Origin of the sequence: Enterobacter cloacae complex sp. SYL003 (genome assembly GCF_049236925.1) — a bacterium.
Taxonomy (GTDB): Bacteria; Pseudomonadota; Gammaproteobacteria; order Enterobacterales; family Enterobacteriaceae; genus Enterobacter; species Enterobacter intestinihominis.
The window spans coordinates 57672-111836 of record NZ_JBMKJK010000016.1 but is presented as its reverse complement, the minus strand read 5'-3'; the positions used below and the strand labels follow the sequence as shown (position 1 = coordinate 111836).

Annotated in this window: 51 protein-coding genes and 1 pseudogene (1 of these 52 cut by a window edge); 22 read left to right on the top strand and 30 right to left on the bottom strand. The window is 56.2% G+C overall.

Annotation, left to right across the window (positions count from 1 at the left end):
• Positions 1-135 precede the first annotated feature (135 nt).
• Positions 136-639, bottom strand: coding sequence for a molybdopterin-guanine dinucleotide biosynthesis protein MobB (gene mobB, locus ACOT1A_RS19200; RefSeq protein ID WP_063150752.1), 504 nt, complete (start codon positions 637-639; stop codon positions 136-138).
• Positions 636-1220 (bottom strand): molybdenum cofactor guanylyltransferase MobA, encoded by a 585-nt coding sequence (mobA, locus tag ACOT1A_RS19195; RefSeq protein WP_063150751.1) that lies wholly within the window; start codon positions 1218-1220, stop codon positions 636-638. The genes mobB and mobA overlap by 4 nt, the downstream gene beginning before the upstream one ends.
• 68 nt (positions 1221-1288) lie before the next feature.
• Here mobA and ACOT1A_RS19190 point away from each other — a divergent pair, with 68 nt between their 5' ends.
• The 3 genes from ACOT1A_RS19190 (at position 1289) to dsbA (ending at position 3271) form a co-directional block, all read left to right on the top strand.
• The gene (locus ACOT1A_RS19190; RefSeq protein ID WP_003861904.1) at positions 1289-1558 is read left to right on the top strand and encodes a YihD family protein; all 270 of its coding nucleotides are present in this window, start codon (positions 1289-1291) and stop codon (positions 1556-1558) included.
• A 75-nt stretch (positions 1559-1633) separates the two neighbouring features.
• Positions 1634-2620 carry a serine/threonine protein kinase gene (locus ACOT1A_RS19185; protein ID WP_022649859.1) on the top strand — a complete coding sequence of 329 codons (987 nt, stop codon included), beginning with the start codon at positions 1634-1636 and terminating at the stop codon, positions 2618-2620.
• Between the two features lie 27 nt (positions 2621-2647).
• Positions 2648-3271 (top strand): thiol:disulfide interchange protein DsbA, encoded by a 624-nt coding sequence (dsbA, locus tag ACOT1A_RS19180; RefSeq protein WP_022649858.1) that lies wholly within the window; start codon positions 2648-2650, stop codon positions 3269-3271.
• Between the two features lie 21 nt (positions 3272-3292).
• Here the strand turns inward: dsbA and ACOT1A_RS19175 are convergent, their stop codons facing one another.
• Positions 3293-4201, bottom strand: a complete 909-nt coding sequence (locus ACOT1A_RS19175) for an acyltransferase (RefSeq protein WP_022649857.1) — start codon at positions 4199-4201, stop codon at positions 3293-3295.
• Between the two features lie 439 nt (positions 4202-4640).
• Here ACOT1A_RS19175 and polA point away from each other — a divergent pair, with 439 nt between their 5' ends.
• Positions 4641-7433 (top strand): DNA polymerase I, encoded by a 2793-nt coding sequence (gene polA, locus ACOT1A_RS19170; RefSeq protein ID WP_276170158.1) that lies wholly within the window; start codon positions 4641-4643, stop codon positions 7431-7433.
• A 311-nt stretch (positions 7434-7744) separates the two neighbouring features.
• Here polA and yihA read toward each other — a convergent pair whose 3' ends face one another.
• Positions 7745-8374 (bottom strand): ribosome biogenesis GTP-binding protein YihA/YsxC, encoded by a 630-nt coding sequence (gene yihA / locus ACOT1A_RS19165; RefSeq protein ID WP_003861913.1) that lies wholly within the window; start codon positions 8372-8374, stop codon positions 7745-7747.
• A gap of 191 nt (positions 8375-8565) precedes the next feature.
• Between yihA and ACOT1A_RS19160 the strand changes: the two genes are divergently transcribed.
• The 3 genes from ACOT1A_RS19160 (at position 8566) to hemN (ending at position 11032) form a co-directional block, all read left to right on the top strand.
• Positions 8566-8793 (top strand): hypothetical protein, encoded by a 228-nt coding sequence (locus ACOT1A_RS19160; protein ID WP_022649855.1) that lies wholly within the window; start codon positions 8566-8568, stop codon positions 8791-8793.
• Between the two features lie 161 nt (positions 8794-8954).
• Positions 8955-9470, top strand: coding sequence for a Der GTPase-activating protein YihI (gene yihI, locus ACOT1A_RS19155; protein ID WP_022649854.1), 516 nt, complete (start codon positions 8955-8957; stop codon positions 9468-9470).
• A 188-nt stretch (positions 9471-9658) separates the two neighbouring features.
• A complete protein-coding gene (gene hemN, locus ACOT1A_RS19150; RefSeq protein WP_023298931.1) occupies positions 9659-11032 on the top strand; it encodes an oxygen-independent coproporphyrinogen III oxidase in 1374 nt (457 codons plus the stop codon).
• Between the two features lie 100 nt (positions 11033-11132).
• Here the strand turns inward: hemN and ACOT1A_RS19145 are convergent, their stop codons facing one another.
• The 4 genes from ACOT1A_RS19145 to glnA form a co-directional block, all read right to left on the bottom strand.
• Entirely contained in the window at positions 11133-11243 is a 111-nt protein-coding gene (locus ACOT1A_RS19145) for a YshB family small membrane protein (protein WP_017382667.1), read from the bottom strand.
• A gap of 110 nt (positions 11244-11353) precedes the next feature.
• Positions 11354-12766 (bottom strand): nitrogen regulation protein NR(I), encoded by a 1413-nt coding sequence (gene glnG / locus ACOT1A_RS19140; protein WP_022649852.1) that lies wholly within the window; start codon positions 12764-12766, stop codon positions 11354-11356.
• Positions 12767-12777: 11 nt separating this feature from the next.
• A complete protein-coding gene (gene glnL, locus ACOT1A_RS19135) occupies positions 12778-13827 on the bottom strand; it encodes a nitrogen regulation protein NR(II) (protein WP_003861923.1) in 1050 nt (349 codons plus the stop codon).
• Positions 13828-13994: 167 nt separating this feature from the next.
• Positions 13995-15404: a glutamate--ammonia ligase gene (gene glnA, locus ACOT1A_RS19130; RefSeq protein WP_003861925.1), complete on the bottom strand. Its 1410-nt coding sequence runs from the start codon at positions 15402-15404 to the stop codon at positions 13995-13997.
• A gap of 377 nt (positions 15405-15781) precedes the next feature.
• On the opposite strand from glnA, the gene typA reads away from it, so the two are divergent.
• Positions 15782-17605, top strand: a complete 1824-nt coding sequence (gene typA / locus ACOT1A_RS19125; RefSeq protein WP_022649851.1) for a ribosome-dependent GTPase TypA — start codon at positions 15782-15784, stop codon at positions 17603-17605.
• Between the two features lie 79 nt (positions 17606-17684).
• On the opposite strand, the gene ompL is transcribed toward typA, so the two are convergent.
• From ompL to yihU, 7 genes are all read right to left on the bottom strand, one after another.
• A complete protein-coding gene (ompL, locus tag ACOT1A_RS19120) occupies positions 17685-18371 on the bottom strand; it encodes a porin OmpL (RefSeq protein ID WP_032626918.1) in 687 nt (228 codons plus the stop codon).
• Positions 18372-18445: 74 nt separating this feature from the next.
• On the bottom strand, positions 18446-19870 hold the full coding sequence (locus tag ACOT1A_RS19115) for an MFS transporter (RefSeq protein WP_022649849.1): 1425 nt from the start codon (positions 19868-19870) through the stop codon (positions 18446-18448).
• A gap of 43 nt (positions 19871-19913) precedes the next feature.
• Positions 19914-21296 (bottom strand): MFS transporter, encoded by a 1383-nt coding sequence (locus ACOT1A_RS19110; RefSeq protein ID WP_022649848.1) that lies wholly within the window; start codon positions 21294-21296, stop codon positions 19914-19916.
• A gap of 45 nt (positions 21297-21341) precedes the next feature.
• Positions 21342-23366, bottom strand: a complete 2025-nt coding sequence (locus tag ACOT1A_RS19105) for an alpha-glucosidase (protein ID WP_276170159.1) — start codon at positions 23364-23366, stop codon at positions 21342-21344.
• A gap of 16 nt (positions 23367-23382) precedes the next feature.
• Positions 23383-24624, bottom strand: a complete 1242-nt coding sequence (gene yihS, locus ACOT1A_RS19100) for a sulfoquinovose isomerase (protein ID WP_063148340.1) — start codon at positions 24622-24624, stop codon at positions 23383-23385.
• Between the two features lie 14 nt (positions 24625-24638).
• Positions 24639-25514 (bottom strand): sulfofructosephosphate aldolase, encoded by an 876-nt coding sequence (gene yihT / locus ACOT1A_RS19095; RefSeq protein WP_023298926.1) that lies wholly within the window; start codon positions 25512-25514, stop codon positions 24639-24641.
• A gap of 17 nt (positions 25515-25531) precedes the next feature.
• Positions 25532-26422, bottom strand: coding sequence for a sulfolactaldehyde 3-reductase (yihU, locus tag ACOT1A_RS19090; protein ID WP_022649844.1), 891 nt, complete (start codon positions 26420-26422; stop codon positions 25532-25534).
• Positions 26423-26577: 155 nt separating this feature from the next.
• On the opposite strand from yihU, the gene ACOT1A_RS19085 reads away from it, so the two are divergent.
• From ACOT1A_RS19085 to fabY, 6 genes are all read left to right on the top strand, one after another.
• Positions 26578-27474, top strand: coding sequence for a sugar kinase (locus ACOT1A_RS19085; protein WP_063201042.1), 897 nt, complete (start codon positions 26578-26580; stop codon positions 27472-27474).
• A gap of 34 nt (positions 27475-27508) precedes the next feature.
• Positions 27509-28309 carry a DeoR/GlpR family DNA-binding transcription regulator gene (locus ACOT1A_RS19080; RefSeq protein ID WP_022649842.1) on the top strand — a complete coding sequence of 267 codons (801 nt, stop codon included), beginning with the start codon at positions 27509-27511 and terminating at the stop codon, positions 28307-28309.
• A 118-nt stretch (positions 28310-28427) separates the two neighbouring features.
• Positions 28428-29027: a glucose-1-phosphatase gene (gene yihX, locus ACOT1A_RS19075; protein WP_003861947.1), complete on the top strand. Its 600-nt coding sequence runs from the start codon at positions 28428-28430 to the stop codon at positions 29025-29027.
• Complete coding sequence (locus ACOT1A_RS19070) at positions 29021-29902, top strand: virulence factor BrkB family protein (protein WP_023298923.1); 882 nt, start codon at positions 29021-29023, stop codon at positions 29900-29902. Before yihX ends, ACOT1A_RS19070 begins: the two co-directional genes overlap by 7 nt.
• Positions 29899-30336 carry a D-aminoacyl-tRNA deacylase gene (gene dtd, locus ACOT1A_RS19065; protein ID WP_015569909.1) on the top strand — a complete coding sequence of 146 codons (438 nt, stop codon included), beginning with the start codon at positions 29899-29901 and terminating at the stop codon, positions 30334-30336. The genes ACOT1A_RS19070 and dtd overlap by 4 nt, the downstream gene beginning before the upstream one ends.
• A gap of 44 nt (positions 30337-30380) precedes the next feature.
• Positions 30381-31322 carry a fatty acid biosynthesis protein FabY gene (gene fabY / locus ACOT1A_RS19060; RefSeq protein ID WP_022649838.1) on the top strand — a complete coding sequence of 314 codons (942 nt, stop codon included), beginning with the start codon at positions 30381-30383 and terminating at the stop codon, positions 31320-31322.
• A gap of 8 nt (positions 31323-31330) precedes the next feature.
• On the opposite strand, the pseudogene ACOT1A_RS19055 reads toward fabY, so the two are convergent.
• Positions 31331-32251: pseudogene (locus tag ACOT1A_RS19055) on the bottom strand (alpha/beta hydrolase).
• Positions 32252-32450: 199 nt separating this feature from the next.
• Between ACOT1A_RS19055 and ACOT1A_RS19050 the strand changes: the two are divergent.
• A complete protein-coding gene (locus ACOT1A_RS19050) occupies positions 32451-32693 on the top strand; it encodes a ribbon-helix-helix protein, CopG family (protein ID WP_023298920.1) in 243 nt (80 codons plus the stop codon).
• A gap of 2 nt (positions 32694-32695) precedes the next feature.
• A complete protein-coding gene (locus tag ACOT1A_RS19045; RefSeq protein ID WP_080346796.1) occupies positions 32696-33067 on the top strand; it encodes a type II toxin-antitoxin system VapC family toxin in 372 nt (123 codons plus the stop codon).
• 39 nt (positions 33068-33106) lie between these two features.
• On the opposite strand, the gene fdhE is transcribed toward ACOT1A_RS19045, so the two are convergent.
• The 4 genes from fdhE to fdnG are packed head-to-tail and all read right to left on the bottom strand — an operon-like array spanning position 33107 to position 38630.
• Positions 33107-34036, bottom strand: coding sequence for a formate dehydrogenase accessory protein FdhE (gene fdhE / locus ACOT1A_RS19040; protein ID WP_022649835.1), 930 nt, complete (start codon positions 34034-34036; stop codon positions 33107-33109).
• Positions 34033-34668, bottom strand: a complete 636-nt coding sequence (fdoI, locus tag ACOT1A_RS19035) for a formate dehydrogenase cytochrome b556 subunit (RefSeq protein WP_006808711.1) — start codon at positions 34666-34668, stop codon at positions 34033-34035. The genes fdhE and fdoI overlap by 4 nt, the downstream gene beginning before the upstream one ends.
• A complete protein-coding gene (gene fdxH, locus ACOT1A_RS19030) occupies positions 34665-35567 on the bottom strand; it encodes a formate dehydrogenase subunit beta (protein ID WP_003861960.1) in 903 nt (300 codons plus the stop codon). Before fdxH ends, fdoI begins: the two co-directional genes overlap by 4 nt.
• 12 nt (positions 35568-35579) lie before the next feature.
• On the bottom strand, positions 35580-38630 hold the full coding sequence (gene fdnG / locus ACOT1A_RS19025) for a formate dehydrogenase-N subunit alpha (RefSeq protein WP_157843920.1): 3051 nt from the start codon (positions 38628-38630) through the stop codon (positions 35580-35582).
• A gap of 371 nt (positions 38631-39001) precedes the next feature.
• Between fdnG and fdhD the strand changes: the two genes are divergently transcribed.
• Both fdhD and ACOT1A_RS19015 read left to right on the top strand, forming a co-directional pair.
• Positions 39002-39838, top strand: a complete 837-nt coding sequence (gene fdhD, locus ACOT1A_RS19020) for a formate dehydrogenase accessory sulfurtransferase FdhD (RefSeq protein WP_032626930.1) — start codon at positions 39002-39004, stop codon at positions 39836-39838.
• 114 nt (positions 39839-39952) lie between these two features.
• Entirely contained in the window at positions 39953-40165 is a 213-nt protein-coding gene (locus ACOT1A_RS19015) for a DUF1471 domain-containing protein (protein WP_003861966.1), read from the top strand.
• Between the two features lie 40 nt (positions 40166-40205).
• Here the strand turns inward: ACOT1A_RS19015 and ACOT1A_RS19010 are convergent, their stop codons facing one another.
• Positions 40206-40529: an AzlD domain-containing protein gene (locus ACOT1A_RS19010; RefSeq protein ID WP_022649832.1), complete on the bottom strand. Its 324-nt coding sequence runs from the start codon at positions 40527-40529 to the stop codon at positions 40206-40208.
• Positions 40529-41188: an AzlC family ABC transporter permease gene (locus tag ACOT1A_RS19005; protein ID WP_003861971.1), complete on the bottom strand. Its 660-nt coding sequence runs from the start codon at positions 41186-41188 to the stop codon at positions 40529-40531. Before ACOT1A_RS19005 ends, ACOT1A_RS19010 begins: the two co-directional genes overlap by 1 nt.
• Positions 41189-41291: 103 nt before the next feature.
• Here ACOT1A_RS19005 and ACOT1A_RS19000 point away from each other — a divergent pair, with 103 nt between their 5' ends.
• From ACOT1A_RS19000 to ACOT1A_RS18985, 4 genes are all read left to right on the top strand, one after another.
• Complete coding sequence (locus ACOT1A_RS19000) at positions 41292-41840, top strand: helix-turn-helix domain-containing protein (RefSeq protein WP_023305101.1); 549 nt, start codon at positions 41292-41294, stop codon at positions 41838-41840.
• A gap of 17 nt (positions 41841-41857) precedes the next feature.
• Positions 41858-42853: a LacI family DNA-binding transcriptional regulator gene (locus ACOT1A_RS18995; RefSeq protein ID WP_023305100.1), complete on the top strand. Its 996-nt coding sequence runs from the start codon at positions 41858-41860 to the stop codon at positions 42851-42853.
• Positions 42854-42958: 105 nt separating this feature from the next.
• The gene (locus ACOT1A_RS18990; RefSeq protein ID WP_276170160.1) at positions 42959-45082 is read left to right on the top strand and encodes an alpha-galactosidase; all 2124 of its coding nucleotides are present in this window, start codon (positions 42959-42961) and stop codon (positions 45080-45082) included.
• A 44-nt stretch (positions 45083-45126) separates the two neighbouring features.
• Positions 45127-46404 carry an MFS transporter gene (locus ACOT1A_RS18985; protein WP_276170161.1) on the top strand — a complete coding sequence of 426 codons (1278 nt, stop codon included), beginning with the start codon at positions 45127-45129 and terminating at the stop codon, positions 46402-46404.
• Here the strand turns inward: ACOT1A_RS18985 and rhaM are convergent.
• From rhaM to rhaA, 8 genes are all read right to left on the bottom strand, one after another.
• Positions 46392-46706, bottom strand: a complete 315-nt coding sequence (gene rhaM, locus ACOT1A_RS18980; protein ID WP_063163766.1) for an L-rhamnose mutarotase — start codon at positions 46704-46706, stop codon at positions 46392-46394. The genes ACOT1A_RS18985 and rhaM overlap by 13 nt on opposite strands.
• The gene (gene fucO / locus ACOT1A_RS18975; RefSeq protein ID WP_003861980.1) at positions 46703-47851 is read right to left on the bottom strand and encodes a lactaldehyde reductase; all 1149 of its coding nucleotides are present in this window, start codon (positions 47849-47851) and stop codon (positions 46703-46705) included. The genes rhaM and fucO overlap by 4 nt, the downstream gene beginning before the upstream one ends.
• 135 nt (positions 47852-47986) lie before the next feature.
• Positions 47987-48988 carry an ABC transporter permease gene (locus ACOT1A_RS18970; protein ID WP_276170162.1) on the bottom strand — a complete coding sequence of 334 codons (1002 nt, stop codon included), beginning with the start codon at positions 48986-48988 and terminating at the stop codon, positions 47987-47989.
• A complete protein-coding gene (locus tag ACOT1A_RS18965) occupies positions 48985-49989 on the bottom strand; it encodes an ABC transporter permease (protein WP_276170163.1) in 1005 nt (334 codons plus the stop codon). Before ACOT1A_RS18965 ends, ACOT1A_RS18970 begins: the two co-directional genes overlap by 4 nt.
• Positions 49989-51491 carry a sugar ABC transporter ATP-binding protein gene (locus tag ACOT1A_RS18960; protein ID WP_038416934.1) on the bottom strand — a complete coding sequence of 501 codons (1503 nt, stop codon included), beginning with the start codon at positions 51489-51491 and terminating at the stop codon, positions 49989-49991. Before ACOT1A_RS18960 ends, ACOT1A_RS18965 begins: the two co-directional genes overlap by 1 nt.
• Positions 51492-51590: 99 nt before the next feature.
• Positions 51591-52577, bottom strand: a complete 987-nt coding sequence (gene rhaS, locus ACOT1A_RS18955) for a rhamnose ABC transporter substrate-binding protein (protein ID WP_032626938.1) — start codon at positions 52575-52577, stop codon at positions 51591-51593.
• Between the two features lie 82 nt (positions 52578-52659).
• Positions 52660-53490, bottom strand: coding sequence for a rhamnulose-1-phosphate aldolase (gene rhaD, locus ACOT1A_RS18950; RefSeq protein WP_022649818.1), 831 nt, complete (start codon positions 53488-53490; stop codon positions 52660-52662).
• A 121-nt stretch (positions 53491-53611) separates the two neighbouring features.
• On the bottom strand, positions 53612-54165 hold the end of the coding sequence (rhaA, locus tag ACOT1A_RS18945) for an L-rhamnose isomerase (RefSeq protein WP_276170164.1). It continues 706 nt past the right edge of the window; only the last 554 of its 1260 coding nucleotides appear in the window; its start codon lies off the right edge, out of view — the gene reads right to left on this strand; the stop codon is at positions 53612-53614.

Genomic DNA, 54165 nt, shown 5'->3' with positions numbered 1-54165 from the left:
GGGGTCTCCCCATGTGAGAGTAGGGAACTGCCAGGCATCAAACAAGTGAAGAGGCCATCCGCAAGGATGGCCTTTTTGCGTTTGTACGTCGAAAAACGATAGGCCGGGTCAGGCGAAGCCGTCACCCGGCAGATTTCAGACTGCACACCACGCCAAAATAAACTCTGCAATCCCCTCCACATTATTCAAATCCAGAACCGGTACTTCCAGCGTCAACGCAGCGTCACTGGCCACAGCAATCACATGTTCATCCAGCGTTAACTCACTTACATCATGCCCGGCACCGTTTCTGAACAGCAGGATCTTCGCAACAGCCTCGTGCTTAAACCCCTCAACCAGCACCAGATCCAGCGTGGAATGTTCCATCCGGCTGACAAGATAAGCGAGATCCAGCGGTGCTTCATCCGGAGTTTCTGTCATTAACGCCCAGCGCTGGTTACTCGCCACCATCGTTTGTGTAGCGCCAGCCTTACGCAGCTCATAGCTATCTTTCCCCGGCTTATCGACATCCATGTTATGGTGCGTGTGCTTAATCAATCCGGGACGAATACCTTTAGCGCAAAGTGCAGGTATCAGCTTTTTTAGCAGCGTAGTCTTCCCGGTGCCGCTCCAGGCAGAGATCGCTAATACGGGTATCATTTCTTCTCCTGCATCATCTGCAAATCTTTCGTCGTGTTTACATTCACAAACGCCGATTTCATGTCGCTGAAATCAACGGAATGCCCTCCTGACTGGCGCATAAATACCATGACGCGTCGCTCTCCTGCGGCCAGGTAATCTTCCAGCGCAGATATTAACGAGCGATTAATCAATGCGATCGTCGGATGGTCGCGTTCGCCGTCGTGTACCCAGACGACGGGAGCACCCTCGCACCGCTGCACCAGACGTTTAACCAGACAGGACGGGATGAAGGGCGTATCACATGAACAAAAGAGAAACCACTCTCCGTGCGACTGCTGCATAACGGAAAGCATTCCCGCCAGCGGGCCGGGGTAGTCCACAAGCTTATCCTGATAAACCGGATATCCACTGCGCTGATAAATATCAACATGTCGGTTAGCGCTGATCGCCATCGACGACACCTGATTTGCCAGGGTATCAGCAACATGCTGCCATAAGGGGGTGTTGTTCAGGAGCTGAAGACCTTTATCTTTTCCGCCCATTCGCGTTGCCCTGCCTCCGGCAAGAACGACCCCGATGATTTCCTGGCATTGATTCACGAATATCGCCTCTTTTATTGTGGGATTGACCCTGCTAACGTGTCTCTCTAAATGAAAGGAGCACTACCATGAAATGTAAACGTCTTAATGAAGTCATTGAGCTTCTCCAGCCGGCCTGGCAAAAAGAGCCAGAGCTGAATCTGATGCAATTTTTACAGAAACTGGCGAAAGAGTCAGGTTTTGATGGCGAACTGGCAGACCTTTCTGACGACATCCTGATCTACCACCTCAAAATGCGTGACTCGGCTAAAGATGCTGTTATTCCTGGTATTCAGAAAGATTATGAAGAGGATTTTAAAACCGCATTACTGCGCGCCCGAGGCGTAATTAAAGAGTAAAAGCTTGTAAGCGGAGCCACCGAAATCGCCACAAGATGATATCCTGAATCATTCGTATAATTTCCGGATGATCGGATGAACGACCAGGCTTTTACTTTCCAGACACTACACCCGGATACCATTATGGATGCGCTGTTCGAGCAGGGTATTCGGGTGGATTCCGGGTTAACCCCTTTAAACAGCTACGAAAACCGTGTCTACCAATTTCAGGACGAAGAGCGGCAGCGCTTTGTCGTAAAGTTTTACCGGCCACAGCGCTGGTCCGCAGAACAAATTCAGGAAGAGCATCAGTTTGCCCACGATCTGCTGGATGACGATGTTCCCGTTGCGGCACCGCTCAAATTTAATAACCAAACGCTGCTGACCCATCAGGGTTTTTACTACGCGGTATTTCCGAGCCTGGGCGGAAGACAGTTTGAGGCAGATAATATCGATCAGATGGAATGGGTTGCCCGTTATCTGGGGCGCATTCATCAGACGGGACGTAAAAAATCGTTTGTTGCCCGACCGACGATTGGTGTTCAGGAATATCTTATTGAGCCGCGAGAGGTATTCGAAACATCGGCGCTGATCCCAAAGGCGCTTAAAGATAATTTCCTCACGGCGACCGATAAGCTTATTGATGCTGTAAAAGCCTGCTGGCGGGATGATATTACCGCTCTACGCCTGCACGGTGACTGCCACGCCGGGAATATTCTCTGGCGCGACGGCCCGCTATTTGTCGATCTTGATGACGCTCGTATGGGACCTGCGGTGCAGGATCTGTGGATGCTGCTCAACGGTGATAAAGCCGAGCAGCGCATGCAGCTTGAGACCATAATTGAAGCTTATGAAGAATTTAGCCCCTTTAATTCAGACGAAATTGCCCTGATAGAGCCTTTACGTGCGATGCGATTTGTTTATTATCTCGCGTGGTTAATCAGGCGTTGGGAAGACCCGGCTTTTCCCCGAAATTTCCCCTGGCTTACCGGGGAGGATTACTGGCGCAACCAGATATCCACATTTACCGAGCAGGTTAAGGTTCTACAGGAACCCCCTCTGCAATTAACGCCGATGTATTAATTGGACACACCCAGGAGAGAGTTAATCATGAAAAAAATTTGGCTGGCGCTGGCTGGTATGATTCTGGCATTTAGCGCAACTGCTGCGCAGTTTACCGACGGCAAGCAGTACATTACGCTGGACAAGCCTGTAGCTGGCGAGCCTCAGGTGCTGGAGTTCTTCTCCTTCTACTGCCCGCACTGCTACGAGTTTGAGCAGGTACTTCATGTTTCTGACAACGTGAAGAAAAAGCTGCCGGAAGGCACCAAAATGACGAAATACCACGTTGAGTTCCTTGGCCCATTGGGTAAAGATCTGACTCAGGCATGGGCGGTTGCGATTGCGCTGGGTGTGGAAGATAAGATCACCGCGCCTATGTTTGAAGCCGTACAGAAAACCCAGACCGTACAAACTACGGCAGATATCCGTAAAGTGTTTGTTGATGCCGGTGTGAAAGGTGAAGACTACGACGCTGCCTGGAACAGTTTTGTGGTGAAATCTCTCGTGGCACAGCAGGAAAAAGCTGCCGCTGACTTCCAGTTGCAGGGCGTGCCGGCGATGTATGTTAACGGTAAATACCAGGTAAATATGCGTGGTATGGACACCACCAGTATGGATATCTTCGTACAACAGTACGCTGATACCGTGAAACACCTGGTTGAGATGAAGTAACAAACATAAAGAAAACGCCGGTCATTGACCGGCGTTTTTGTATGAAGATTTTAACTCCGCTATCTGTTCGTCTTTCTCTTTCCAGAGTGTATTGAGCCAAAGCTGGAAACGACGTTTGAAGTTTTTATCGTTAACGTAATCACCGTGCAGTTCCGTATCGATGGGCAACAGATCAACGCGGACTACGATACGCGTCAGCTTGCCGCTGAGCATATCGTAGAACGGCGTCCTGTCGTTTTCCGGATAGCAGAGCGTTACGTTCAACAATTTATCAAACTGCTCACCCAGCACGTTGAGGGCCATTGCGATACCCGCTGCCTTTGGCGGCAACAGGTGCTGATACGGAGAGCGAGTCTGCTGGCGCTTCTCTTCGGTAAAGCGCGAACCTTCGACGAAATTAACTATGGTGGTGGGATGCGCGCGAAACTTCTCGCAAGAACGGCGCGTAGTTTCCACGTCCATACCGCGGCGTTCCGGATGACGAATCAGATAGCTGCGTGAATAGCGTTTCATAAACGGCATATCCAGCGCCCAGCAGGCCAGACCAATGAAAGGCACCCATGCCAGTTGCTGTTTCAGAAAGTATTTGTTCATGGGAATATGTTTGCGAAACAGCACGCACAATACAACGATGTCGGCCCAGCTGTGATGATTGCAGATCAGCAGATACCAGTTCTTTTTATTCAGCTTCTCAAGGCCCTGAACGTCCCACTTTAACCAGGGGTTCAGATACAACAGGATCGCCAGCCCTTCACACCAGCAGTACATCATAAAATTACAAAAAGCAGACACTGCACGCCATACCGGGGGGACGGGCAGCAGGAGCTTAATTATTCCGGCAACGATGATTGGCACAGAACAGGCGATGGTAACCAGAATAGTTAAAATGACGCTTAGCAATAAGGTTATCGCAGCGAGTATTTTCGACATAATGAATTTTTTCAGATAGTTAGCTGTAATTAAGCAGCCGGCTATCCGGTGCTGGGCGCCGATCTTATCAGATATTGGCCCAGACCAGGGCGCTTTCGCACGAAGAGGCTGCGGCTTTTCCTGCCATGCAGCGAAATTTTCTATATAGACAGGGTGCTTACGTCTTATATCCACATAGACTAAATAACCATCAGCGGGGTTGGATCTTAAGTGATCTAATTTCAACTAATTGATTTTATTTGATAAATAAGTTTTCAGTATCAGTTTTATAGAACTGTTATTCACCTGTATTAAAAATATGCACAAACTTATCCACAGTTTGTTTTTGCGAGCGATCTTCACGATCGCAAAATCTTTTTCTGTATAAAGCGCTAAAACCTGATGTTTTCATCCTTCTGTGGCATCCTTTACCCATAAATTAATTAAAGGCACGGACATTATGGTTCAGATCCCAGAAAACCCACTTATACTCGTCGATGGCTCTTCTTACCTTTATCGGGCGTATCATGCGTTTCCTCCTCTGACCAACAGCGCAGGGGAACCTACCGGCGCAATGTACGGCGTGCTGAATATGCTGCGCAGCCTGATTCTGCAATACCACCCAACCCATGCGGCCGTGGTGTTTGATGCGAAGGGGAAAACCTTCCGCGATGAATTATTTGAGCATTACAAATCTCACCGTCCTCCCATGCCTGACGATCTGCGTGCGCAGATTGAACCGCTGCACGCTATGGTCAAAGCGATGGGGCTGCCTTTGCTGGCTGTCTCGGGCGTTGAGGCTGACGACGTTATTGGCACCCTGGCGCGCGAAGCTGAAAAGGCTGGCCGTCCGGTGCTGATCAGTACCGGTGATAAAGACATGGCGCAGCTGGTAACACCTGGGATCACGCTGATTAATACCATGACCAACACCATTCTTGGCCCGGAAGAAGTGGTTGCCAAATATGGCGTGCCGCCAGAACTCATTATTGATTTCCTCGCCCTGATGGGGGATTCCTCGGATAACATCCCTGGCGTGCCGGGCGTGGGCGAAAAAACAGCTCAGGCGCTGCTGCAAGGGTTAGGTGGGTTGGATACGCTGTACGCTGAGTCCGACAAAATTGCCGGACTTACCTTCCGTGGTGCAAAAACCATGGCCGGAAAGCTCGCCGATAACAAAGAGGTGGCTTACCTCTCTTATCAGTTAGCCACCATTAAAACCGACGTCGAGCTGGAACTTACCTGCGACCAGCTTGAAGTGCAGGAACCCGCCGCAGAAGAACTGCTTGGCCTGTTCAGAAAATACGAATTTAAACGCTGGACCACGGATGTCGAAGCCGGGAAATGGCTTCAGGCGAAAGGGGCAAAAGCTGCGGCGAAGCCGAAAGAAACTATTGTTGTCGATGCCGAAGAGCAGGCAGAAGAAGAAGCGGCAGCGCTCTCATTCGATAACTATGAAACCATCCTTGAAGAGTCGCAGCTCGTCGCCTGGATTGAAAAGCTGAAAAAAGCACCGGTATTTGCGTTCGATACCGAAACGGACAGTCTCGATAACATATCTGCCAATATGGTGGGCCTGTCATTCGCGACGGAGCCGGGTATGGCAGCCTATGTTCCGGTAGCGCATGACTATCTGGATGCGCCGGAGCAGATCTCGCGCGAGCGCACCTTAGAACTGCTGAAGCCGATTCTGGAAGACGAGAAAGCGCTGAAGGTCGGGCAAAACCTGAAGTACGACCGCGGTATTCTGCAAAACTACGGCATTGAACTGCGTGGTATCGCTTTTGACACTATGCTGGAATCTTACATTCTGGACAGCGTGGCGGGCCGCCATGATATGGATTCCTTATCCGATCGTTGGCTGAAACACAAAACCATCACCTTTGAAGAAATTGCCGGTAAGGGCAAAAATCAGCTGACCTTTAACCAGATCGCGCTGGAAGAAGCAGGCCGCTACGCCGCGGAAGACGCTGATGTTACGCTACAGCTGCATCTCAAAATGTGGCCGAAATTGCAGAAGCACGAAGGGCCGCTGAATGTTTTCCAGAACATTGAGATGCCGCTGGTGCCTGTGCTGTCCCGCATTGAGCGTAACGGCGTCAAAATCGACCCAACGGTGCTGCATAATCACTCTGGCGAGCTGGCGCAGCGCCTGACCGAGCTTGAACAGAAAGCGCATGAGCTTGCTGGAGAGGCATTTAACCTGTCGTCACCGAAACAGCTGCAAACCATCCTGTTTGAAAAGCAGGGTATCAAACCGCTGAAGAAAACGCCGGGCGGCGCGCCTTCAACCTCTGAAGAGGTGCTGGAAGAGCTGGCGCTGGACTATCCGCTGCCAAAAGTTATCCTGCAGTACCGTGGTCTGGCGAAGCTGAAATCGACCTATACCGACAAACTGCCGTTGATGATTAACCCGAAAACGGGCCGCGTGCACACCTCCTATCACCAGGCTGTGGCGGCGACCGGGCGACTTTCGTCAACCGATCCTAACCTGCAAAACATTCCGGTGCGTAATGAAGAGGGCCGCCGTATACGCCAGGCTTTCATTGCCCCAGAGGATTATCTGATTGTCTCAGCAGACTACTCGCAAATCGAACTGCGTATTATGGCGCACCTGTCGCGTGACAAAGGCCTGCTGACGGCATTTGCCGAAGGGAAGGATATCCACCGGGCGACAGCTGCCGAAGTGTTTGGCCTGCCGCTGGACAGCGTGACAAACGAACAGCGTCGTAGCGCAAAAGCGATTAACTTTGGCCTTATTTACGGCATGAGCGCATTTGGCCTATCACGCCAGCTCAACATTCCGCGTAAAGAGTCGCAGAAGTATATGGATCTCTACTTTGAGCGCTATCCGGGCGTGCTGGAATATATGGAGCGTACCCGCGCGCAGGCGAAAGAGAAAGGCTACGTTGAAACGCTGGATGGCCGCCGTCTTTACCTTCCGGACATCAAATCCAGCAACGCCGCGCGCCGTGCTGGCGCTGAACGTGCTGCTATCAATGCCCCGATGCAGGGCACTGCGGCAGACATCATCAAACGCGCGATGATCGCCGTTGATGCCTGGCTGGAAAAAGAGAAACCGCGCGTGAAAATGATCATGCAGGTACACGATGAACTGGTATTTGAAGTCCATAAAGACGACCTGGAAGAGGTCTCTCAGAAGATCCATGAACTGATGGAAAACAGCATGAAGCTGGACGTTCCGTTGCTGGTGGAAGTGGGTAGCGGCGAAAACTGGGATCAGGCTCACTAAGCGTTATCGGAATAACGCGCGTTTTATGTAAGTAAGCAACATAAGTACGCGCGTTTTGTGACGATCATTAGAATTCCCTATGTAAAGAATGAAAAAAAACTACAAAAAGTGCTTTTTCAAGAGACAAAAAAAGAGTAGAGTTAACGACGTAGGGTACAGAGGTAAGATGTTCTATCTTTCAGACCTTTTACTTCACGTAATCGGATTTGGCTGAATATTTTAGCCGCCCCAGTCAGTAATGACTGGGGCGTTTTTTATTGCGGGAAGGAAAGTTTCGGGCGAAAAAAACGCGGTCATCGCCGCGCCTGTTGTTACTCTGCTTCCGCTTCTGTCGCCGGTTCCAGATCGTTAAACCAGCTGTCTAGCTTCTGTCGCAGTTTGTCCACACCCTGCTTTTTCAGCGAGGAGAACGGTTCAACCTGTACATCACCGTTGAATGCCAGCACCGCTTCACGCACCTTGTTCACCTGCGCCTTGCGCGCGCCGCTCGCCAGCTTATCCGCTTTTGTCAGCAGCACCAGCACCGCAATATCGCTTGCCACCGCCCAGTCAATCATCTGCTGGTCGAGATCTTTTAGCGGGTGTCGAATATCCATCAGCACCACCAGACCTTTCAGACACATGCGTTTTTCCAGGTATTCACCCAGCGCACGCTGCCATTTGATCTTCATCTCTTCCGGTACCTGCGCGTAACCGTAGCCCGGTAAATCGACCAGGCGTTTGCCTTCAGCCACTTCAAACAGGTTAATCAGCTGAGTACGGCCAGGTGTTTTTGAGGTACGCGCCAGGTTTTTCTGATTGGTCAGCGTATTCAGGGCGCTGGATTTTCCCGCATTGGAGCGGCCAGCAAATGCCACTTCAATCCCTGTGTCTGAGGGCAGGTGGCGAATATCGGGCGCACTGGTGACAAAATGCGTCTGTTGGTAGTTCCAGGTAGTCACGTGGTCGTCTCCAAAAATCGTAATCTGCGGGGGATTATACCTGAATGCGGGCAAAAGGCTTTTCCCTTCGTCATTGACGTGTAAGTGAAAGCCCTACGGAATGTAAGAGATCTGCCCTTAAACGTATGAGAAATTTGAGAGAAATCGCAGGCACTAAAAAACTCAAAAGATTAAAATTCAAAGAGTTATTAATGAGTAATTATCTGAAAATCCGGTTTAGTACCTTTTCGTTGCTTGTTAGTTTAAGAGAACAAGGTAAAGTGTGCGTCAAGGCGAGGATGCCAGCAGGAAAACGACTTAAGGATAAGGGTCAGGAGCGCCAGGAGGCGAAGACTCAGGATTGTCAGGACGACCGGCGCCTGGAGGCGTTTTTAACAGGAAACGGAACCGTATCACGGACGGTAGTAGCCAAGGGATAAACAGGGTTTGTTGAAGGCAAACAGGGAATGTCTGACCCGTTAAGGGTTGTGAGTCAGGAAAAAAGGCGACAGATTGCTCTGTCGCCTTTTTTCTTTGCTTGCTTTCTGCTAGATTTCGCCGCAATTCTATACTGAAGAAAACGACTTAAAGATAAAACATCATGAAAAAACCGACCTCCGCTGCGGGCGCGAAACGCCCTGCAAAAGCACGCCGCAAAACGCGCGAAGAACTGAATCAGGAAGCGCGCGATCGCAAACGCGATAAAAAGCATCGTGGCCATACTGCGGGTAGCCGTGCTAACGGTGGCGGTGCCGCAGGCGCTTCTGCAAAAGGCAAACAGCAGAAAGATCCTCGTATCGGCAGTAAAACTCCCATTCCACTGGGCGTGACAGACACGCCGGTCACTAAGCAGCACAAACCAAAGAGCGAGAAACCTATGCTTTCACCGCAGGCTGAGCTGGATATGCTGGAGAACGATGAGCGCCTGGATGCGCTGCTGGAACGTCTTGAAGAGGGTGAAACCCTGACCGCTGAAGAGCAGTCCTGGGTAGATGCCAAACTGGATCGCATTGATGAACTGATGCAGAAGCTGGGTCTGTCCTACGATGATGAAGAAGACGAAGAGGAAGACGAAAAGCAGGAAGATATGATGCGTCTGCTGAAAGGTGGAAACTAACATTTGCACCCGGCAGGTACACTCGTCCTGCTTATAACCCTTCCGGTTATATGTTATCTGGTGTGGTTATTCGTTAAACTACGGCGGTTGTCGCGGCGACAGAAGTGGCTGCGCACCCGAATGATGGCCCGCAACGGGACCAGAACGGGCCGCCGTATACGAACGCGACACCAACGGAAGGAGTGAGCATGTCTGTACCATCTATCGACTGGGATTTGGCCCTGATCCAGAAATATAACTATTCCGGGCCGCGTTATACCTCATACCCCACCGCGCTGGAGTTTTCTGACGCTTTCGGCGAGGCGGATTTTCAGCAAGCTGTGGCGCGCTATCCCGAGCGCCCGCTGTCGCTCTACGTCCATATTCCGTTCTGCCACAAGCTCTGCTACTTCTGCGGCTGCAATAAGATCGTTACCCGCCAGCAGCACAAAGCCGATCAATACCTCGATGCGCTTGAACAGGAAATTCTGCACCGCGCACCGCTGTTTAAAGGCCGTCACGTCAGCCAGCTTCACTGGGGCGGCGGTACGCCAACTTATCTGAACAAAGCGCAGATCAGCCGCCTGATGGCGCTTCTGCGCGGCAGTTTCAGTTTTAACGACGACGCTGAAATTTCGATCGAGGTCGATCCGCGTGAAATCGAGCTGGATGTGCTGGATCATTTACGCGCCGAAGGCTTCAACCGCCTGAGTATGGGCGTACAGGACTTCAACAAAGAAGTGCAGCGCCTGGTCAACCGGGAGCAGGACGAAGCGTTTATCTTTGCCTTACTCAACCATGCGCGTGAGATCGGCTTTACCTCAACGAATATAGACCTGATTTACGGCCTGCCGAAGCAGACGCCGGAGAGCTTCGCCTACACGCTTAAACGCGTGGCTGAGCTCAACCCGGACCGTCTGAGCGTCTTTAACTATGCGCACCTGCCGACGCTGTTCGCCGCGCAGCGCAAAATCAAAGATGCGGATCTGCCTTCCGCCCAGCAGAAGCTGGACATTTTGCAGGAGACCATCGCCTCGCTGACCGAAACCGGCTATCAGTTTATCGGGATGGATCACTTTGCCCGCCCTGACGACGAACTGGCGATTGCCCAGCGCGAAGGTGTTCTCCACCGTAACTTCCAGGGATACACCACCCAGGGAGATACCGATCTGCTCGGAATGGGTGTCTCCGCTATCAGCATGATTGGCGACTGCTACGCCCAGAACCAAAAAGAGCTGAAGCTGTATTACCAGCAAGTTGATGAAACGGGCAACGCGCTGTGGCGCGGCATTGCGTTAACGCGCGACGACTGCATCCGTCGTGATGTGATTAAGGCGCTTATCTGCAACTTCCGTCTCGAATTCCGCGAGGTGGAGTCGCAATGGGATCTGCAATTCAGCGATTACTTTGCCGAAGACCTGAAGCTTCTTGCGCCGCTGGCGAAGGACGGGCTGGTGGATGTGTCGGAGAGCGCGGTGGTCGTCACGCCGAAGGGGCGTCTGTTGATTCGTAATATCTGCATGTGCTTCGATGCCTATCTGCGCCAGAAAGCGCGTTTACAGCAGTTCTCGCGCGTGATTTAAGTTGCAATGCCGGGAGGCGCTTCGCTTACCCGGCCTACAACTCGCACTTATGTAGGCCGGGTAAGGCGAAGCCGCCACCCGGCTTTTCATCGTCAGCTCGTTAGCTAAACAGCCCAACCAGTGCCGCACACAATACCGCCGCAACGGCAGTTTGTGGCGTGTGGCTTTCTGCTGCACCGCTCGAAAGTAAGGTCACTAATGATTCCAGCATGATGCTCCCCCCAGTTTCCGGGCACGATCATACAAAACTCATCGGAACAGTAAAGCGCAAAATAACGGCACTTTGCGCTCAATTAGTAACCTTTACACAGCGGAGTAAGATCACTCCATTCCCAGCTCTTTCAGCTTGCGCGTCAGGGTGTTTCGACCCCATCCCAACAGGCGAGCCGCTTCCTGTTTGTGGCCCTGGGTATGACGAAGCGCGGTGGTCAACAGCGTGCGCTCCATTTCAGGCTGTGCTTCAGAAAGCAAGTTTTGATGACCGGAACGCAGCGCGCGATCTGCCCACTGCGCCAGCAGCGTTGCCCAGCTGTCCGGCAGCGTATGTCCTGCGGTGCTCTCGGGCACGGTGGCTTCAAACAGTTCTGCCGGTAAATCCTGAATCAGCACTTCCTGGCCGGCGGCCATCACCGTCAGCCAGCGACAGGTGTTTTCCAGCTGACGCACGTTGCCCGGCCACGCCAGACGGGTGAGGGCGGCATCCGTTTCCGGATGAAGCTGCTTGGCTTCCACGCCCAGCTCGCGGGCCGCCACCTGCAGGAAATGGCGCGCCAGACGCGGGATATCTTCCCGACGCTCGCGCAGCGGCGGCAGGTGGACGCGGATCACGTTCAGACGATGGAATAAATCCTCACGGAATTTCCCCTCCTGTACGCGCAGCTCCAGGTTCTGGTGCGTCGCGGCGATAATGCGTACGTCCACCTTCACCGGCGCATACCCGCCCACGCGGTAAAACTGTCCATCTGCCAGCACGCGCAACAGTCGGGTCTGTACATCCAGCGGCATATCGCCGATTTCATCCAGGAAAAGCGTGCCGCCGTCAGCCTGTTCAAAGCGTCCCTGACGAATGGTATTGGCTCCGGTAAATGCCCCTTTTTCGTGGCCGAACAGCTCAGATTCAATTAAATCCTTAGGGATCGCTGCCATGTTCAGGGCGATAAAGGGGGCTTTCGCCCGCGGGCTGTGGCGATGCAGGGCGTGTGCGACCAACTCTTTACCGGTCCCTGATTCACCGTTAATCAAGACGCTGATAGACGAACGCGACAGACGCCCGATGATGCGAAACACGTCCTGCATGGCTGGCGCTTCACCGATGATGTCCGTCGTTGGTCCAAAGTCGGGGGCATTGCGGGGCTGCTGTTGCTCCTGATAGTGGCTGATAGCGCGCTCAACCAGCGCAACGGCTTCGTCGATATCAAACGGTTTTGGCAGGTAATCAAACGCGCCCTGCTGGTACGCGCTGACGGCAGCATCCAGGTCGGAGTGGGCGGTCATTATGATGACCGGAAGCATAGGGTGGCGCTGTTTGATCTGCTTTAAGAGCGCCAGTCCGTCCATTCCCGGCATGCGAATATCCGAGAGCAGAACGTCCGGCGTTTTGGTGGTGAGTGCGTCGAGCACCTCGCTGCCACTCTCAAACGTCGTGCAGCTTAATCCCGCTCCTGTGAGCGCGCGTTCAAGCACCCAACGGATGGAGCTATCGTCATCGACTACCCAGACTATCCCTCGTTGCATAAACGTCACCTTTATTTTTTAATCGGCAGGAAAACCGAAAACTCGGTATGTCCCGGCCAACTGGTAAATTCAATTTTGCCGGAGTGTTGGTCAATCAAATTTCGGGCTATGGATAACCCCAGCCCGGTGCCGCCTTCGCGACCGCTGACCATCGGGTAGAACAGGGTGTCCTGGAGATGCGGCGGGATCCCCGGTCCGTTATCTTCCACATCAATACGTGCTGCCAGACGATAACGTACGCCGTGCAGCGTCAGCTGGAACGCGGTGCGGGTACGCAGAATAATTTCGCCACCCTCAGGGCCCAGCGCCTGCAACGCGTTACGCACAATGTTCAACAGCACCTGTTCAATCTGGTCCGGATCGTGCGCCAGCTCCGGCAGGCTTGGGTCATAGTCACGCACCAGCGTGACGTTATCCGGCAGCTCCATCGAGACGAGTTTCACCACCCGCTCCGCGACCTTGTGAATGCTTTCTGAAACGTGCATCCCTGGCTGCTGCGGCCCGAGCAGGCGATCGACCAGATTACGCAGACGGTCCGCCTGCTCAATAATGACGTTGGTATACTCCGCCAGGGCAGGGTCAGGCAGCGCTTTGGTCAGAAGCTGTGCCGCGCCGCGTAAGCCGCCCAGCGGGTTTTTGATCTCATGGGCCAGCCCGCGCACCAGGTCGCGCGCCGCAATCTGCTGCGCATGCTGAAGCTGCTCCTGGCTGAGACGACGCTGGTTATCCATCGGCGCCATTTCCAGCAGAATCATGCCATCTGGCAGACGCTGTGCGGTGAGGGACAAAATATGCGAGCGTCCGTCAATCACCAGCGTCACTTCGTTATCGGTGAAGCCCTGACCCGCCTGTAAACTCTCCTGCATCAGGCCAATATTCAGCGAGAAATAGCTCAGCAGTTCTGGCAGCGGCGTGCCAAATAGTTTACGGGCGCTTTGGGCGAGCAGCTGCTGCGCCGCCGGGTTGGCGTAATGCACCGCCAGCTCGTCGTCGACCAGCAAAATACTGTTAATTAAAGAATTGAGGATCTGCCCAGCATCGGGCAGCGTGCCAGTTGCCATTCAGCAGTCTCCTGGAGTCGTTGCACTATTTTAGTGCAGTATAGCGTTTTAGAGGTAAAAAGCGCGTGAGATCAGGTTGTTGGTGGAGAAAAAAGCCCATCCGAAGATGGGCTAAAGTTTCCACGGCAACGACTCCCGACGCGTATGCGCCGGGTAAAACAAATCAATTAAACGCTGTAGTACAGTTCGAACTCAACCGGGTGCGGCGTCATGCGAACGCGGTCGTTTTCTTCGGTACGCAGCGCGATGTAAGCGTCGATAGCTTCATCGGTGAACACGCCGCCAGCGGTCAGGAACTCGCGGTCTGCGTCCAGCGCCTGGAGGGCTTCTTCCAGAGAGCCGGCAACCTGTGGGATCTCTTTCGCTTCTTCTGGCGGCAGGTCGTACAGGTTTTTGTCCATGGCTTCGCCCGGGTGGATCTTGTTCTTGATACCGTCCAGACCGGCCATCAGCAGTGCTGCGAAGCACAGGTATGGGTTAGCCGCCGGGTCCGGGAAGCGCACTTCGATACGACGCGCTTTCGGAGACGCAACCACCGGGATACGGATAGAAGCAGAACGGTTACGGGCAGAGTACGCCAGCATTACTGGTGCTTCGTAGCCAGGGACCAGACGCTTGTAGGAGTTAGTGGTTGGGTTCGCCAGGGCGTTGATCGCTTTAGCGTGTTTGATAACACCACCGATGTAGTGCAGCGCCTGCTCGGACAGACCCGCGTACTTGTCGCCAGAGAACAGGTTAGTGCCGTTCTTGGACAGGGACATGTGGCAGTGCATGCCGGAACCGTTGTCGCCAAACATGGGTTTTGGCATGAAGGTCGCGGTTTTACCGAAACGGTGCGCAACGTTGTGTACAACGTATTTGTAGATCTGAATCTCATCCGCTTTTTTGGTCATGGTGTTGAAGCGGGTAGCGATCTCGTTCTGGCCAGCCGTTGCCACTTCGTGGTGGTGCGCTTCAACAACCAGGCCCATCTCTTCCATGATCAGACACATGGTAGAACGGATGTCCTGTGAAGAATCGACCGGAGGAACCGGGAAGTAACCGCCTTTCACGCCCGGACGGTGACCTTTGTTACCACCTTCGTACTTGGTGGAAGAGTTCCATGCGCCTTCGATGTCATCGATAGCGACGTGGGAGCCAGAAATGGAAGCACCAAAACGGATGTCGTCGAACAGGAAGAACTCTGGCTCTGGACCGAACAGAACGGTGTCTGCAATACCGGTAGAACGCAGGTACTCTTCAGCGCGTTTTGCGATGGAGCGTGGGTCACGGTCATAGCCTTGCAGCGTGCCAGGTTCCAGGATATCGCAGCGGATGATCAGCGTAGGTTCTTCGTAGAACGGGTCAATGAGCGCAGTGGTTGCATCTGGCATCAGAACCATGTCGGATTCGTTAATGCCTTTCCAGCCGCCAATGGAGGAGCCGTCAAACATTTTGCCTTCTTCAAAGAATTCGGCGTTCACCTGATGAGCAGGGATCGTGACGTGCTGTTCTTTACCTTTGGTATCGGTGAAGCGCAGATCAACAAACTTCACTTCATGTTCGTTCAGCATCGTCAAAACGTGTTCAGCGGACATACTTAACTCTCCAGATTGGTCATTGTCGTCGTGGTAACGAGGTCTTCAAATCGGCTGGGCTGCCATATTTTTACTGTATTTCTGTAAAGCGAAATCTGTGCCAACTTTTAAAACACCCCAAAAAGGCGTTATCATGCGCACCATAGTGCAGAAGGGCTGCACCACATTGGATTCGTTGCACCATTATAGTGCTTCAGTGTGAACATTGAGCACCATATTGGTGCAATTTACGTTAAAGTGCCCTTTTACCGCTCCGTGAAAGCGATCACAAAGCATCTCTGCAATACTTGTTTGCGGGGGATGTTTGTGATCCTGTTTTGTAGTGCGATTAATCCGTGTACAATAACGCGCTATTTCTAAATGCCTGAGGCAAAGTTGTGATCGAAAAATTGCGTAATATCGCCATCATCGCGCACGTCGACCATGGTAAAACTACCCTGGTTGACAAGCTGCTACAGCAGTCCGGTACGTTTGATGCTCGTGCCGAAACTCAAGAGCGTGTGATGGACTCCAACGATTTGGAGAAAGAGCGTGGGATTACCATCCTCGCCAAAAACACCGCTATCAAATGGAATGACTACCGTATCAACATCGTTGATACCCCAGGGCACGCCGACTTCGGTGGTGAAGTTGAGCGCGTGATGTCCATGGTGGATTCCGTGCTGCTGGTGGTTGACGCATTTGATGGCCCTATGCCGCAAACGCGCTTCGTGACCAAAAAAGCATTTGCCCACGGCCTGAAACCTATCGTTGTGATCAACAAGGTTGACCGTCCTGGCGCGCGTCCTGACTGGGTTGTTGACCAGGTCTTCGACCTGTTCGTTAACCTCGACGCGACTGACGAACAGCTGGACTTCCCTATCGTTTATGCGTCTGCGCTGAACGGTATCGCCGGTCTGGATCACGAAGACATGGCGGAAGACATGACTCCGCTGTACCAGACGATTGTTGACCGCGTTCCTGCGCCAAACGTTGACCTGGAAGGCACCCTGCAAATGCAGATCTCCCAGCTCGACTACAACAACTATGTTGGCGTAATCGGCATTGGTCGTATCAAGCGCGGTAAAGTGAAACCTAACCAGCAGGTCACTATCATCGATAGCGAAGGCAAAACCCGTAACGGTAAAGTCGGTAAAGTTCTGACTCACCTGGGTCTTGAGCGTATCGAGAGCGACATCGCTGAAGCGGGCGACATCATCGCTATTACCGGTCTGGGTGAACTGAACATCTCCGACACCATCTGCGATCCGCAGAACGTCGAAGCGCTGCCAGCCCTGTCCGTTGATGAACCAACCGTATCCATGTTCTTCAACGTCAACACCTCTCCGTTCTGTGGTAAAGAAGGTAAGTTCGTTACCTCTCGTCAGATCCTTGACCGCCTGAACAAAGAGCTGGTGCACAACGTTGCGCTGCGCGTTGAAGAAACCGAAGACGCTGATGCATTCCGCGTTTCCGGTCGTGGTGAGCTGCACCTGTCTGTTCTGATTGAGAACATGCGTCGTGAAGGTTTCGAGATGGCGGTATCCCGTCCGAAAGTTATCTTCCGCGAAATCGATGGCCGTAAACAAGAGCCATTCGAAAACGTAACGCTGGACGTTGAAGAGCAGCATCAGGGTTCTGTCATGCAGGCACTGGGTGAGCGTAAAGGCGACCTGAAAAACATGAATCCAGATGGCAAAGGCCGCGTACGTCTCGACTACGTGATCCCAAGCCGTGGCCTGATCGGCTTCCGTTCTGAGTTCATGACCATGACCTCCGGTACCGGCCTGCTGTACTCCACCTTCAGCCACTATGACGACATCCGTCCGGGCGAAGTGGGCCAGCGTAACAACGGCGTACTGATCTCCAACGGTCAGGGTAAAGCGGTTGCGTTTGCGCTGTTCGGTCTGCAGGATCGCGGTAAGCTGTTCCTGGGTCACGGTGCTGAAGTTTACGAAGGCCAGATCATCGGTATTCACAGCCGTTCTAACGACCTGACGGTAAACTGCCTGACCGGTAAGAAACTGACCAACATGCGTGCGTCCGGTACTGACGAAGCGACGGTTCTGGTTCCACCGATCAAGATGACGCTGGAGCAGGCTCTGGAATTCATCGATGATGACGAACTGGTAGAAGTGACGCCTCAGTCAATTCGTATCCGTAAACGTCACCTGACCGAGAACGATCGTAAACGTGCTATGCGCGGTGCGAAAGAAGAGTAATTCGGTTATGCCGTAGGCCGGGTAAAGCGTAAGCGCCACCTGGCAACGAAAAGCCGCTGAGCGATCAGCGGCTTTTTTATTAGAAGGAATAACGTAACCCTAACCGAATCCGGTACTGCTCGCGGTTGTAATCATTCCATCGGTCCAGCCACTGTAGCTCAAGATACGGCAGCCAGTTTCTGTCGATTTTATAGCTGAACTTGTTGGTAATTTCCCAGTGATGATCTTTGCCATTTTTGCTGTGGTAATCATTCACCCGCTGGAAAAAGTGCGGCTCAAAGGTGTAGAAAAACGCATCCGTCACTTTGAAATTCCAGTAGTTGGCGAATTCGTGCGTGTCGTTTTTATCCATCTGCCCGTTATAGTCCGGCGTATCGTAATTGTTATGGTTATAGCGATAGCGGAACGTCAGATTGAACCAGTCCGTAAATTTATAGTTAGTATCTAAATAGAGTGCTCCACCCGATCCTGCGCTGCTGTCATTGATCAAGCCGCCGGGCTGGAAGGTGAGTTTGTCGGTCGGTTTGAAGAGCGGATACCAACCCTCGATTTCGTTATAGCTGTGCTTCAGTTCGTCCCATTTCCCCACGTTATAAGCGTTGGTGAACATCAGCCCCGCGCCCATATCGAAGTTATAGCCCGCACGCAGGATCACCTCGTGCAGCTCAGAGGCCGTATTGTACGCTTCGCGCGTTTCGACATAGGCCCCGGCAAAAACCGGGCAGGACACAGACGACACGATCAGTACGGTGATGATTCTATTCATAATTTGTCCATGTATCAGGTACAGAAAGGCCTCCCTCCTGATTAACAGGAAGGACATATTGGCCGGATTTATAGTTATAAAGTGACTGCTGACGCTTTATTGTTGGTGGTTATCTCAGGGGTATTTGCTGTCTGTTTTTTCCGTTTTCCAATCTCCTCGATAATAAAGGCGAAGCGCGCTTCGTTGAGTTTATAAAACAGCCCCATGGTCACGGCAGCAACGATCGCCAGGCCGCACGGCCAGAGGAAAATCAGCTGACGCAAACCCAGCAGCGTGCCCGCGCTCTGCACGGCATGGGGAACGTAGCCAATCTGGGTCAGCATGATACCGGGCAGAAAACCGGCGAGCGCCGCGGAGATTTTGCGCGAGAAGGTATAGCCGGTATACACCGACCCTTCGGCGCGAATCCCGGTTTTCCACTCGCCGTAATCAACCGTATCCGGCACCAGCGCCCAGTTCAGGCTGTTCACAAACGCCGTGCCGAAGAAGGCCATGCAGGAAAAGAGCACAAACAGCAGGGAGCTGGTCCCCCAGAAGAAATTCAGCACGTCGCCCACCGCCCACAGCGCCAGCCCGCCCAGATAGACCGGTTTCTTGCCAAAGCGCTTTACCGCACCGGGCACCAGAAACACGCCAATCAGAATGCAGCCCATGCTGAAAAAGCCCATCCACGACAGGAGATGCAGATCGTTCAGCACATACTGGGTGTAATAGACCTGAATCGCCAGCTTGATGTTAAACGCGGCGAGGGTACAGAGGTTGGCGATGCACAGCACCAGCAGCGGCGGATTGCGGAAAATTGCGCAGAATGATTTCAGAATGCCGGGCTTATGGTGATCGGGCGTAAGCTCGACGTAGCGCTCTTTCACCCCGCTGTAGCACCACCACATGCAGAACAGCCCCCCGGTGACGAACACCAGCGCGGCCACCAGATAGCCGAGTGAGGGCTGGCTGACGAACAGCGCCTGAATCGGCATAAAGCCGACGGTGCAGAGCAACAGTCCTACCGTTGCGCCGCCCTGACGCCACGCCGCAAGCTGCGCGCGCTCGTTCGGGTTTTTGGTGATGGCCGGAACCATTGCACCGTAGGCGCAGTTCATCAGGCTGTAGCAGAGGCCAAACATCATGAAGAGCACGGTGGCGAGGGCCGTTTTCACCGTCAGGCTAAAGTCGTTGGCCATAAACTGCGCCGTGGCCACCAGCGCCACCGGGACGGAGGCGTAGAGAATGAATGGCCGGAATTTCCCCCGCGCGCCGATATTACGCCGGGAGTCCAGCAGCACCCCGGTCAGCATGTCGGTAAACGCGGTAAAGAACTTGGCGACCAGAAAAATGATGCCGCCGTAGAATGCGGGCATGCCCAGCTCGTCCGTGTAAAACTTCAGCAGATACAGCGTGCCAATACACAGCATCAGGTTCGAGCCAAAATCGCCCATCCCGTAGGCGCACTTCTCTCGCAGGCTCAATTTCAGGGTTAACGGATCAGTATTGTGTGTCATGGTCGATCCTCAAAGCGCCCCGCAGGGCGCTCAATCACGTCATTTATGCCGTACGTTTGCGCAGCTCAATTTCTTCCACGATGCGCACATACATCTTCTCGTTGAGGTTGTAGAAGCAGCCCATCGCCACGATGGTGATGACCGCCAGCAGGCTCGGGTAGATAAATATCAGCTGCCGCAGCCCTTCAACCGTGCCGGCGGATTGCACCACGTTGGGCACATAGCCAATCTGCGTAAGCATGATCCCCGGGAAGAAGCCCGCCAGCGCCTGCGATACCTTGCGGAAGAAGGTAAAGCCGGTATAGACCGTCCCCTCGGAGCGTACGCCGGTGCGCCACTCGCCGTACTCCACGGTATCGGAGACCAGCGCCCAGTTCAGGCTGTTCACGAACGCGGAACCGAAAAACGCCAGGCAGGAGAACGCCACAAAGCTCACCGAGCCGCCGCCGAAGAAGTAGTTAAGCAGATCGCCTGCCACCCAAATTGCCAGCCCGCTGATATAGACCTTTTTCTTACCAAAGCGCCGCACCGCGCCAGGCATCATAAAGACGCCGATAAAAATACAGCCCATGCTGAAGAAGCCCATGTACGACAGCAGGATCGGGTCGTTCAGCACGTACTGCGTGTAGTAGACCTGAATGGCGAGTTTGACGTTAAAGGCACCCAGCGTGCACAGGTTAGCGATGCACAGGATAAACAGCGGACGGTTCCCGGCGATGGCGCGAAACGACTGCAACAGCCCCGGTTTCTGCGCCGGGTTAGCAGGCTGCGTCTCGACGTAACGCTCGGTTACGCCCTTATAGCACCACCACATAAAGAACAACCCGAACAGCGAGAAGAGGGTGGCGGCAAAGATGTAGCCAAGCTGGTCATTGCCCTCAATGAGGTTCATCACCGGTACAAAGCCCACCGTACAGAGCAGCAGGCCGAGCGTGGCGCCGCCCTGACGCCAGGCCGCCAGCGAGGCTCGCTCGTCCGGGTTTTTGGTAATGGCGGGCACCATCGCGCCGTAAGAGCAGTTCATCATGCTGAAGAACAGGCCGTACAGCATGAACAGCACCGTTGCCATCACCGTTTTGCCGGTCATCTCAAACGGTGTGCCGACGAAGTTGGCAATCGCCAGCAGCGTCACAGGGAAGGCTGCATACAGCACGAACGGGCGGAATTTCCCTTTCGGGCCAATCTTGCGCCGGGAGTCGAGCATGATCCCGGTGCCCATATCGGTGAAGGCGGTAAAAAACTTCGCAATCAGGAAGATAATCCCCCCGTAGGTACCGGGCAGTCCCAGCACGTCGGTGTAGAACTTCAGCAGATACAGCGTGCCGATATCCAGCAGGATGTTAGAGCCGAGATCGCCCATCCCGTAGGCGAGTTTTTCTTTAAACGGCAGGCGCAGGGTTGCCGGGTCAGAAGTATGTTGACTCATTATTGTTCTCCGTCTGCCCGCAGGTTTCCCCGCGGGCGAGCCTTATCAGATATGACGTAAGGTGCTAAACAGATCTGCCCATTCGCTTTGCTGGCGATAGAAGACCGGCGGTTTGCCGAGCGGGGCATCAACGGTCACGTCACCGCCCTGGCAGGTTTCCCCCGTCCACGCATTGACCCAGCTGTCCTGCGGCAGATAGAGCGACCAGTCGCGGCGTCCCTCTTCATGAACCGGGGCCACCAGCAGATCGCGGCCAAACAGGTACTGGTATTTCAGCGTGTAGGCGCGCGCGTCGTCTTCGTAGTGCAGGAACAGCGGACGCATCACCGGCAGACCGCTTTTCGCGTTCTGCGCAACCGCAGCTTTGATGTACGGCTTCAGAGTGGTGAACACGGTGGTCATGCGCGCGAAGTGGGCTATCGTTTCCGCGTCGCCGTCGAACTGCCAGTTGTCGCCAGGGCGATTGCCCTCGTGGGTACGCATCATCGGCGTAAAGGCGCTGAAATCGCACCAGCGCAGCAGCAGCTCTTTGCTGCGCTTCATCTCGAACAGCGTCGTATAGCCGCCAATGTCGCTGTGGTGCAACCCGTGCCCGGTCATCGCCAGAGACAGCGCCGCCGGTACGACGGACGCCAGACCGTCGTCCAGGCTCCAGTCGACGTTCTGATCCCCCGCCCACATCATCACCGAGTGCTTCTGGCTGCCGGTGTAGCCCGCGCGCATGAAGAACAGGATCTCCCCGAGCTTGCCGGTCTCCTCCAGTGCTTCGTAGTTACATTTCGCCCACAGGGCAGGCCAGGCGTTATGCATGATCTCCGCGCTAACGCCGTTGTGCAGGAAGGTATCGGTCGGCAGATATTCCCCGAAATCGGCCATCCAGCCGCCGCAGCCCAGTTCGATCAGGTTCTTTTTGATGACCTCTTTGTACCAGCCGTAGGCTGCCGGGTTGGTCAGGTCGATAACGCCCGCGTAGAATTCGCCGAACTCAACGTGGTAATCCTCGCCATCGACATCTTTGGTCAGATAGCCGCGTTTCGCCGCCTCTTCGCAGAGATCTTTATCGCTGGCGACGTACGGGTTGATATAGGAGAGGAACTGCACGCCTTCCTGTTTCCACTGCGCAATCCGCTCATCAAGCTGCGGATAGAGCGCGCTGTTCCACTTCCAGTTCCACATCACGCGTTTGCCGAAGGAGGTCATCCGGATGCCGGACCAGTCCTGCGCCCAGATGCCGTTCACTTTCACGCCGCCCTCGCGCATGGCGTCGAGCTTCTGCTGACACACCTCGGTGCCACCCTGAATACCCAGCGTCACGCCGTCGTAAACCCAGTCCGGCAGTTCAGGCTGACGCCCCAGCAGGCCGGTCAGTTTTTCCAGCAGATCGACGTAGGTTTCTGCGCATTCGAAGCGCAGCGTGGCGTTATCTTCCCAGAACGCCAGCTCGTGGAAGTCCGGCGCGCTGAAGTCGAAGTTCATATAACAGCTGTTATCCACGTGGCAGTAGTACTTCTGGGTGCTCACGAAGGTAGGCTGCGGGAAGAAGGTCCAGTAGTAATCGCCGCCCGCGTTCTCTTTGCAGTCGGCCTGCCAGGTGACATAGGTCTGCTTATTGCGGCCCACGCCCTGCTCGCTGGTCCACAGCGGAAACGGCTTGCCGCGCAGATCGAAATACGAGAACTGCTCGCCGCAGCCGTAAATATGATCGTCAGGCTGAGCTGCCAGCCGCAGCCAGATGCGGTTATGGCTGGCGGCGTCATTTTTCAGCTTCAGCTCCAGACGGCCTTCAGCATCTACGCCCACCAGCAGTGTCGCGCTCACCGCGTCGCCGCGGGTAAAGCGGATTGCCCAGCCCGCGCTTTGCTGCGTAACGGTCGCGTTCGTCAGGGCAATCTTTTCGTTGAGCTTGTCTTTGATGCTGAAGTTGCCGCGAAACATCTCGATATCCGCTTCGCCTGCACCGATCCACAGGCAGGGGGCATCCGCAGAGTGGGATAAAATCAGACGGTCCTGCCAGCGCAGGGTAAAACCACTTTCGTTATTTTTCAGGTCAATATTGTGTAGGGTACGCATAAAAACTCCGTCTTTATTATTTGGCCAGGCTATCCAGTAATCCGGCGGCTACGGCAGGCGCTAAGCCCGGCGCCAGCGGCAGGCGGGGGATCACCAGGCAGTGCAGCAGATGGTAAATATCCTGCTTGCCGTCCCAGACTTTGGTGGTCACTTCGTTATTGGTGTCCAGCTCCTGCCACCATGAACCGTTTTCGTAATCCATCAGGTACTTGATGCAGTAATCCCACCACTTCTGATACCAGGCTTCGTACTGCGCCTCACCGGTGACGGTGTAGAGCGCGTAAGCCGTACCCATCGCTTCGACGATTGGCCAGCGCACGCGTTCGCGGACGATTGGCTTGCCGTCCCAGCCTACGGAGTAGACAAATCCATCGGCCCCGTCGGGTGCCCAGGCGTCGCGGATAGTGGCGTGGAACAGGCCTTTCGCATCTTCCAGCAGCCATTCCGGCGGGGTTTCACAGCGCGCTTCCAGGGCGGCGCGCAGGTGCAGCATCAGGCGACCCCACTCAATCCAGTGCCCCGGCGTGCCGCCGTAGGCGCGAAAGCGGTGGGCGGGGTTATCGATGTTGTAGTCGCGGATCGGGTTCCAGTTGGTGTCGAAATGCTCGTTAACGCGGTACTCCCCTTTGCGCGCCACGTCGTGAATAATCACCGAGGCGATGCGCAGGGCGCGGTCGAGCCATTTGCGGTCGTGGGTCACGTCATAAACGATCAGGAAGGCTTCCACGGCGTGCATGTTGGCGTTACCGCCGCGGTAATCTTCCGTTTTGCTGAAGGCTTCGTCCCAGGACTCCAGGCACATCTGCTCCTGTTCGCTCCAGAAGTAGCGCTCAATCACCTCGATGGCGTCGTCCAGCAACTTGCGTGCCTGCGGATGGCCAGTGGTGACGGCGCTCGCCGCGCCCAGCAGGACGAAGAAATGCTGATAGCCCTGCTTGGAGGCATCAATTACGCCTTCATCGTTTACGCAGGCGTACCAGCCGCCGTGCTGTTTGTCGCGCAGCGGACCGTTCAGGGCATTAATGCCGTGCTCAACCAGCGCATACGCACCGGGACGGCCCATGTTCGCCGCCACCGCGTACACGTGCAGCATGCGGGCTGTGATCCACAGATGGGTGCCCATATCGCTACGCACCTGCCCGTTATTGCCCAGCCACCCAAAGCCGGTCGGTACGGCGGCGTTTTTACCGAAATCGAGAATGCGGTCGGTCTCTTGTTCGAGCCAGCGGTTATGGCTCAGGGTATTAAACCATTTCATGTTCGGATCCTTTCTTAACGGCGAGCCATCATTTCGTCGACGATCTCACCCAGACGCTGAAGTTTTGGTACGGAAATATCACGCAGCATCAGCTCGGTGTCCGGCAGGCCAATCACAGAGGACCAGACGGCGCGACCGGCTAAAAAGCCCGATGCCCCCGCCTGCATCGCCACGCTCACCGCGCGCGGGAATAACTTATCGTCCACGCCGGAGGAGAGGATCACCCACGGCATGGCGATGTTCTCGTTCAGCTTCTGCGAGGCCGCCAGCAGCTCCTGCTGCGTGCCCTTACCAAACAGCGGCATTTCCACTTTGTAGAGGTCGGCACCGCTGTCGCCCAGCTCTTTGGCCGCATCGATAATCGCCTGCTCGCGGTCAAACGCGGCGCCGCGGCGCGGTGGACGCACAACCGGCTCGATAATGCTCAACAGACCGTTATCGTGGCACAGCGTATTGAACGCTTTCACCATCTCCAGGCGCTGCTGCGGATCTTCATCGCTGCGCCACAGCACCAGCAGCTTCAGCGCCTTGCCGCCGTCGCGTTTGACCGCCTGCGCGTCAATGCTCTTGTCGATCACCACGCTGTCGACCGGAATACCGTTCCCCGGAATAAACTCGTCGGCTGCCACAATCATCGCGCAGCTTTTGGCCACGGCCCGCTGCTCGACAATCTGGCGATAGCAGAACTGCTGGTCGACGAGGATCGCAGAGGCGTACGGCGACAGAATTTTTGCCGCGTTGACCTTAAAATCGGTCAGGTGCTGGTCGGTTACCGGTACCGGCGCGCCTGCCGCCGCAAACATCAGGCGCATCGCTTCGCGCTGATCCACGGCCAGCATCGCAAAACCGCCGGAAGGTCGGGTGATATCTTTCAGGGTGTACATCGTCATTCCTCAGTCCTTTCGTATCAGTGTGATTTTTTCAGCCCGGCAGATGCGCGAACCTGTTCAAGAATGGCTGTCCAGTCTTCGCGCCCGCGCCCGGCGGCGCGTGCCTGGTTGTAAACTTCGCGGGAAGCCGCGCCCAGCGGCATTGGGACATGCAGCTGGTTGGCCACGTCGAGGGCGATCCCCAGATCCTTATGCGCAAGGTCGATCATGAAGGCGGGTGAAAGATCCCCTTTCAGCACCTTGTTCGGCCATGACGTGGTGAAGTGGCCTTTGCCCGCAGGTGTGCCGCTCATCACCTTGAGCGCCACGTCAAAGGAGAGGCCAAGCGCTTCGCACAGTACGGCGGCCTCGGCGGAAAGGGCGTTCAGGGCGATGCTCATGTAGTTATTGATGAGCTTCACGCGGATGCCCATTCCCGGCCCGCCGGCGTTAATCAGTTCATTACCCATCGCCATTAAGACGGGGGTGGCGCGCTCAACCTGCTCTGCCGTGCCGCCTGCCAGCAGGAGTAGCGTACCGGCGATGGCATGATCAGAGGTGCGCCCGACGGGCACGTCCATCAGGCTGAAGCCTTGCTCTGCCATGTCGCGGATCAGCGCGTCGGTTTGCAGCGGGTGAATGGTGGACATATCAATGACCAGCGCGTCGCGGGATAATCCTTCGCACACGCCGTGCTCGCCGAACAGCACGCTGCGCACCAGGTCGCCGTTTGGCAGCATAGTGATCACGAATTCGGCATCCGTTGCTGCCTGTGCGGGCGTTGCCGCCGCCCGGGCGCCGCTCTCTACCAGCGCCTGAACCGCCTGCGGGTTCACATCAAAAACGTTAAGCTGGTGGCCCTGTTTCAACAGATTCTTCGCCATGGGCGCGCCCATCTGTCCTAAGCCGATAAATGCGATTGCTGACATGCCTCTCTCCTGTCACATCGTGTCAATTTTTGCGCGTTTGTGGTGTCTGTTTTTGATCGTATTTGTAATTTATAGTCAAAAAATTGACACGGGTCACTTTTTAAACATTTGGTGAAATTAAAATGAAGGCATCAGAAATCGCAGAAGGAATCACCATGACTCGCATCGTTTGTGTCGGCATTACCGTGCTGGATCGCATCTGGTATCTCGAGGATTTACCAAAAGAAGGTGGGAAATATGTCGCAAAAGACTACACGGAAGTGGGCGGCGGCCCGGCGGCAACGGCTGCAGTGGCAGCCGCGAAACTGGGCGCGGAAGTGGATTTTATTGGTCGGGTGGGGGACGACGATACCGGCAGACGGTTGCTTGCGGAGCTGGAATCCCTGGGGGTGAACACCCGCTATACGCGCGTAGTTAAGGGGGCCCGATCGTCGCAATCGGCGGTGCTGGTGGATGCAGGTGGGGAAAGAGTGATTGCCAACTACCCCAGCCCCGATCTGCCCGCCGAGGCAGGCTGGCTGCATGAAATCGACTTCTCTCAGTGGGACATTGTCTTAGCCGACGTGCGCTGGCATGACGGGGCAAAACAGGCATTTACCCTGGCCCGTCAGCAGGGCGTTCCGACGTTGCTGGATGCGGATGTTACCCCGCAGGATATCGCGGAGCTGATCGCCTTAAGCGATCACGCGGCCTTCTCTGCGCCGGGACTGCGGCGTTTAACGCAGTTGGATGAAACAGAAGACGCATTAAAAAAAGCACAAATGCTCACAAATGGACATGTGTATGTCACGCAGGGGCGAGACGGCTGTTTCTGGCTGGAAAACGGCGCGCTATGTCATCAGCCTGGTTTTGAAGTGAACGTCATTGATACCACCGGCGCGGGCGACGTGTTCCACGGTGCGCTGGCGGTCAGCCTGGGGCAGAAATTGCCCGCCGCAGACGCCGTGCGTTTTGCCAGCGCCGTCGCAGCACTGAAATGCACAAAGCCCGGCGGGCGCGCGGGTATACCCGACTGTGATCAAACCCGCTCTTTTTTGTCACTTTTTGTATAAAATGCGGGGCGTGATGGTTTTCAGAGGACAGCCCATGAGCCTTACCGAACTGACCGGCAACCCGCGTCACGATCAGCTGCTGACGCTGATTGCCGATCGCGGCTATATGAACATTGATGAACTGGCGCAGCTGCTGGATGTGTCGACGCAAACCGTGCGCCGGGATATCCGTAAGCTTAGCGAGCAGGGGCTGATCACCCGTCATCACGGCGGTGCGGGCAGGGCATCCAGCGTGGTCAATACGGCGTTCGAACAGCGTGAAGTTTCGCTTACCGAAGAGAAACGGGCGATTGCCGAAGCGATTGCGGACTATATCCCGGATGGCTCGACCATCTTTATCACTATCGGGACGACCGTGGAGCACGTTGCCCGGGCACTGCTTAATCATAATCATCTGCGCATCATCACCAACAGCCTGCGGGTGGCGCACATTCTTTATAAGAACCCGCGTTTTGAGGTGATGGTACCTGGCGGTACGCTGCGCCCGCATAACGGCGGCATTATCGGGCCTGCGGCAACGGCGTTTGTGTCTGGCTTCCGGGCGGACTACCTCGTGACCAGCGTGGGGGCGATAGAGCACGACGGCGCGATGATGGAATTTGACGTTAACGAAGCCAGCGTGGTGAAAACCATGATTGCCCACTCCCGTCACATTTTACTGGCGGCCGATCATACGAAATACCACGCCTCCGCGGCGGTTGAAATTGGCAACGTGGCGCAGGTGACGGCGCTGTTCACCGATGAGCTGCCCGGCCCGGCGCTGCAAAGTCACCTAAAATCCAGCAAGGTTGAGGTTGTCGAAGTGAATTCCGGAGAAGAGCAGCAGGCTGGCTGATCGTCTTATGGCCCGATATTGCGATTCGGGCCTTTCCTTTCTCTAAGCTGAATCTGGCGCATAGCTAAACTTTCTCTTTCCCGCTACAGTTACTTTTCCACGGCGAAAGGAGATAAACATGCTTTATATCTTTGACTTAGGAAATGTAATCGTCGATATCGATTTTAACCGGGTGCTGGGCGCATGGAGCGATTTTAGCCGTGTTCCGCTGGCGACGTTAAAGCAGAATTTCGCGATGGGTGAGACTTTCCATTTGCACGAGCGCGGTGAGATCAGCGACGAAGCGTTCGCAGAGCGTTTCTGTCAGGAAATGGGTCTCTCGTTAAGTTACGAGCAATTTTCCCACGGCTGGCAGGCCATATTTGTCGCGATCCGCCCCGAAGTGATCGACATCATGCACAAGCTGCGCGAGCAGGGGCATCGCGTTGTCGTGCTGTCTAATACCAACCGCCTGCATACCACCTTCTGGCCGGATGAATACCCGGAAATTCACGCGGCGGCAGATAAAGTGTATCTCTCCCAGGAGATGGGGATGCGTAAACCTGAGGCGCGCATCTATCAGGCGGTATTGCAGGAAGAAGGATTCACGGCAGCGGATGCGGTCTTTTTTGACGACAACGCCGATAATATAGAAGGGGCTAATCAGTTAGGTATCACCTCCATTCTGGTGACCGGAAAAGAGACGATACCGAACTACTTTGCGAAGCAGTTATGCTAAAAACCGTTCATCAAAAAGCCAATCACCACACGCGCCCGCTGAGGGCGTGGCTGAAACTCCTCTGGCATCGCATTGATGAGGACAACATGACCACGCTGGCGGGCAATCTCGCTTACGTGTCCTTGCTCTCGCTGGTTCCGCTGGTGGCGGTAATTTTTGCGCTTTTTTCGGCGTTTCCGATGTTTGCCGATGTGAGCATGCAGCTTCGCCATTTTGTTTTCGCAAACTTTATTCCTGCCACCGGCGATGTGATCCAGAACTACATTGAACAGTTTGTCGCTAACTCCAGCAAGATGACGGCGGTGGGGGCGTGTGGGCTTATTGTTACCGCGCTGCTGCTGATGTACTCCATCGACAGTGCGCTCAACACTATCTGGCGGAGCAAAAAAGTCCGCCCAAAGGTCTATTCCTTTGCCGTCTACTGGATGATTTTAACCCTCGGCCCCTTGCTGGCGGGGGCGAGCCTGGCGATCAGCTCCTACCTTCTTTCGCTGCGCTGGGCGAGCGATTTAAACAGCGTGATCGATAACGTGCTGCGCATCTTCCCGCTGATTTTATCGTGGCTTTCGTTCTGGCTGCTTTATAGCGTGGTGCCAACTACGCGCGTACCCAACCGGGATGCCGTGGTGGGTGCGCTGGTCGCGGCGTTGCTCTTTGAGTTGGGCAAGAAAGGATTCGCGCTTTATATCACCATGTTCCCCTCTTATCAGCTGATTTACGGCGTACTGGCGGTGATCCCCATTTTGTTTGTCTGGGTCTACTGGACGTGGTGCATCGTCTTGCTTGGCGCCGAAATAACTGTCACTCTCGGGGTCTACCGCGAACTTAAAAAAGCAGCAGAAGCTGAAAAACAACAAGAAGCAGACCAACCATGATTGCATTGATTCAGCGCGTAACCCGTGCCAGCGTCACCGTGGCGGATGAGGTGACGGGTGAAATCGGCCCAGGACTTTTGGTGCTCCTGGGTGTCGAAAAGGATGACGACGAACAAAAAGCCAACCGCTTGTGTGAGCGCGTGCTGGGCTACCGCATTTTCAGCGATGCGGAAGGCAAGATGAACCTGAACGTTCAGCAGGCGGGCGGCAGCGTGCTGGTGGTGTCCCAGTTTACGCTGGCTGCGGATACCGAACGCGGCATGCGGCCGAGTTTTTCGAAGGGCGCGGCACCGGATCGCGCAGAAGCCCTTTACGAGTACTTTGTTGAGCGCTGTCGCCAACAGGACATGAATACACAAACCGGACGATTCGCTGCGGATATGCAGGTTTCGCTGGTGAACGATGGCCCCGTCACATTCTGGCTCCAGGTATGAGCCAACTGGCGGCCTGGCCGCGGGTAACAAGAGAGAGTACAGCTATGTATCACCTTCGAGTACCGCAAACGGAAGAAGAGTTAGAGGTATATTACCATTTCCGCTGGGAAATGCTGCGCAAGCCACTGCATCAACCTAAAGGGTCTGAACGCGACGCCTGGGACGCGATGGCGCACCACCAGATGGTGGTTGATGAAGAGGGCAATCTGGTTGCCGTGGGGCGTTTGTATATCAATGCCGACAACGAAGCTTCAATCCGCTTTATGGCCGTTCACCCCTCCGTGCAGGACAAAGGCCTTGGAACGCTGATGGCCATGACGCTGGAATCCGTCGCCCGTCAGGAAGGGGTCAAGCGCGTCACCTGTAGCGCCCGTGAAGATGCCGTTGAGTTCTTTGCCAAGCTTGGTTTCGTGAATCAGGGGGAAATCACCGCCCCGCAAACTACGCCGATTCGTCACTTTTTGATGATCAAACCCATCGCCACCCTGGACGATATTCTCCATCGTGCCGACTGGTGCGGGCAGCTCCAGCAGGCGTGGTATCAGCACATTCCGCTCAGTGAAAAAATGGGCGTGCGTATTCAGCAATATACCGGGCAAAAATTTATTACCACCATGCCGGAAACCGGCAACCAGAACCCACACCATACCCTGTTTGCCGGTAGCCTGTTTTCACTCGCCACGCTCACCGGCTGGGGACTGATCTGGCTGATGCTGCGCGAACGTCATCTCGGCGGCACCATTATTCTGGCCGATGCCCATATCCGCTACAGCGCGCCGATCAGCGGCAAGCCGAGCGCGGTAGCTGACCTGGGTGCACTGGGCGGCGATCTCGACCGTCTGGCGCGTGGGCGTAAAGCACGCGTACAAATGCAGGTTGAGCTGTTCGGCGATGAAACGCCAGGCGCGGTGTTTGAAGGCACCTATATCGTTCTGCCTGCGAAGCCGTATGGCGCGTATGAAGAGGGTGGGAACGAGGAGGAGTAGTCTCCTTCTCACTCTCGCCCGGCATGGTTAATGCGCCAGGCAATATCTCGCATAATGTCTCGCGCTGACTGGCTAATTCCACCCAACTGGAAGAAGCCGTGAATTACACCCCGCCATTGTTGAGCGGTACACTTCACGCCTTGCGCCGTGAGGCGCTGATAAAGCGCCTCGCCTTCGTCGCGTAACGGATCATACTCAGCGGTAACAATATGGACCTTCGGCAGACCGCTAAAGTCGTTGCGCCACAGTGGACTGACTTCAGGATGCTAACGGTCGGCTCCAGCCAGATACATTTCATAGCCGCTCAAAAGGGTATCGCGAGTAATCACGTAATCCATGCCATTGAGGGTATAGCTTTCAAGACTGGCCGTAGCGTCGAGCATGGGATAGATAAGAATGAGCTGCGCGGGATCCCAGAGCCCTTTGGCCTTAAGCCGCAATGACGTTACCAGCGCAAGATGCCCTCCCGCACTGTCTCCACAAAGTGTAATCCGGTTTTTATCCACACCTAATTGTTCTGCATTTTGCCAGACAAGATCTGCCGCTCTCTCTGCATCGTCATGCGCAGCGGGGAAGGTATGCTCGGGTGCGAGTCTGTACTGAACCGCAATGACCCGACAGTTACCGTAAAACGCCAGTTGGCGAAGCTGATTATCATGGGTTTCAAACCCACCGCTGACAAAACAACCGCCATGATAGTAGAGGGCACAAGGTAACGTTTCAGGGGCATTGACAGGCGAAAATAGCCGAAAGGTCATCTCCTCAAGAACAAGCGTTTCAACCTGGACACGAGTTTCTGTCTCCCCGGCCAGAGCTGTGCTGGCAACATACCCGGCTCTCCGTTCATCTATATTCTGCTTTCGCGAGGAAGGCCGCCCTGCTGCAATAAAATCTTGTACAAGCTTATCAATTCCCTTTTCCAGCGCCATGGTTACGTCCTCATGCTGTATTTATATACAGCTTTATAGCCTGGTTTACGAAAGATGAAAACAGAGGAATTTGAAGATATAAATGTCCTGGAAAGCGGCTCGCAAAATCAGTGACTGCCTTAACAATGTTCTTTAACCATGTCTTAATTATGGATATATTGCCTGAAAATTAACCGTAGATGATATACTAAGGTGATATATGAGTCTTTTGGCGGACCTTACTATGGGCAGAATACTGATCGATTTGTCTGATGACGTGATTCAACGACTGGATAACCTGAAGCAGTTGCGCAACCGGCCGCGCGCCGAACTGCTGCGGGAAGCCATAGAACTGTATCTCGACCAGCAGAATTCATCGGTTATCCGCGAAGCGCTTGGCCTGTGGGGAAATCAGCAGGAAGATGGGCTTGAGTACGAACGCAAGCTGCGTGAGGAGTGGTAATGATGGAGCACATGGCTGTGTTTGACACCAATATCCTCATCGATCTTTTTAATAACCACGTTGAGGCTGCGGATGCGATCGATCGCACAGCTTCGCATCGTGCCATTAGCCTCATCACATGGATGGAAGTAATGGTGGGCGCTCGCAGGCACGGTCAAGAAGCAAAAACGGCAGCCGTGATGGAGGCCTTTGAAATTATTGATATAACAAGGGAAATTGCTGAAAGAAGCGTATTACTTCGCGAACAGCACGGGATGAAGCTTCCTGACGCCATTATTCTGGCTACTGCTCAGAGCAGAAGCTGTCCGTTAATTTCGCGCAATACGAAAGACTTTTCGGGTATTGCTGGGGTCGTTTCACCTTACCACCTGTAGGCCGGGCAAGCGTGCGCCGCCCGGCATTCTCACAGGAGATTACTCCCCTTCCCCCGGGAACAGGAACGGGTTGATCGAGCTACGGGCAAAGCCCTCCTGCTCCATCTTCGCGTCCAGGATCAGCGAGGCGAGATCGTCGGCTACCGCTTCGACTTTCGGGTCTTTTTCCTGATACAGAATCTTCAGGTAGGTCCCGCAGTCGCCGCAGCTTTCGGCTTTCACCGCCGCGTCTTCGTTTTCCAGCGACCAATAGTTCAGATCGCGGGTCTGTTCGCAGTTGCTGCACTTGATGCGCACCACGTGCCACTCGGTTTCACACAGGTTGCAGTGCAAGTAGCGCAGCCCCTGCGTCGTACCAATCTGTACCATGCTGGAGACCGGCATTGAGCCGCACACCGGGCAAAACTGGCGCGCTTCGCCATATTCAGCGCGGGCTTTACCCGGGATCAGGCTCGCCATTTGCGCCCAGTAGAGCGACAGCGCAGCCCAGATGAACGGCGCTTTATCGCTGCTCACCAGCGAGAAGTCGGAGGCAAACAGCGCGCTCGCCATCTCTTCCAGCTCTTGCTCTGAGGCTTTTTCCAGGTTCTCAATGACCGCCAGCGCCGTGCCGCTCATTTCGGGCTTCAGCTCGGCAATCAGCGAATGCAGCAGCTTATGCCAGTGCTTGTCGCGCGGCAGAACGTGAATGTCCAGCGGCGGCTTGCCCTGCGCGTTGGCTTCTTTGATGCGTGCGGTCAGATCCATTTGCAGCGGGTGGTCGTATAGCACCACTTCCTGCGCATGGGCGACCAGCGCGGCAAAACGCAGAAAATCGCCCAGCGGGTTGTTCTCTGCCAGCTCGCGCAGACGCTCTGCGCGGCGGTTGTAGAGGTTCTTGAGTCTGGGGAACAACAACGGCGGAATATAATCCGCCGTGCGTTTCTCGCTCGACCCCAGCTCATCTTGCGGGATTATGCGAATACTCATTCAGATGACTTTTCCTGTTTCTGGCGGACTTCACGGTACCAGCGCGGGTGATGTTTCTTCGCCCATGTACTGGTTACCCATCCTTCCACCATCGCGGTAATGGTGCCTTTCACCCAAAGGGCGGCGTAGATATGCACCATGATAACCACAATTAACGCCACTGCGGCAAATGAATGCAGCATCAGCGCAAATCGGATCACCGGGATTGAGAAAGCAGGCGCAAAGTACGGACGCCAGATGATCACGCCGCTCACCAGCAACAGGACCAGGAAGATAATCGCCGCCCAGAATACGCATTTCTGGCCGAAGTTATAACGCCCGGTATCACCCACTTCCTCGTTGACGACGATCTTACGAATATTCTTCGCCCAAAAGATATCATCCCGATTGATTAGGTTATGGTGCCAGTAGCGGAAAAACATGATGATAAACGAGGCAAACATCACCACACCCACGAACGGGTGCAGGATGCGCGCCAGCTGCGGCGTGCCCAGTATCTGCATCAGCCAGTTGAAGGAGGGGAAGAAGAACCCCAGCCCGCTTATCGCCGCCAGCATGAAGCAGAAGGCGGTGACCCAGTGGTTGATGCGTTCCGGCGCGGTGTAGCGCACGATGGTGTCACGTTTTCTCATTTGCGCACCTCGTCTTTCTCTTCATGCAGGTTATCGTCTTCCTCTTCCGCGCGGTTCGGACCAACGCCGACGTAGTGGAAGATGCTCGCTGCAAAGGTGGCCGCAAAACCGACCGCGGCCAGCGGTTTCCAGATACCTTTCCAGAACTTCACGGTGGCGCTGATTTCCGGGTTCTCCGGCAGGCCATGGTACAGATTCGGCTTGTCGGCGTGGTGCAGCACGTACATCACGTGCGTACCGCCAACCCCGGCCGGATCGTACAGGCCCGCGTTATCGTAACCACGGGTTTTCAGCTCGCCCACGCGCTCTGCTGCCAGCGTTTTCATATCCTCTTTAGAGCCAAAGTGGATAGCGCCGGTTGGGCAGGTCTTCACGCAGGCTGGCTCCTGACCGACATTTACGCGGTCAACGCACAGCGTACATTTGTAGACGCGGTTGTCTTCCGGGTTCATGCGCGGCACGTCGAACGGACAGCCCGCGATGCAGTAGCCGCAGCCAATACACTGCTCAGACTGGAAGTCGACGATGCCGTTGGCATACTGAATGATAGCCCCTTCTGACGGACACGCCTTCAGGCAGCCCGGATCCGCACAGTGCATACAGCCGTCTTTGCGGATAAGCCATTCCAGTTTGTCGTTCTGTTCCACTTCCGAGAAACGCATTACCGTCCAGGACTTGGCGGTCAGGTCCGCCGGGTTGTCGTACACCCCGACGTTGTGACCCACTTCGTCACGGATGTCGTTCCACTCTGAACAAGCCACCTGACAGGCTTTACAGCCGATACAGGTGGTCACGTCGATAAGCTTCGCCACTTCCTGCTGGTGGTCCCGCGCCTGAGGCGCGGGCGTGAAACCGTTAGTCGCGGAACGACGGATAATGTCTTGAGATTGATAAGCCATAAGTCGTCTCCGTTACACCTTTTCCACGTTCACGAGGAAGGCCTTAAACTCCGGCGTCTGCGTGTTCGCATCACCGACGAACGGCGTCAGGGTATTCGCAATGAACCCTTTCTTCGCCACGCCCTCATAACCCCAGTGAATTGGGATGCCGATGGTATCCACCTGCTGACCATGAACGTTCAGCGTGCGAATACGCTTGGTCACCACCGCCTTGGCTTTGATGTAGCCGCGGTTAGAGGAGACCTTCACGGTATCGCCATGGGCGATGCCGAGCTTGCCCGCCAGCTTCTCGCCGATCTCCACAAACTGTTCCGGCTGCGCGATGGCGTTAAGCAGCGCGTGCTTGGTCCAGTAGTGGAAGTGCTCGGTCAGACGGTAGGTGGTGCCGACATACGGGAACTTGTCCTTTTTACCCAGCGCTTCAAAATCGCCCTTGAAGATACGGGCTGCCGGGTTAGAGACCACGTTCGGGTGCAGCGGGTTAGTACCCAGCGGCGTCTCAAACGGCTCATAGTGTTCCGGGAACGGACCTTCCGCCATCTTATCGATAGCAAACAGGCGCCCCATCCCTTCAGGCTGCATGATAAACGGCCCGACATCGCTGCCTGGTGCGGCAGTGCTGTAGTCCGGAATATCCACGCCGCCCCATTTCGCGCCGTCCCACTTGAGTAGCTGACGCTTCGGATCCCACGGGTTGCCCTGCGGGTCAGCAGAGGCACGGTTATAGAGGATGCGGCGGTTAAGCGGCCATGCCCACGCCCAGCCCAGCGTATTACCGAGGCCCGACGGGTCGGCGTTATCGCGGTTGGCCATCTGGTTGCCTTTCGGCGTCCAGCTACCGGCAAAAATCCAGCAGCCGCTTGACGTCGTACCGTCGTCACGCAGGTGTGCGAAGGTGCTGAGCTGATCGCCTTTCTTCGCCAGCACGGTGCCGGTCGCCGGGTCGATAACGTCCGCCAGCGCCTTACCGTTGCTCTCCATGGCCACTTCTTCCGGCGCAGGGTTTTCCGGCGTCGAATAGTTCCAGGTCATGTTCAGCACCGGCTCAGGCGTTGCGCCGCCTTCAGCCGCGTACATTTTACGCAGGCGTAAGAAGATACCGGCCAGGATCTCGCCGTCGTTCAGGGCGATGCCCGGGGCGTCCGCACCTTTCCAGTGCCACTGCAACCAGCGGCCAGAGTTGACGATAGAGCCGTTCTCTTCCGCGAAGCAGGTGGACGGCAGACGGAACACTTCGGTCTGAATCTTCGACGGGTCGACATCGTTCGACTCACCGTGGTTCTGCCAGAACGTCGAGGTTTCGGTATTGAGCGGGTCAATCGTCACCAGGTACTTCAGTTTCGACAGAGACTCGACAACCTTGTTCTTGTTCGGGAACGACGCCACCGGGTTAAAGCCCTGGCAGATATAGCCGTTGACCTGGCCCTGGTGCATCATTTCGAAGTACTGGAGGACGTCGTACCCTTTGTCCCACTTCGGCAGCCAGTCAAAGCCCCAGCTGTTTTCCGCCGTCGCCTTGTCGCCGTAGAAAGCTTTCATCAGCGAGACGAAGAACTTCGGATAGTTGCCCCAGTAGTTTACCTGGCCTTCGAGCAGCGGTTTTGGCGTGCTGGCCGTCAGATAGGTTTGCAGGTCGGTCTGTTTCTCGCTCGGCAGGTTCATGTAACCCGTCAGGCTCTGAGACAGCAGGCCAAGGTCGGTCAGACCCTGAATGTTGGAGTGACCGCGCAGGGCGTTAACGCCGCCGCCTGCCATCCCCATGTTGCCGAGCAGCAACTGAACCATCGCCATGGTGCGGATGTTCTGCGCGCCGATGGAGTGCTGCGTCCAGCCGAGTGCATACAGGAACGACGCGGTTTTATCTTTGGCGCTGGTTTCGGCGATAAGCTCGCACACCTTCAGGAAGTCCGCCTTCGGCGTCCCACAGATGTTTTCGACAACCTCTGGCGTATAGCGGGACACGTGCTCTTTCAGCAGGTTCCACACGCAGCGCGGGTGTTGCAGGGTGGTGTCGCGCTTCGCAAAGCCGTTTTCGTCCAGCTCGTAGTTCCAGCTGGTTTTGTCGTATTTGCGTTTTTCGGCGTCATAACCGCTGAACAGGCCATCTTCGAAGTGGTAATCCTCACGCACGATCAGGCTGGCGTTGGTATAGGCTTCGGTGTACTCGCGGTTATATTTTTCGTTGGTCATCAGGTACAGCAATACGCCTGACAGGAAAGTGATGTCAGTACCTGAACGAATAGGGGTGTAGAAATCCGCCACTGACGCTGTACGCGTAAAGCGGGGATCGATCACAATCAGCTTCGCGCCGTTGTGGATTTTGGCTTCCATCGCCCAGCGGAACCCGACAGGGTGCGCTTCAGCGGCGTTACCGCCCATCACCACAATAAGGTTGGCGTTCTTGATGTCGACCCAGTGGTTGGTCATCGCACCGCGACCAAATGTTGGAGCAAGACTTGCTACCGTTGGTCCGTGTCAGACACGCGCCTGGTTGTCGACCGCGAGCATACCGAGTGCGCGCGTAAATTTCTGGGTTAAATAGCCGGTTTCGTTACTGGACGCTGAAGCACACAGCATGCCGGTGGAGAGCCAGCGGTTAACGGTGGTGCCTTCGGCATTCTTCGCAATAAAGTTGGCATCGCGGTCTTCTTTCATCAGCTTAGCGATGCGATCGAACGCCTCTTCCCAGCTGATTTGTTGCCATTTGTCAGAGCCGGGAGCACGGTACTCAGGAAACTTCAGGCGGCTTTCAGAGTGGATAAAATCTACCAGACCGGCCCCTTTCGGACACAGCGCACCACGGTTGACCGGATGATCCGGATCGCCTTCGATGTGGAAAATAGATGCTTTGGCGTTTTTCGCACCGTCGCCGAGGCTATACATTAACAGCCCACAGCCGACGGAGCAGTACGTACAGGTGTTACGGGTTTCGCGGGTGCGCAGCAGTTTATACTGCCGAGTTTCCGCCAGCGCTACGCCGGGCGCAAAGCCCAGTGCCGCCGCCGTGGTGCCTGCCATACCGCCAGCGCAGATCTTAAAGAACTGCCTTCTGCTGACCTGCATGGGTCACTCCTTGGTTCATTACGACATTGCTATGTAGTTTTACTTTGCGGTTGAGAATTAACCGCAAAGGAGAAAAATTTGCGTTAATCCCTCATTTCTCCGAGGGATAAGCCCAGAATACCACAATGTCGGTACGCCTGTTCCAACGGCGTTAAAACAAAGTGAACGTATTATCACGGCATTGATTATAAAGTGTGATATCAATCACATTTCTCTCTGCGGATGTTAAGGGTGTGTAGCAGATGACCGGTTGCACCCCTCCGAATTGAGTAGGAGAATGGATGCTGAAAAGTTGATCCATACTATGCGTAAGGTCCGCTGTTTGTGGTGCAATAGCAGGCTCACTTCCGTGGTTGTTCAGGAATACCGTCGTGTTTAAACAAAACCGTGCTACCCACGCGTCGCCACTGCCTGCGGGCATTGTGGAACTGTCGGTACACAGACCGCCTCACATTTCACATGCCACGCCGGATTTTCTGGCGGAAGAGGTCCCCGTTGCCCTGGTTTACAACGGGATTTCGCATGTGGTGATGATGGCCTCGCCGAAAGATCTCGAGCTGTTCGCCATCGGTTTCTCCCTCTCGGAAGGCATCATTGCGCATCCGCAGGAGATCTACGGCATGGACGTCGTACCGGCCTGTAACGGTCTCGAAGTGCAAATCGAACTCTCCAGCCGCCGCTTTATGGGGCTGAAAGAGCGCCGCCGGGCGCTGGCCGGACGTACCGGCTGCGGCGTGTGCGGTGTTGAACAGCTTAACGATATCGGCAAACCCATTATCCCGCTGCCGTTCACCCAGACGTTCAATCTGGCGCATCTTGATCGGGCGCTTGAGCACCTGAATGACGTTCAGCCCATCGGCCAGCTCAGCGGTTGTACGCATGCGGCGGCGTGGGTATTGCCGTCGGGGAGCATTGCAGGCGGGCATGAAGATGTTGGCCGCCACGTCGCGCTGGATAAGCTGCTGGGCCGTCGCGCTCGGGAAAACAACGTCTGGCAGCAAGGGGCCGCGCTCGTTTCCAGCCGCGCCAGCTACGAGATGGTGCAAAAATCCGCCATGTGCGGCGTGGAAATTTTGTTTGCGGTGTCAGCGGCAACCACGCTGGCGGTTGAAGTGGCGGAGCGCTGCAACCTGACGCTGGTGGGGTTCTGCAAGCCAGGCAGGGCGACAATTTACACCCATCCGCAGCGATTAATTGTTAATCAGTAATTTTGAATGAGTATAGCAAATCCTTCCGCTTTTAGTTGTTCATGATGAGGTCTAGTATTTATCTCATCAAGGCACGGTGCCTTATCTAAACAACTTAACGAAAGGGTTTATCTCATGAAAAGCATCAAAACTTTTGTCGCAGTAATCGCTCTGGCTACATCTTTCGGTTCTTTCGCTGCGCAGACTGTGACCGCATCCGCCTCTACGCTGGACGGTGCAGAAGCTAAAATCGCCGCACAGGCTCAGGAAGCGGGCGCGTCATCCTACAAAATTACTCAGGCATTCACCGGTAACCGCGTACACATGACCGCTGAACTGAACAAATAATTTCGCAGTACCGTCGAAAGAGCGCCCCTGGGGCGCTTTTTTAGTTTATGCCCGCCAGACGCAGTAGCGCCGTCACCACCGCCGCCGCGACGATCACCACAATTAACGGCATTTTGCGCCAGGCCAGAAACACCGCGAACCCCACCCCCAGCACGCGCGCCATCCCGGCAAAATGGTCCCCTTCATAAAACGTTGTCGCCAGCGCGACGGAGAACAACAAAACGGTAGCCGCATCTGAAAGCAGCGCCTGCGACCGTTCAGAAAGCGCCAGCCGGCTGCCGAGTTTTGCCCCGCCGAGACGCATCAGATAGGTTCCGGCAGAAAGAATGGCGATGCCGAGAATAAAGACCGTCATGTTTTCCATTATTTTTTCCTCGCGGCAAGGCCGAGCAAAGAGAGCAGCACCGGCAGGCCAACCGGCGCAAACGGTACGGCGGCCAGCGACAACACCGCGCCGCTACAGGCGCGGATCAGCGTGGTACGGTTTTTAAATGCCGGCACCACTAACGCCAGCAGGATCGCCGGGAACACCGCGTCCAGCCCGATGGTTTCCGGGTCTGGCAGTAGCTTGCCGACCATCGCCCCCAGCACCGCGCCCAGCGGCCAGATGATTGCCACGCCTAACCCGCACAGCCAGTAGGCCGCTTTACGCTGCTCGGCGGTTTTTTGCGACAGGCCAAACACCACGCTTTCATCGTTCATGATATGACAGCCCAGAAAGCTCAGGCCGCGCTTGCCCACCAGGTCACGCACCGTCACGCCGAACGGCACATGGCGCGCGTTTACCAGTAAACCGGCTGCGGCCGCCGCCAGCGGATTGCCGCCGCTCGCCACGATGCCGATAAACATAAACTCGGATGCGCCTGCCAGCACCGTGAGGGAGAGGACAAACGGCACCCACAGCGGGAAGCCGTAGGCCATCGCCAGCGAGCCGTAGGACATGCCGACCACGCCCACCGCGAGGCAGACCAAGACGATCGCTTTTATCGTGTCGCCTTTCAGGCAAGAGAGGTGATTCTTCATACCATTTTAGCCATATCGAACGTATTTCCATTATAATGAACGCATCAAAAACGTTTTACAAGGCGAACGATTCGTTCGTTATAGAGAGAATGAGGCCGTTATTATGACGCAGCCAATCAGCGTAATCGCCAGAAGCCTGGTGCGAGAACGCCTGCGAACCGGACTTTCGCTGGCGGAGATCGCCCGCCGTGCCGGGATCGCCAAATCCACGCTTTCACAACTGGAGTCTGGCAACGGCAACCCTAGCCTGGAAACGCTCTGGTCGCTTTGCGTGGCGCTGGATATTCCGTTTGCCCGATTACTGGAGCCACAGCAGCCCGTCACACAGGTGATCCGCCGCGGCGAGGGCACAAAAGTTGTCGCCGGGCAGGCGAACTACGAGGCGATTTTGCTCGCGGCGTGTCCGCCGGGGGCGCGTCGTGATATCTACCTGCTGCTGACTCAGCCGGGGGCAGACCGTATTTCCCAGCCGCATCCGCCAGGGTCGGTTGAGCATATTATCGTGACCCAGGGGCGGGCGATGGTCGGCCTGATCGACGCGGCGGAAGAGCTCGGCCCGGGAGATTACATTTGCTATCCCGCTGACCAGCCGCATATCTTTAAGGCGCTGGAGCCAGATACGCACGCGCTGCTGGTGGCGGAACAAAACTAACGAAGATACGGAAAATCATGTCGCTTAAAGCCATTGCCAAAGAACTGGGGCTGTCTGTTACCACCGTCAGCCGCGCCCTCAACGGATATGACGACGTTTCTGCTGAGACGCGCGCCCGCGTGGAAGCGGAGGCCCAGCGCCGTGGCTACCGACCAAATACCTTTGCCCGTCGCCTGAAGATGGGCAAAATCGACGCCGTCGGGTTGGTGTTTCCGGTGCATCCTGTTCCGCTCAATAACAGCGTTTTTATGGACATGGTCGGCGAAATTAGCCACGAACTGGCGCGACATGAGATTGACCTGCTGCTCATCGCTGACGACGATCTGGCGGACAAACACAGCTATATGCGCATGGTGCAGAGCCGACGCGTGGATGCGCTGATAGTGGCGCATACGCTGGATCACGATCCGCGTCTTGAGCAGCTTCAGGCCGCCGGGTTCCCGTTCCTGGCGCTCGGCCGCAGCCAGCTGCCGCAGCCGTACGCGTGGTTCGATTTCGACAACTATGCCGGTACGTATCAGGCCACCCGCTGGCTGATCGAGAAAGGCCATCAGCGCATTGCGCTGCTGGGCGAAAGCAACAACCAGGCATTCATCACCCAGCGTCGCCAGGGCTTCCTGGACGCGCTGCGGGAAGCCGGTCTTTCCAGCGAATGGCTGCGCGCCTTGCCCCCTTCGCGCCGCGTGGGGTATGCCACCACGCAAGAACTTCTCTCCCTGCCGCAGCCGCCCACGGCCATCATTACCGACTGCAACACTCATGGCGACGGCGCAGCGATGGCTCTGGCGCAGATGGGGCGCTTAACCGGTGAAAATGCCGTCTCGCTGGTGGTCTATGACGGTTTACCGCAGGACAGCATTGTCGATATCGACGTCGCGGCGGTGATCCAGTCTACCCGTCAGGGTGTCGGGAAACAGATTGCCGATATGGTGCGCCAGCTGATTAACGGCGACGACATTGATACGCTTCAGGTGCTCTGGCAGCCGGAATTTTCCCCAGGCCAGACGGCCTGATTACACCAAAAACTCAAAACTCGATCACAGATCCGAAACGTTGTGGTTTATATCCGAAACGTTTCGGATCAACACTCAGGACATCCCGATGACAGGAGATGTCCGATGCAAGATGCCATTTTTCGACTTGAAAGCAATACGGTTGACGTGGTGCTAAAAACCCACCCGTTCGCCGAAATTCTCTACTGGGGGCCGCACCTTCAGCACTTCTCGCCGCAGGATGTCCTGAGTATTGCGCGCCCGGTTGCTAACGGCAGGCTGGACGTCGACTCCCCCGTCACGCTGATGGCAGAGCTGGGGCACGGCCTGTTTGGTTCGCCCGGCATCGATGGGCATCGTCAGGGGCTGGACGGATCGCCTGTCTTCACCACCACAGGCGTACAACAGCAGGGGCAAACCCTGACGGTAACGGCGGAAGATAAACAGGCGGGCCTGCGCCTGACCAGTGAATTAACGCTGGATGCCAGCGGCGTACTGGTGGTGCGCCATGGGTTAACCAACCTGAAAACGCAGGCGTGGCAGGTGGATCGCTTTGCCGTGACGCTCCCGATTGCCGAGCGCGCGCAGGAGGTGATGGCCTTCCACGGACGCTGGATCAGGGAGTTTCAGCCGCACCGCGTGATGCTTGAACATGACAGCTTTGTGATTGAAAACCGCCGGGGTAAAACCTCCCACGAACATTTCCCGGCGCTGATCGCCGGTACGCCATCGTTCAGCGAAATGCAGGGTGACGTCTGGGGTGTGCATCTGGGCTGGAGCGGCAACCACCGCCTGCGCGCAGAGGTGAAAACCGATGGCCGCCGCTATATGCAGGCCGAAGCGCTCTACCTGCCGGGTGAAATGGCGATTGAAGAGGGGGAAACGCTCTGGACGCCGCGCCTGTATGCCAGCCACTCCCCGCACGGGCTGAATGGCATGAGCCAGCAGTTCCACCGCTACCTGCGCGATAACGTTATCCGCTTCCCGGAAGATAAACCGCGCCCGGTGCATCTCAACACCTGGGAGGGGATCTACTTCGACCACGATCCGGACTACATCATGCGCATGGCCGACGAGGCCGCAGCGCTGGGCGTGGAGCGCTTTATCATTGACGACGGCTGGTTCAAAGGCCGCAACGACGACCACGCCGCGCTGGGCGACTGGTATCTGGACGAGAAAAAATACCCGAACGGCCTTAAGCCGGTAATCGATCACGTTAAACAGCTCGGCATGGAGTTTGGTATCTGGGTTGAGCCGGAGATGATTAACCCGGATTCCGATCTGTACCGCGCGCACCCTGACTGGGTGCTGGCGCTGCCGGGCTACGCCCAGGCGACCGGGCGACATCAGCTGGTGCTCAATCTTAATATTCCGCAGGCCTTTGATTATCTGGTCGAGCGCATGAGCTGGCTGCTGGGCGAACACGCGGTCGACTACGTGAAATGGGACATGAACCGCGAGCTGGTGCAGCCAGGGAACAAGGGCAAAGCCGCCGCCGATGCCCAGACGCGCCAGTTTTATCGCCTGCTGGACGTGCTGGGCGAGCGTTTCCCGCACATTGAGTTTGAATCCTGCTCCTCCGGCGGCGGGCGAATCGATTATGAAGTGCTGACCCGCTGCCACCGCTTCTGGGCGTCCGACAATAACGACGCGCTGGAGCGCAACACTATCCAGCGCGGCATGAGCTACTTCTTCCCGCCGGAGGTGATGGGGGCGCATATCGGTCATCATAAATGTCACGCTACCTTCCGCCAGCACAGCATTCAGTTCCGCGGACTGACGGCGCTGTTTGGTCACATGGGGCTGGAGCTGGATCCGCTCACCGTCGACGCGCAGGAGCGTGAAGGCTATCGACATTACGCCGCGCTGTATAAGCGGTGGCGCGAGGTCATTCATCACGGCACCCAGTGGCGCGTGGATATGCCGGACGCCACCACCCTGGCGCAGGGTATAGTGAGCGAAGACAAGACGCAGGGGCTGTTTTTGGTCAGCCAGCTCGCGATGCCGGATTACACCCTGATGATGCCGCTGCGCATGCCGGGGTTAGACGCCAGCGCGCAGTACCGCATCACGCTGCTCGATCACCCGAACATTCAGATTACGGGCGAGGGCGGGCACACCATGCGCAAGCTGCCGGCGTGGATGGACGCGCCGCAAACGGTAAGCGGTGAATGGCTGATGCAGGCGGGTATTGCGCTGCCAATTCTGGATCCGGAAACCGCCATTCTGATTGGTGTGGAACGCGTGTAAGGGTGACGGGCCGGGCAACCGGCCCTCCGTTGAGGATAAAAATAATGAACACAACAACCTGTACCCACAAAGACAACCCTAACTTCTGGATCTTCGGGCTGTTCTTCTTTCTCTACTTCTTCATCATGGCCACCTGTTTTCCGTTCCTGCCGATCTGGCTGTCGGACATCATCGGCCTGAACAAAACCCATACGGGGATTGTTTTCTCCTGCATCTCGCTGTCGGCCATTGCCTTCCAGCCGGTGCTGGGCGTCATTTCGGACAAGCTGGGGCTGAAAAAACACCTGCTGTGGATAATCTCGGTGCTGCTGTTTTTGTTCGCGCCGTTTTTCCTGTACGTCTTTGCACCACTGCTGAAAGCCAATATCTGGCTGGGCGCGCTGAGCGGCGGGGTGTATATCGGCTTTGTTTTTTCAGCCGGATCCGGGGCGATTGAGGCCTACATTGAACGCGTGAGCCGCAACAGCTTTTTTGAGTACGGTAAGGCGCGCATGTTTGGCTGCCTCGGCTGGGGGCTGTGCGCCTCAACGGGCGGCATCCTGTTCGGCATCGATCCGTCGTATGTTTTCTGGATGGGGTCGGCGGCAGCGCTTTTGTTGATGCTGCTGCTGGTGGTTGCGAAACCGAAGCCCAACCAGACGGCGCAGGTGATGAATGCCCTGGGCGCCAATCAGCCGCAGATCACCGCTAAAACCGTCTTCACCCTGTTCCGCCAGCGCAGAATGTGGATGTTCATCCTGTACGTGATTGGCGTGGCCTGCGTGTATGACGTCTTCGACCAGCAGTTTGCCACCTTCTTTAAAACCTTTTTCGCCACACCGCAGGAGGGGACCCGCGCCTTTGGTTTCGCCACCACGGCCGGGGAAATCTGTAACGCGATCATCATGTTCTGCTCGCCGTGGATCATTAACCGCATCGGCGCGAAAAACACGCTGTTGATTGCCGGGGTAATCATGGCGACGCGCATTATCGGCTCGTCGTTTGCCACCACTGCCGTGGAGGTGATTGCCCTGAAGATGCTGCACGCGCTGGAAGTCCCGTTCCTGCTGGTGGGGGCATTCAAGTACATCACCGGGGTGTTTGATACGCGCCTGTCGGCCACCATCTACCTGATTGGCTTCCAGTTTGCCAAACAGTCGGCGGCGATCTTCCTCTCCGCCTTTGCCGGAAATATGTATGACCGGGTCGGCTTCCAAGAGACGTACCTGATGCTGGGCTGCTTCGTGCTGGCGATTACGGTTGTGTCGGCGTTTACGCTGAGTGGCAGGCGGGAGATAGCTGCTACCGCAGGGGCAGCAGCGTTAACACATCAGTCCAGGTAAAACACCTCGTTCAGCTCCGTGCTCACCGGGCTGTTATCCGGGTTCGACGGCATGACGTCACCCATATGCTTCCACCAGCGCTGGCAGACGTCGGTATTCGCTACCGCGTTCCAGCGCTCTTCCGATTCAATCTCCACTGTCGCAAACAGCAGGTTGCGGGCTTTGTCGAGGTAAATGGCGTAGTGGTGCGCGCCGTGGGCTTTCAGTACCGCTTCCAGCTCAGGCCAGATCGGGTTGTGGCGGCGCGCATACTCCTCGTGCGCATCCGGGTTTACCTGCATCACAAACGCTTTGCGGATCATAATGCCTCCAGGTACAGCTCGCGGACCTCATCGCGGCTGGCGGTGCGCGGGTTGCACGGCGCGCACGGGTCAGCGAGCGCTTTATCCAGCCAGCCTTCAATATCGGCTTTGGTGACGCCGAGCTGGCTAAATCCGGACGGAATGCCGACCCGGGCGCTCAGATCGCGAATCGCCTGAATGGCGGACATGCTGGCCGCTTCGTCGCTCATGCCGCGCGTGTCAACGCCCATCGCCTGTGCCACACGGGCGAATCGGGCGACCGCGTTCGGGCGGTTAAAGTTTTCGATGATCGGCAGCAGGATGGCGTTGCACACGCCGTGCGGCAGGTTGTGCGTCGCGCCCGGCTGGTGCGCCAGAGCATGCACCAGCCCCAGCCCGGCGCTGTTAAACGCCATGCCCGCCAGATACTGCCCAAAGGCCATCTGCTCGCGCGCTTCCAGGTTGTGACCGTCGTCGACCGCTTTCGGCAGCCAGAGGTTGATCAGACGAATGGCTTCCAGCGCGTTGGCATCGGTCAGCGGGTGTGCGCCCACGGAGACGTAAGCTTCAATGGCGTGGGTTAGCGCGTCCATGCCGGTTGCGGCGGTTACGGAGGCCGGAATATCGAGCATCACGCTGGCATCGTCCACGGCGATATCCGGGATGATGTTCGGGTCGATGATCACCTCTTTCACCTGACGCGCGGCGTCGATGATCACCGCGTTGCTGGTCATCTCCGCTGCCGTGCCTGCGGTGGTGTTGATCGCTACCAGCGGCACGCCCGCGTTTTTCACCTTGCCGACGCCGGAATAATCGGTTGACGGACCGGGGTTGGCGGTGAGGATTTTGATTGCCTTGGCGGTATCAATCGGGCTGCCGCCGCCAAAGGCAATCAGGTAATCACACTCCGCATCCTGATATGCCGCATAGCCTTTCTGCACCAGCGCTTCCGTCGGATTCGGGAATACCTCATCGAACAGGTGATACGACATCTGATGGGCGTCGAGCGCGGAAAACAAACTGTCGAGCAGGCCCAGCTTCACCAACTGGCCGTCGGTGACAATCAGCGCTTTTCCCCACTGTTTGTTTGCCACCAGATTGACCATATCGCCGATCGCGCCCGCGCCGTGCAGGCTGATTTTGGGGAGTGCCAACATAAAGCTCATGATAATTCTCCTTAATATGCTTTTGAGGTAATCCGTTCCCCTCACCCTAACCCTCTCCCCGGAGGGGAGAGGGGACTGCTCGGTGCGGCTTTTCACCCTCTCCCCTCAGGGGAGAGGGCAGGGGTGAGGGGCAATTTAATTCCGTCTTCGCTGCATCATCCGGCGGGTAATAATCGGCAGCGAAATCACCACGATCAGCATCGCGCCGATAATCACCGACATCACAATGCCGGGCACGTTGAGCAGGCTCAGGCCGAAGGTCACCAGCCCCATCAGGAAGGCGGCGATAATCACGCCCACCATGCTGCCGGACCCACCGAGAATATTGACGCCGCCGAGCACCGCCATCGTCACCACCGCCAGCTCCCAGCCCATCGCAATCGTCGGGCGAGTGCTGCCCAGACGCGAGGTAAGCAGCACTGACGCCAGGCCGGACATTAGTCCCACCAGCGCGAACAGCATCAGATTGTGGCGCTTCACGTTGATGCCGGAGTACCACGCGCCGGTCGGGTTGTTGCCGATGGCGTAGGTGCGGCGGCCAAAGTTGGTGCGGTGCAGCACAAAGGCAAACAGAGCGGCCAGCACGATAAACAGCGCAAACTCAAACGACAGCGCGCCCCAGACGTAGCCCTGGCCGAACCAGGCGAAGCTCTCCGGGTAGCTGTTCAGCGCCTGGTCCCCGAGCAGGATGTAGGTGATCCCGCGGTACAGGCTCATGGTGCCGATGGTGATGACGATGGACGACAGGTTAAAGCGCGTCACCAGAATGCCGTTGAACAGCCCGCACAGTAGCCCGACGCCTAATCCGACGCAGACCAGCAGCGGCGTATCGACGCCCGCCGCCGCGCAAAAGCCCATCACCGTGGAGCTGAGCGCGATGGTGGAGGCTACCGACAGGTCAATTTCCCTGGCGATAATCAGCATCGCCATCGGCAACACGATGATCGCTTTTTCGGTGAAGTTGAACGTCGCGTCGGAGAGGTTCCAGATATTGAGAAAGTAGGGTGAGGCGAGCGCGTTCACCAAGAACACCGCCAGCGTCACCGCCAGCAGGAACCCCTCCCAGCACAGCAGACGCTGGAAGATGCCCGGCGCAGAAGTGGGTTTGATTGCTTCAGATGTCATCATTTTGCTCATGATTTCACCGCCAGTTTCTGACTTGCCAGCGCCGCATCGCGCAGTATCAATCGGCCTTTACGTTTATTGCCGCGCTCGTTCAGCAGCACCGCTATCACAATTACCGTGCCGGAAATCGCCATCTGCCAGAACGGTGAGACGCCGATCACCGGCAGGGCGTTGTTAATCACCCCGAGGAACAGTGCGCCAAACAGACAGCCGAGCACGCGCCCGGTGCCGCCCATGGTGCTGATCCCCCCAATCACACAGGCTGCCACCACCTGCAATTCAAAACCGTTAGCGACGTCAACATACGCAACGGCAAAGCGCGATATCCACAGGTAGCCGCAGAACCCGGCCAGCAGACCGGAAAGGCAGAAGCTAATGAACTGCATTTTTCCGGCGTTGATCCCGGTGTAGTACGCTGCCGTGGCATTACCGCCTGCGGTGTAGAGCGCTCGTCCGGTGCGGCTGTAGCGCAGGAAGTAGCCCACCAGCAGCAGCGCGGCGATGGCGCACCAGCTCAGCACCGGCAAGCCCAGCACTGACGCACGTGGCAGGCCGAGGAAATCTGTACCCATCTGGTTTGAGTTCACCCAGCCGCCGCCGGAGAGCAAAAAGATCATTCCGCGGTAGATGCTCATAGTGCCGAGCGTTACCACAATCGCCGGAATGCCCAGCTTCCACACCAGCAGGCCGTTTATCGCGCCCATCAGCAGCCCAAGCACGCTGGCAAGGATCAGCAGCGCCCAGACGGGCACGTCCGGGTAATGGAAATTAATCAGGGCGACAATCATCCCGGTCAGGGCCAGATTGGCCGCCATCGACAGGTCGATGCCTTTCGTGAGCAGCACCATCATCTGCCCGAGCGCGAGGACGATCAGAATGGCGGTGTCGTTAAACATCTCCACCAGGTTGCCCGGCGCGATAAACGATGGCACGCGGCTGCCAATGGCGACGATCATCAGGATAATCACCGCGCCCAGCAGGGCTTCGCGGTGTTTTAAGAGTGAGCTAAGCATTATGCCGCCTCCTGTTTTGCACCGCTGGCGGCGCTGACGATGGTTTCCGCCGTCGCGTCTCCCGCCTGGTACTCGGCCACCATCAGCCCCTCGTGCATGACGATAATGCGATCCGCCATGCCCATCACTTCCGGCAGTTCGGACGAGACCATAATTACCGCCAGCCCCTGACTGACCAGCTCGGACATAAACTGATGCACGGCTGCTTTTGAGCCGATATCGATGCCTTTTGTCGGCTCATCGAGGATAATCACGTCAGGGTGCGTCGCCAGCCATTTGCCGATCACGACCTTTTGCTGGTTGCCGCCAGAGAGGGTCTCCACCGCCTGCTTCCAGCTGAAGGCTTTCACTTGCAGGCGTTTGGCGTACTCGTCCGCCAGCTTCCATTCACGGTCGTCATGCAGCACACCGTTCGGATTGAGCTTGCTGAGCTGAGGCAGGCTGATGTTCTGGGCAATCGGCAGGGCGATAATCGCCCCCTGTTTCTGTCTTTCTTCCGGCACGCAGACGATACCGGCTTTGATCGCATCCGCAGGCTGGCAGAAGCGCCGGGGCTGTCCGTTGAGGATAATTTCCCCGGACGATGGCCGCGTGACGCCGGAAAGCGCCTGCATCAGCTCGGTACGCCCGGCCCCCACCAGCCCGTAAAAGCCGAGGATTTCTCCTTTACGCAGGGAGAACGAGATATGCGCAAACTCGGTCGGATGGCAGAGGTTTTTCACCTCCAGCACCGTCTCGCCTTTTTCGCAGTCGATTTTAGGGAAAGTTTGGGTAATGGCGCGCCCGACCATCATCGACACCATCCGCTCCTCGGTGATCTCATTTATTGCACCTGCACCGACGAACGCGCCGTCGCGCAAAATAGTGTAGTGATCGGCCAGCTCAAAAATCTCGTCGAACTTGTGGGAGATAAACAGGATGGCTTTGCCCTCCTGCTTTAAGCGCTCCACAATCTGGTAAAACTCGAGGATTTCATGCTGCGACAGCGCCGCCGTCGGTTCATCGAGGATCACCACCTGCGCCTCAAACGACAGCGCGCGGGCAATCGCCACCATGTGACGCTGGGCGATGCTCAGGGTTTTCAGCGTCGCGCGCGGGTCGATTTGCACTTCCAGCCGCGTGAGGATCGCCTGCGCCCGGCGGTGCATTTCCGGCCAGTCGAGCTTTTTCAGGAAGCCTTTGTGAAGGTACTGACCGACAAAAATATTCTCGGTGACCGAGAGTTCATCAAACAGCACGGTTTCCTGGTGAATGGCGGTGATGCCCATTTTATGCGCCGACTCCGGCGTCGGGAGATGAACGGGGATCGCTTTATAGAGAATTTCGCCCTCGTCGGGCTGGTAAATGCCGGTCATCACTTTGACCAGCGTCGACTTGCCCGCGCCGTTTTCGCCTATAAGCGCCGTCACTTTGCCGGGCCACAGCGCAAGCTGCACGTTCTCAAGAGCACGCACGCCGGGGAACACCTTGGTGATGCCAGAAAGCTGTAGCAATGGGGTCATGATAGTTCTCCTGGACAGAGGAATTTGTAGGGCGGGTAAGCGGCAGCGCCACCCGCCTTTTGCCGGATGGCGCTACGCTTATCCGGCCTACAAATTGCATCAAAAGATTTTCGAGAACTTATCAATATTGCTGGCATCGTAGACGAACGGCTCGGCCATCGCGCCGTTGCCGTCAGCATCCAGCTTCACTTTGCCCAGTCTGCCCATGCTGGCCTCACCTTTCTTGGCCGTGCCTTTCACCAGGTCATCCGCCAGGTAGGTTGCCGCATAGCCGAGGTCAATCGGGTTCCAGATGGCAAAGCTCTTGCTCGCGCCGGACTTCACCGCGCCCGCCATCTCGGACGGCAGGCCTAAACCGGTGACGTACACTTTGCCAATCTTGCCCTGGTCCTTCACCGCCTGCGCAGCGGCCACAATGCCCACGGACGATGGCGAAACAATCACTTTCAGTTCGGGGTAGGTTTTCAGCAAGCCGACCGCTTCGCGGTAGCTTTTGTCAGAGAGATCGTCTCCGTAGGCCACGGTCACCAGATTGACGGACGGGTACTTCGGCAGCACCTTTTTCATCTCCGCAATCCAGGTATTCTGGTTGGTGGAGGTTGGCGTGGCGCTCAGCACCGCCACGTCGCCCTTCTCCACGTTCAGCGCTTTCAGCGCGTCGGCGGCGAGCTTCACGTTGGTTTCGCCAATCAGGGCATTATTGGACGGGTTGAGGTGGATCTGGCGTCCGGCTTTCGCCACCCCGGAGTCCCACGACACAACCTTAATGCCGCGCTGCATCGCTTTTTTCAGCACCGGCACGACGGCGTCCGGATCGTTCGCGGAAATCGCGATCGCATCCACGCCCTGGGCGATCAACCCGTTCAGCACCTCGATCTGCGCTTCCGCCGTGGTGGTGGTCGGGCCGGTATAAATCACTTTTACATCGCCTAACTCTTTGGCCGCCTCCTGCGCGCCGACGTTCGCTGCCTCGAAGAATCCATTTCCTAAGGACTTCGCCACCAGGGCGATTTTCACTTCTGCTAAAGCGGAACCGGACAACGCCAGAGCGGCAACGGTGAGGATCAAGCTTGCTTTTATTTTCATTGCTTTTACTCCACTGACTTGAGTTAGTTGTAGGGATTGCAGGTGGTTTTCGCCCCGTCTCAATGAGCGGGGCGCGATGTTGTTATTGGTACAGATCTAACGCCGACTGCATGGGGGTGACGCCAAAGCGTTTGCCCAGGGCGATCAGCTCTTCCCGGGTGATGGTCTGCTTCATGCCGCCCATGGAATAGACCTTCACCAGCACTTCCGCGGATTTCTCGGCGGTGTCGATCAGGCCGAAGGTTTCATCCAGCGTCGGGCCGCTGCCGAAGACGCCGTGGAACGGCCACAGCACCAGTGAGTGCTTCTGCATGTCCGTTGCGGTTGCCTGACCGATTTCGTCGGTGCCCGGCACCATCCACGGCAGAATGCCGACGCCGTCCGGGAACACCACCAGACACTCGGTACTGCCTTCCCACAGTTTGCGGGTGAAGAAATCAGAATTATTTTCCAGCACGTAGGTCAGGGCGATCAGGTTGGTGGCGTGGCAGTGCATGATTACGCGGTCCTTGCCATTGGTCGCCTTGATGCGCTCGCAGTGGGAGAGGAAGTGCGCCGGCAGTTCAGAGGTAGGCACCGCGTCGTCCGTTAGCCCCCACAGAATGTGGTAGCCCGCGCCGTCGCTGTCCACTTTCACCACGCCAAGGTTGGCCTGCGGGTCGAGCTGGACGTTGCGGAAGAACTTCCCGGAACCGGTGACGATAAACGGTGTGTTGGCGAGCAGCGGCATCGGCTGGCTCAGGGCGATATAGCGCGGCTTCTGGTGGAAATCGGCGGCAAATGGCTCGATATCCGCGTCGTCCAGGCGTAGCGTCAGGTTGCCGCCGTTGCGCTCATCCCAGCCTTTGAGCCAGGCGTCAGAGGTGGCTTTGATCATGCCCTGGACGAACCAGGAAGTGGTGATGGTCTGCATAGTTTTCATTTCCAGTTATCGCGGTGAGGTTGAACCCCTCACCCTAACCCTCTCCCCAAAGGGGAGAGGGGATGGTTTGCTCCCTCTCCCCTTTGGGGAGAGGGCAGGGGTGAGGGGGCAGTTACCCGCGCTGACTCAACACGTCTTCCTCATATGCCCGCACGTTGTCCAGCCACTGGCTGCCCGCAGGCGCATCGTGACGCTGGCAGTACATCTCCCACACCGCCTGCCACGGCAGGGATTTCTGCTCTTCCAGCAGCGCCAGGCGCGCGGTGTAGTCGCCGTTTTCTTCCAGCTGTTTCAGGACGGCGACAGGCTCCAGCAGCGCGCGCAGCAGGGCTTTCTTCATGTTGCGGGTGCCGATAACCCACGCCGCGATGCGGTTGATGGAGGCGTCGAAGAAGTCGAGGCCAATGTGTACGCGTTCAAAGAGGTCGTGGCGGATGATTTCGCTGGCAATGGCCTGGGTTTCGTCATCCAGCAGTACCACGTGGTCGCTGTCCCAGCGCACCGGGCGGCTGACGTGCAGCAGCAGACGCGGCACGTAGAGCATGGCGGCGGAAATTTTGTCGGAGATCACCTCGGTTGGGTGGAAATGGCCGGCATCCAGGCACAGCGCGGTCTGGCGGCTGGTGGCGTAACCCATGTAGAACTCGTTTGAGCCCACGGTGTAGC

What these genes read in the sequence shown, in the direction of transcription:
- mobB (WP_063150752.1), bottom strand. Translation starts at nt 639, where the DNA reads ATGATACCCGTATTAGCGATCTCTGCCTGGAGCGGCACCGGGAAGACT.
- ACOT1A_RS19190 (WP_003861904.1), top strand. Translation starts at nt 1,289, where the DNA reads ATGAAATGTAAACGTCTTAATGAAGTCATTGAGCTTCTCCAGCCGGCC.
- ACOT1A_RS19185 (WP_022649859.1), top strand. Translation starts at nt 1,634, where the DNA reads ATGAACGACCAGGCTTTTACTTTCCAGACACTACACCCGGATACCATT.
- dsbA (WP_022649858.1), top strand. Translation starts at nt 2,648, where the DNA reads ATGAAAAAAATTTGGCTGGCGCTGGCTGGTATGATTCTGGCATTTAGC.
- ACOT1A_RS19175 (WP_022649857.1), bottom strand. Translation starts at nt 4,201, where the DNA reads ATGTCGAAAATACTCGCTGCGATAACCTTATTGCTAAGCGTCATTTTA.
- polA (WP_276170158.1), top strand. Translation starts at nt 4,641, where the DNA reads ATGGTTCAGATCCCAGAAAACCCACTTATACTCGTCGATGGCTCTTCT.
- ACOT1A_RS19160 (WP_022649855.1), top strand. Translation starts at nt 8,566, where the DNA reads ATGAGTAATTATCTGAAAATCCGGTTTAGTACCTTTTCGTTGCTTGTT.
- yihI (WP_022649854.1), top strand. Translation starts at nt 8,955, where the DNA reads ATGAAAAAACCGACCTCCGCTGCGGGCGCGAAACGCCCTGCAAAAGCA.
- hemN (WP_023298931.1), top strand. Translation starts at nt 9,659, where the DNA reads ATGTCTGTACCATCTATCGACTGGGATTTGGCCCTGATCCAGAAATAT.
- ACOT1A_RS19145 (WP_017382667.1), bottom strand. Translation starts at nt 11,243, where the DNA reads ATGCTGGAATCATTAGTGACCTTACTTTCGAGCGGTGCAGCAGAAAGC.
- glnG (WP_022649852.1), bottom strand. Translation starts at nt 12,766, where the DNA reads ATGCAACGAGGGATAGTCTGGGTAGTCGATGACGATAGCTCCATCCGT.
- glnL (WP_003861923.1), bottom strand. Translation starts at nt 13,827, where the DNA reads ATGGCAACTGGCACGCTGCCCGATGCTGGGCAGATCCTCAATTCTTTA.
- glnA (WP_003861925.1), bottom strand. Translation starts at nt 15,404, where the DNA reads ATGTCCGCTGAACACGTTTTGACGATGCTGAACGAACATGAAGTGAAG.
- ompL (WP_032626918.1), bottom strand. Translation starts at nt 18,371, where the DNA reads ATGAATAGAATCATCACCGTACTGATCGTGTCGTCTGTGTCCTGCCCG.
- ACOT1A_RS19115 (WP_022649849.1), bottom strand. Translation starts at nt 19,870, where the DNA reads ATGACACACAATACTGATCCGTTAACCCTGAAATTGAGCCTGCGAGAG.
- ACOT1A_RS19110 (WP_022649848.1), bottom strand. Translation starts at nt 21,296, where the DNA reads ATGAGTCAACATACTTCTGACCCGGCAACCCTGCGCCTGCCGTTTAAA.
- ACOT1A_RS19105 (WP_276170159.1), bottom strand. Translation starts at nt 23,366, where the DNA reads ATGCGTACCCTACACAATATTGACCTGAAAAATAACGAAAGTGGTTTT.
- yihS (WP_063148340.1), bottom strand. Translation starts at nt 24,624, where the DNA reads ATGAAATGGTTTAATACCCTGAGCCATAACCGCTGGCTCGAACAAGAG.
- yihT (WP_023298926.1), bottom strand. Translation starts at nt 25,514, where the DNA reads ATGACGATGTACACCCTGAAAGATATCACCCGACCTTCCGGCGGTTTT.
- yihU (WP_022649844.1), bottom strand. Translation starts at nt 26,422, where the DNA reads ATGTCAGCAATCGCATTTATCGGCTTAGGACAGATGGGCGCGCCCATG.
- ACOT1A_RS19085 (WP_063201042.1), top strand. Translation starts at nt 26,578, where the DNA reads ATGACTCGCATCGTTTGTGTCGGCATTACCGTGCTGGATCGCATCTGG.
- ACOT1A_RS19080 (WP_022649842.1), top strand. Translation starts at nt 27,509, where the DNA reads ATGAGCCTTACCGAACTGACCGGCAACCCGCGTCACGATCAGCTGCTG.
- yihX (WP_003861947.1), top strand. Translation starts at nt 28,428, where the DNA reads ATGCTTTATATCTTTGACTTAGGAAATGTAATCGTCGATATCGATTTT.
- ACOT1A_RS19070 (WP_023298923.1), top strand. Translation starts at nt 29,021, where the DNA reads ATGCTAAAAACCGTTCATCAAAAAGCCAATCACCACACGCGCCCGCTG.
- dtd (WP_015569909.1), top strand. Translation starts at nt 29,899, where the DNA reads ATGATTGCATTGATTCAGCGCGTAACCCGTGCCAGCGTCACCGTGGCG.
- fabY (WP_022649838.1), top strand. Translation starts at nt 30,381, where the DNA reads ATGTATCACCTTCGAGTACCGCAAACGGAAGAAGAGTTAGAGGTATAT.
- ACOT1A_RS19050 (WP_023298920.1), top strand. Translation starts at nt 32,451, where the DNA reads ATGAGTCTTTTGGCGGACCTTACTATGGGCAGAATACTGATCGATTTG.
- ACOT1A_RS19045 (WP_080346796.1), top strand. Translation starts at nt 32,696, where the DNA reads ATGGAGCACATGGCTGTGTTTGACACCAATATCCTCATCGATCTTTTT.
- fdhE (WP_022649835.1), bottom strand. Translation starts at nt 34,036, where the DNA reads ATGAGTATTCGCATAATCCCGCAAGATGAGCTGGGGTCGAGCGAGAAA.
- fdoI (WP_006808711.1), bottom strand. Translation starts at nt 34,668, where the DNA reads ATGAGAAAACGTGACACCATCGTGCGCTACACCGCGCCGGAACGCATC.
- fdxH (WP_003861960.1), bottom strand. Translation starts at nt 35,567, where the DNA reads ATGGCTTATCAATCTCAAGACATTATCCGTCGTTCCGCGACTAACGGT.
- ACOT1A_RS19015 (WP_003861966.1), top strand. Translation starts at nt 39,953, where the DNA reads ATGAAAAGCATCAAAACTTTTGTCGCAGTAATCGCTCTGGCTACATCT.
- ACOT1A_RS19010 (WP_022649832.1), bottom strand. Translation starts at nt 40,529, where the DNA reads ATGGAAAACATGACGGTCTTTATTCTCGGCATCGCCATTCTTTCTGCC.
- ACOT1A_RS19005 (WP_003861971.1), bottom strand. Translation starts at nt 41,188, where the DNA reads ATGAAGAATCACCTCTCTTGCCTGAAAGGCGACACGATAAAAGCGATC.
- ACOT1A_RS19000 (WP_023305101.1), top strand. Translation starts at nt 41,292, where the DNA reads ATGACGCAGCCAATCAGCGTAATCGCCAGAAGCCTGGTGCGAGAACGC.
- ACOT1A_RS18995 (WP_023305100.1), top strand. Translation starts at nt 41,858, where the DNA reads ATGTCGCTTAAAGCCATTGCCAAAGAACTGGGGCTGTCTGTTACCACC.
- ACOT1A_RS18990 (WP_276170160.1), top strand. Translation starts at nt 42,959, where the DNA reads ATGCAAGATGCCATTTTTCGACTTGAAAGCAATACGGTTGACGTGGTG.
- ACOT1A_RS18985 (WP_276170161.1), top strand. Translation starts at nt 45,127, where the DNA reads ATGAACACAACAACCTGTACCCACAAAGACAACCCTAACTTCTGGATC.
- rhaM (WP_063163766.1), bottom strand. Translation starts at nt 46,706, where the DNA reads ATGATCCGCAAAGCGTTTGTGATGCAGGTAAACCCGGATGCGCACGAG.
- fucO (WP_003861980.1), bottom strand. Translation starts at nt 47,851, where the DNA reads ATGAGCTTTATGTTGGCACTCCCCAAAATCAGCCTGCACGGCGCGGGC.
- ACOT1A_RS18970 (WP_276170162.1), bottom strand. Translation starts at nt 48,988, where the DNA reads ATGAGCAAAATGATGACATCTGAAGCAATCAAACCCACTTCTGCGCCG.
- ACOT1A_RS18965 (WP_276170163.1), bottom strand. Translation starts at nt 49,989, where the DNA reads ATGCTTAGCTCACTCTTAAAACACCGCGAAGCCCTGCTGGGCGCGGTG.
- ACOT1A_RS18960 (WP_038416934.1), bottom strand. Translation starts at nt 51,491, where the DNA reads ATGACCCCATTGCTACAGCTTTCTGGCATCACCAAGGTGTTCCCCGGC.
- rhaS (WP_032626938.1), bottom strand. Translation starts at nt 52,577, where the DNA reads ATGAAAATAAAAGCAAGCTTGATCCTCACCGTTGCCGCTCTGGCGTTG.
- rhaD (WP_022649818.1), bottom strand. Translation starts at nt 53,490, where the DNA reads ATGCAGACCATCACCACTTCCTGGTTCGTCCAGGGCATGATCAAAGCC.